A 46,140-nucleotide genomic window follows, 5' to 3' on the forward strand; every position below is an offset into this window, starting at 1 on the left:
ATCGACCTCCAGGTCTGCCGCCCGGTCAACAGGGAGACCCTAGGCCGCGATGGTGAACCAATGGACGTCTTTGCTGACAATGAAATGTCGAGCCGCAGTGATGTGGTCGGGCAACTGATCGTGGCGTTTTCCCTGATTCTGCTGTTGGCCTTGTTACTGGGGCTGTTCTCCCTCTACCGCCTCGCCGGGGCGCTGGACACTCGACAAGTGGAGCAAAGCCGCTTCTATGCTGAGTCCGCCATGGCCCAGCTGCAGAAGAACGACAAGACATTCCTGCTGACCCATGCCAACTGGCAGGCCGCCTACGATCACTTGGGTGGGCAGGTCGATACACATTGGGCATACGACGAGGACAACGTCGGCGCCACGCTCTATACCTCCGATGGATACGAAGGCGTATATGTGCTCGATGACGACGGTACCCGGTACGCAATACTGGACGGTAAGCTCAGCCAGCAGGGTCTGGAGCAGCATACCGTCAGTGCCGGGAAGATCCTGCAGGAGGCTCGGCAAGCAGCGCAGCACGATCAAGCGACTTCAGGTTACCTGGTGTTTCGTGGCCAGCCGGCAGTGTACGTCGCTGCACTGATCCGCCCGCAGACCCAGCCAGCCCGCCCGCCGGGACCAACTGCGGTGTTGGTGTTCATTCGGGTCCTATCGCCACAGGTGCTCTTGCCGCTGGGCCAGTCCGCGGGGCTGTCCGGCCTGGCCGTGGGCGATTCGGCCGAGCAGCGCCAAGGGCGCGGCGCTCTGCCACTGGAAGGCAGCAGCCACGCGTTGACATGGGATATACCGCAGCCTGGCACCGAACTGATCCAGACAGTGATCGCGCCCTTGGCTATTGCAGTGCTACTTATCGCGCTGAGCCTGGCACTGTTTGCACGCTATGCGATCCGCGCCAGCACCAGGATCGATCGCAGCCACCGTGCGCTGATGACTTCCAGGGCTGCCCTGCAGTCGAGTGAAGAGCGCTTCAAGGCGGTGGCCGAAGCTGCCTCGGACTGGATCTGGGAAACGGATGTGCTCCTTCGCCTGACCTACCTTTCGGACCGGTTCACCGCGCTCACCGGGCACCCAGTCGAAGCGTGGCGACAGCGCCCGATTACCGAGTTGCTGTCGTGTGATACCAGCAACCTGCGAACCAGTCTGCACAGCCTGGCCGCAACAGGCTCTTCCGGCACGCTGCGCTGCCAATACCAGGACCATCTGGGTCAACAGCGTATCTGCAGGATTTCTTCGCGCGCGATCGTGGCCGAAGGCGTGTGTACCGGCTTTCGTGGCACGTGCACCGACATCACCGACGAAGTGGCCGCCCATGCCCAGATTCAGCACCTGTCCTTGCACGACGCCCTGACCGGCCTGCCGAATCGCAACAAGCTATTCCGTTTCCTCGAGCAATCGACGCCTGGCGCTGAGCTGCCCCAGGTGGCGCTGCTGATGCTCGACCTGGACAACTTCAAGCCAATCAACGACAGCCTTGGGCATCCGGCCGGCGACGCGGTGCTGCTCGAGGTAGCGAGCCGCCTCGGCCAAGTTACCCGTGACAGTGATCTGGTCGCCCGCCTGGGAGGCGATGAATTCATCGTCGTGCTGACCCGGCCAGGCGATCACCAGGACCTGGACCGATTTTGCATGCGCGTGATCGAGGCGATCAGGCGCCCCATACAAATCGAAGGGCATGTCGTGCAAGTGGGAGTAAGCCTGGGTGTCGTGCTGTCGGCCGAGTACCCCGGTGCGCCAAGCGATCTGATCCGGCACGCCGACGTGGCCCTTTACAGCGCCAAGCAGGCGGGCAAGAACACCTGGCGCTTCTTTTCGGCACAGATGAACGCCGCATTGATGGAGAAGCGTGTGCTGGAAAGCGAGCTGCGCGAGGGCATACCGCGTGGCGAGCTGGTGCTGCATTTTCAGCCGCGCTTCAAGGTCGATGGGGTCTCGATCGCATCGGCCGAGGCCCTGGTGCGCTGGCAACACCCGCGCCTGGGCCTGCTCCGCCCGGACCATTTCATCCCGCTTGCCGAAGAGTCCGACCTGATCGTGCTGCTTGGCAACTGGGTGCTGCAGGAAGCCTGTATCAAGGCGCGGGGCTGGCCGCAGGCAGTGATGGTCTCGGTCAACATGTCGCCGGCCCAGTTCAGCCGCAGCGATGTGGTCCGCGACGTCGGCGACGCATTGCGCGCCACCGGGTTGCCGGCCCACCGCCTTGAGCTGGAAATTACCGAGAACGTCATGCTCAACGATGTTGAAGGCGCACTGCACACCATGCTTGCGCTGAAGGAGCTGGGCGTGCGCCTGAACATGGACGACTTCGGGACCGGTTACTCCTCGCTGGGCTACCTGCGTACCTACCCGTTCGACAGTATCAAGATCGACAAGCGCTTCGTGCAGCACCTGGGCAAGAGCGGCAGCGACCGTAGCGTGGTCCAGGCCATCATCAACCTTGGCAATGCAATGGGCATGACGGTGACTGCCGAAGGTGTCGAGACCGCCGAGCAACTGGCCTTGCTCAGCGATGACCAATGCCATGAAGTACAAGGCTTTTTGCTCAGCAAACCGCTGGAAAACGAGGCGCTGATGGGGATGATGATAGACCAGGTATCGGTAGCGCAATGACGCTTCGCAGGGGAGGCAGGTTCATTCGGATGCAAACGAAGGCCGTTCCGCGAACCATGCCACCGCCAGCTCCTTGAACGCCTCAGCCGAAGGCGTCAGCGGATAGCGTTGATCATGCGCCAGCACGATGCTGTGCGTGGGCAATTTCTCCTCGGTCGGTCGGCATACCAGCGCTTGGCCATCATAGCTGCGATCACCAAATGGCCGTGTGTAGATCAGCGCCACGCCAAACCCGTTGGCGACCAGGCTACGCTGCATCTCGAAGGTGCGCACACGGTGTACAGCGGCGGGCGAAAGATCGTAGAAGCTGAACAGGTCCAGCACATGCTGCCAGCTGTGGACCTGATCGGTGACTACCAGGGTGTATTCGGACAGCGCTTTGAGGCTGACACGCGACTCCTTGGCCAACGGGTGATCGGCAGCCAGCAGTACCTGAGCGGTCAGCTGGCACAGCTGGGTGCATTGAGTGTTCGGCGGCAGGCCCAGATCGTAGGTGATTGCCAGCTCTATCGCGCCCTCACTCAGCCGCTTGCCCACATAATCGAAGCTGCCTTCGCGCATATCGACCGTTACCCTCGGGCAGGACTCCTGCATCCGGCGCACGATCTGTGGCAGGCAATAGGGCGCCAGGTCTTCAAAACACCCGACCACCAACTCTCCGACACACTCTCCGGCATTGGCATTGATCTCGGCAAAGGTCCGAGCCTCGCTCAGCACGCGGCGGGCCTGGACCATGACGGTACGCCCGAACGGGGTCAGCGATATGCCGAGGCCACGTTGGCGCACGAAAATCGATTGGCCCAGCACCTCTTCCAATTCGGTGATGGCCGCCGAAATGGAGGGCTGCGAAACATGAAGCTCCATGGCGGCAGTCGTCAGGTTCCCGTGCTTGGCCGCTGCGAGCGCGTAGCGCAGTTGTCGCAGAGTGAACTTCATAGGTTTTTCCGTTGTGATACATCAGGACATATTATTTTATCCTTTTTTGAGGTTGTGAAATATTTCCTCTGTGCAGTGGCCACCGATCACAGGTGCCACGCCGATGCCGATTGCAAGGCTGATCAGCCAGTTTGGCGACCCTCTTGGGGCCGGATGCCCTCAACTACTGCAATCCATGTTCTTGTTTGGGAGCGTCACAATGAAAATTACAAAGGCTCTGCTGACCACGACACTGTCTTTCGGGCTGCTGGCGGCCACTGGTGCCAGCCAGGCAGCCGGCTGGTGCGAGTCTGGCAAACCGGTGAAATTCGCCGGATTGAACTGGGAAAGCGGGATGCTGCTCACGGACGTGATGCAGTTCGTGCTGAAAAATGGATACGGCTGCGAAACCGACAGCCTGCCGGGTAACTCCATCTCCATGGAAAACGCCCTGAGCAGCAACGACATTCAGGTGTTTGCCGAAGAGTGGGTAGGGCGCAGCGAGGTCTGGAACAAGGCCGCTGCTGCCGGCAAGGTCGTTGGCGTTGGCGCGCCGGTCGTTGGCGCGGTCGAAGGCTGGTACGTGCCGCGTTACGTGATCGAAGGCGACCCCAAACGCAAACTCGAAGCCAAGGCACCAAACCTCAAGACCATCGCCGATCTTGGCCAATACGCCCAGGTCTTCAAGGACCCGGAGGAGCCGGACAAGGGGCGATTCTACAATTGCCCGGCCGGCTGGACATGCGAGCTGGACAACAGCGAGATGCTCAAGCACTACGGCCTGGAAAACAGCTACACCAACTTCCGCCCGGGCACCGGCCCGGCACTGGATGCTGCGGTGTTGTCGAGCTACAAGCGTGGCGAGCCGATTCTGTTCTACTACTGGTCACCGACGCCGCTGATGGGCCTGGTCGACCTGGTGAAGCTGGATGAGAAGCCAGGCGTGGATAAAACCCTGACCATCAAAGTGGGCTTGTCGAAGGCCTTCCACGAGCAGGCGCCGGAACTGGTGGCGGTGCTGGAAAAGGTCAATCTGCCGATCGACCTGCTGAACCAGAACCTGGCGCGCATGAGCAAGGACCGTATCGAGTCGCCGGAACTGGCCAGGTTGTTCCTCAAGGAGCACCCCGAGGTCTGGCACAGCTGGGTCAGCGAAGACGCAGCCAAAAAGGTGGACGCGGCACTCTGAGCGTGTGGGCTCGTCCGGCTCCTGCCGGACCCGGCACGCGACAGTCCGTTTCATGCACTTGTTCGAGAGAATTCCATGTTTCCCAAGAACTTCACGTTTTCCATTGCCGACTGGGTCAATGGCTGGGTCGATGCGCTTGTAACAAACTACGGTGACGTGTTCCGGCATATCTCCGACACCCTGCTGTGGGCCATCGTCAACCTCGAAGGCCTGCTGCGCGCAGTACCCTGGTGGCTGATGCTGGCCATCGTCGCCGGTATCGCCTGGCACGCCACCCGCAAAGTCGTGACCACTGCCGTGATCGTCGGCTTGCTCTTCCTGGTCGGCGCGGTCGGCCTCTGGGACAAGCTTATGCAGACCCTGGCGCTGATGCTGGTCGCAACGCTGATATCGGTCCTGGTCGGCATTCCGCTGGGGGGGCTGTCGGCACGCAACGATCGCTTGCGGGCGGTGTTGATGCCGCTGCTCGACATCATGCAGACCATGCCCAGCTTCGTGTACCTGATACCGGTGCTGATGCTGTTCGGCCTGGGCAAGGTGCCGGCGATCTTCGCCACCGTCATCTATGCCGCGCCGCCGCTGATTCGCCTGACCGACCTGGGCATTCGTCAGGTGGATGGCGAAGTCATGGAAGCGATCAACGCTTTCGGTGCCAATCGCATGCAACAGCTGTTCGGCGTGCAGCTGCCACTGGCGTTGCCGAGCATCATGGCCGGTATCAACCAGACCACCATGATGGCCCTGTCGATGGTGGTCATTGCCTCGATGATCGGTGCCCGTGGCCTGGGTGAAGACGTCCTGGTCGGCATCCAGACCCTGAATGTGGGCCGCGGCCTCGAAGCGGGCCTGGCCATCGTGATTCTGGCGGTCGTGATCGACCGCATTACCCAGGCCTATGGCCGACCACGGCATGGGGTGGGCAAATGAGCGTCAAACAGACAATGAACAAGATCGAAGTCAAGAATGTCTTCAAGATATTCGGTGCACGCGCCGAAGATGCCCTGAAACTGATCCGCCAGCAAAAAGCCAAGGATCAGGTCCTGGCCGAAACCGGCTGCGTGGTCGGGGTCAACGATCTCTCGTTGTCCATCGGCAGCGGCGAGATCTTCGTGATCATGGGGCTGTCGGGCTCGGGCAAGTCGACCCTGGTGCGCCACTTCAACCGCCTGATCGACCCGACCAGCGGCGAGATCCTGGTCGATGGCGAAGACATTTTGCAGTACGACATGCAAGCCCTGCGCGAATTCCGCCGGCACAAGATCAGCATGGTGTTCCAGAGCTTCGGCCTGTTGCCGCACCGCACCGTGCTGGACAACGTCGCCTACGGCCTGAAAGTCCGTGGCGAGAGCAAGGCCAGGTGCACAGAGCGTGCCCTGCACTGGGTCAACACCGTGGGCCTGAGGGGTTACGAAAAGTCGTACCCGCACCAATTGTCGGGCGGTATGCGTCAGCGCGTCGGCCTGGCCCGCGCCCTGGCTGCCGACACCGACATCATCCTGATGGACGAGGCCTTCAGTGCGCTCGACCCGCTGATTCGCGCCGAAATGCAGGACCAGTTGCTGGAGCTGCAAAAGACCCTGCACAAGACCATCGTCTTCATCACTCATGACCTGGACGAGGCGGTGCGTATCGGCAACCGGATCGCCATTCTCAAGGACGGGCGCCTGGTCCAGGTCGGCACGCCGAAAGAAATCCTCTATCAGCCTGCGGACGAATACGTCGATCGTTTCGTGCAACGTCGCGTAGCTTCGCTTTAAGGAACCGCGTGTATGTCGTTTGCCGAAAGAATCATCATCGCCGACGCGCCTGTGCGTTGGCAGGACGTGGTGGCTGTGGCCCGGCATGGCGCGAAGCTTGAGCTGGCCCCATCGGCCTGGGCGCGGATCGAGAACGCCCAGGCGATTGTCCAGCGCATCGTTTCCAGCGGTGACCGCGCCTATGGCGTGAACACCGGGCTTGGCGCCTTGTGCAATGTCTCGTTGCAGGATGAACAACTCAGCCAGCTGTCGCACAACACCTTGCTCAGCCATGCCTGTGGCGTGGGTACGGCGCTGTCGGACGAACAGACCCGGGCGATCATGTGCGCCGCGATCATCAATTTCTGCCAGGGCCGTTCCGGCCTGCAGCGCAAGGTGGTCGAGGCACTGCTGACCTTGCTCAACCAGCACATCACCCCGCAGGTGCCGAAGCAGGGGTCGGTGGGGTACCTGACCCACATGGCACATATCAGCATCAGCTTGCTGGGCGTCGGCCAGGTCAGCTATCGCGGCCAGATCATGCCGGCGCAGCAGGCTTTGGCCGAGGTCGGCCTGGCGCCGGTCAAACTGGGTGCCAAGGATGGTCTGTGCCTGGTCAACGGTACCCCTTGCATGACCGGCCTGAGCTGCTTGTCTCTGGACGACGCCACTCGGTTGAGCCAATGGGCGGACGTTATCAGCGCCATGAGCTTCGAGGCCCTGCGCGGCCAGCTCGATGCCTTCGACCCTGAAATCATCGCTATGAAACCGCACCCCGGCATGCAGCGCGTGGGCAGCAACCTGCGTCGCCTGCTCGATGGCAGCGAAATCATTGCCAGCAGCCAAGGCATTCGCACCCAGGACGCCTTGAGCATTCGCTCCATTCCGCAGGTTCATGGCGCCGCTCGCGATCAGTTGGAGCACGCTGCGCGGCAGATCGAAACCGAACTCAACTCCACCACCGACAACCCGATGCTGCTGGGTACGCCCGAGTCGTATCGGGTGGTTTCCCAGGCGAATCCGCACGGCCAGTCGGTGGCCATGGCGGCCGACTTGCTGGCCATCGCGGTGGCCGAGATCGGGGCGATTGCCGAGCGTCGTCTCGATCGCTTGATCAACCCGTTGGTCAGCGGCTTGCCGGCCTTCCTGGTCAGCCAGCCGGGGGTGAATTCGGGCATGATGATCGTCCAGTACGTGGCCGCTTCACTGTGTGCGGAAAACCGTCAGCTGGCACAACCGGCAGTCGTCGATAATTACGTCACCTCCGGCCTGCAGGAGGACCATCTGAGCATGGGCACCAATGCCGGGTTGAAGCTGCACCGCGCCCTGGAGAACTGCACGCAGATCCTTGCCATCGAATACCTGTTGGCGGCCCAGGCCTTCGAGTTTCTCAAGGAGCAGCGCTTTGGCGCGGGTACCAGCGTTGCCTGGCGGTTGTTGCGCGAACGCGTCCCGGCGTATGCCCAGGACCGTTGGCTGGCCCCGGATATCGCCAGCAGCGCATCGATCCTGAAGGATCCAGGCGTGCTTGGCGCTGCGTTCCCCGACCTGCTATGACCGATGCTTGCGCGCGCTGTGCAGGCGTTTTGGCTGCCGGGTGCCGTACGGGATGTGTCCGTACGGCATGTTTTCCCAGCGACTTCTCTAGAGGATCGGTTTGCCGCCAGTGACTCCGTAACGTGAGCCACTGATGTAACTGCCCTCCTGGCAGTGCTGCTTTTGCGCCAGGTCCCCTGGCAACAGCAGGCATTGGTCGGGTTCGGTATCGGTAGTCAGAACAAACATTCAACGAGCGCGTTACCACCTGCCTTTCCGATGGAATTATTCCCACCTTGTACTGCTCAATAGCGAATGAACCATCGATGTCGGGAGGTTCTTGGGTACTGCCGAAGGGATTTCACCCTGCATTCAACCCACTTGTTCGGAGGTACTGACATGCAGCCGGAAACCGAAGGCTCCGAGGAGAAGGGGCCAAGTGACGTACCCTTTGTCAACGACCCGGAAAAGCCCACCTCGCCACCCTTGAATGACGCTGATGCCACGGATGCTGCCGAGGTGGAGCAAGAAATAGAGGACGATGACGAATCCATTCAGCCATGAGGAGTACACGATGGACAATTATCACCTCAGCCCGACATCGGATGGCTGGGAATTGAAGAAAGTGGGTGCTGAACGGCCCTTCAGACGAGCGGCGACGAAGCAGGAGTTGGTCAGTGCCCTTGCGGATTTCTTCGATGGCAAGACGGCGTCGGTAAAGATCCACAAGGCGGATGGCACCCTCGAAGAGGAACGCACCTACCCACGTTCTGCCGACCCGCGCCATAGCAAAGGCTGAAAGCCCAAAAATAGTCGAAAACTCTTTCAAGGCTGGTACGCAGATGACCTTCACCGTCTGGTTCGCAATGCTGGGCGCGGTCTTGCTGCTGCTCGCGCTCTCATCCTCCTACCTGCGATGGATCCCTGTGACTTCGTCCGTGGTGTGCCTTGCCCTGGGTATCGGCCTGGGCACATCGGGGTTGGGGTTTCTACAGCTGGACGTGAGCAGGTCGAGCGGCTGGATGGAGCATCTCACCGAAGTCGCCGTATTGTTTTCGCTGTTCTTCAGTGGCTTGAAGTTGCGCCTGCCCCTGCATGACCGCAGGTGGTGGGGCGCCTTCTACCTGGCTGGGCCGGTGATGTTGATCTGCATCGGCGGAGTAACGCTGGTATTGCATTACGGCCTGGACCTGGGGTGGGGTATGTCAGTGCTGATCGGGGCGATACTCGCACCCACCGACCCCGTGCTTGCCACCCTGGTGCAGGTGGTTGATGCCCAGGATGATGATCCGGTGCGTTTCAGCTTGTCTGGCGAGGCAGGGCTCAACGATGGCGTGGCGTTCCCCTTCGTCATCCTCGGGTTGTTCCTTCAGCAGGATACCGGCCAGGCATGGTTCAGTGACTGGTTGTTCAAGGACATGCTGTGGGCAGTGACCGCAGGCCTGTTGCTTGGTTACTGGATGGGGCGCGGCCTGGGCAAGCTCACGCTCTTTTTGCGCCTGCGCAACGACGACAGTACCGTGTCGCCCAATGACTACCTGGCCCTTGCCCTGATTGCGCTGGCTTACGTGAGCGCCGAGTCGGTTCAGGCCTATGGGTTTTTAGCGGTGTTCGCTGCTGGCCTCGGTTTACGCCAGGCAGAGGTTCAGACCTCCAATGGCCCCGAAGAGCCCGCTGCTGAACATCTGGTACAGCCCGTGGTAGGTCACCAGCACGTGGCGCCGGAGATGGCCGTCAAAGGTGATGTGCAAGGCCTCGACGACTCGCAGGTGGCAGCAGGCATCATGTTGGAGGATATGCTGGCTTTCGGCAGCTTGATCGAACGGGCAATGGAGGTGTTTCTGGTGACCATGCTCGGGGTAGTACTCATCGAGCATTGGGACTGGCGGGCCTTGATCGTAGCCGCAGCGCTTTTCCTGCTGATTCGTCCCTTGAGCATCCTCCTGTTCCCGGCTCGAGGAATGCTGGATATCCGGCAGCGTGGGCTATTGGGATGGTTTGGCATTCGAGGCATCGGCAGCTTCTACTATCTGTTCTATGCCCTCAATCATGGGCTGCTTGGCACGCCGGCCGCGCAGAGCATGAACCTGGTTCTATCGGTGGTGGCGTTGAGCATTCTGCTGCACGGTTTGAGCGTTCAACCGCTGCTTGCCAGGTACGAAGCGTGGAAGGGGCGCCTCACTGCGTCGTTGTAGCTTGAAGCCGACGCACGGCGTTTGCTGGGCACTGCGTTCAAATCCAGAAAAAAGGCCAGGGTGCAAAGCCCCCTGGCCGAACTCACGTCAAGTTAGCGATTTTCGCTACCACGACCGCCACCGTGACTGTTCTGTCCGCCTTTGCGTCCAGCCTCGGAGGCGCGCTCACGGTCGTTGGCGAAATTGCCCCCAGAGCTCTGGCCGCCTTTGCGACCTGCCTCTGACGCCTTCTCACGGTCATTGGCAAAGTTGCCTGGGTTGTTCTGTGCGGTACCACCTTGGTGGCCACGATTGGATTGGTTGTCAGCCATGATCTTTCACCTCATGTCGTCACACAGGAAAGTCTGTGTTCAACTCGGACGTCAGGCAGGGGGGCGTTTGCTCCACTGCTTTCTGCTCGGCCCGACGGGTTGCGCGAAAGATACCGTGCGGGCGACTGTGGCGCCGCAGAGCTTTGTTCGCCAACCTTTGGGGGATGACTTGCGTCGAGTTTGTCGGCCCAATCGTTCAGCTCCTGCGTCGTGAATGGGTGATTGCAAAACCTACGATCATTCCAAGCGCCGCTGCGCCGACCAATAGAGGTGTCTTGTCCTTTGGCTTCCTCCAGCCTCCGTCGACGCTCCTCATGCCACTCGGCGGCTCAAAGAGGTTGCCTGATGATGTTTCGGCTCTGGGGCTACGGCTTATCCCCCGACGCGTCAGCCACCCCGATAACAGAGGCAGACCTGGTACCAGGTAACTGGCCAGATGCGCCAGGCGGGCCGTGGCACCAACCGTGGTGTGAGCGCGTGGTGAGATTGCGCAGGCCACCATGGCCTTCGCCACAAGTTCGGGATCATATACAGGGCCTGGAGGCGTCAGCGCATGGCCTGTGTAGTTGCCGCCATCTCGGAAGCCCGGTGTGTCCATGACTGCCGGATAGATATCGCACACGTGGATGTCGGCAAACGCCGTCAATTCCCCTCGCAGCGCCTCAGTCAGCCCACGCAAGCCGAACTTGCTCGCAGAGTACGCTGCTGCATAGGGTTGGGCCACCCAACTGCCCAGTGACAGCGTGTTGATCAGGATACCGCTGCCTTGGGCCTTGAACAGGGGAAGGGCTACAAAAGCGCCGCGCAAGTACCCCATCAGGTCAGTCTGGATGACCTGCTCATGGGCCTCCAGTGGTGTTTCCTCGAAATTGCCGACTGCGCCGACGCCTGCGTTGTTGATCCAGATATCGATCCGTCCGCGGCCAAATTCTGCTGCCTGCGCGGCCAGCGCTTGCACCTGGTCGTTGCGCGTGACATCGGTCGTGATCGCTATGGCATCCGTCCCGCAGTCGGTGCATTCATCCAATACGTCGAATAACGCCTCTTCGTCGCGCGCGGCAAGCACCAGGCGAGCACCCTTGCAGGCAAATGCGTGCGCGGCGGCACGGCCGATACCGCTGGAAGCGCCAGTGATCACCACGACTTTGCCGCGCAGCGGCCCCTTGGTTGGGTAGCCCTCGCGGGGCGAGTTCTGTTCCGTGCCGGACGTATCCTGGTCATCAAGTGGCGCGATCGTTTCGCTGGCTTCGATCCGAGAGATTTCAAGAACGGTGCCGTCGACCAGGGTCAACGTCAGCCCTTCAACCGTGCCAGCCTCTCTGTTCGGAAACACGGGTTCTCCTTCGGCATCCACGCTGTCGTAGATGAAACGCGTGCCTTCGATCCACCCAACGGCGGTCAAGAGTTCAGGGCCGAGGTAATACTTCCCGTCCTGGAAGAAACCTGGGAACTGATGTGCCCGCTCGATGTTTTCCACGCGATAGCGTTCACCTGATTTCATACCTGTCGCTTGATCGATCATATTGCGAACCTCTGTAGGTGGATCTCGAAAAGGTCAGCCTTTGCTGTGCTCGTCAGAAGCAGGCCCGTTGCGCTTGTCGCCTAGTGGGCCTGCAACGCCCCGGATACCAAAGCGCTCGTTCGCACCTGCGGCAGCAGGCGCATCTTTGCGTGTTGGATATGCAGGGGAAGCCAGGGCGGACGGCAAAGTTCAGACCAACAAGTCCGGTGGTACCAAATGCTGCTTTGCTGCATCCGTGTGTCACGGGATGATGTCCTGAACCGCCGCGGCCGGGGCTGATGCCTTGACGGTGCGCGGCTGGCGAACATGCCGTCGTCAATGCCGCAGTGGGCGTCTGAATGCCAGAGGCGGGGAGAGATGTCTTTCTCGAAGGGCTATGAACGAGTGGTTATGCCTGTGGACGGCGCGGCGGCAACGAGACGGCTCTCTACATAAAGATGTGCCTCGTATCAGGCGGCCATCCTAGCCGTTCACATCAACAATCAACCGGCCACGGATCTTCCCTTCCATCAGTTCAGAGGCGGCTGCAATTGCGCTCTGAAGGCAAATTTCTTTGGTCATCAACGATAGTGCGTCGATGTTCAGTTGTTTGGACAGCCTTTCCCACGCTTCGACTCGTCGCTCGAATGGTTGAGTGACGCTATTGATGCCGAGCAGGCTTACCCCTCGAAGAATGAAAGGGGCAACCGTTGCCGGAAAATCCATGCCTTGAGCCAGCCCGCACGCAGCCACGAGGCCTTCGGTCATTGTGCTCGCGCACGCATTGGCCAGCGTATGGCTGCCGACCGAGTCGATAACAGCCGCCCATTTTTCTTTTGCCAATGGACGCCCCGGGGCTGAAAGCTCGGCCCGATCGATGATGGCCGTTGCCCCGAGGCTTTTCAGGTAGGCGGCTTCGCTAGCTTTTCCGGTTGCGGCAGTGACGGTATAGCCGGCTCCGGCCAGAAGGCTGATGGCTAGGCTACCGACGCCGCCTGTGGCGCCTGTGACCAACACAGGCCCATCGGAGGGTTTCAATCCATGGCGCTCCAAAGCCATCAGGCATAGCATGGCGGTGTAACCAGCGGTGCCGATGGCCATGGTCTGGCGTTCGTTCAGGCGCTCAGGATGAGGGATCAGCCAATCGCCGTTCAATCTCGCCTTTTGTGCAAGCCCACCCCAATGGCTTTCACCCACCCCCCAACCATTGAGCAGTACGCGGTCGCCTGGCTGGTATCGTGGATCGTCACTGGCTTCGACGGTTCCCGCGAGGTCGATGCCCGGCACCATCGGAAATTGACGAACAACCGGCCCTTTGCCGGTGATAGCCAGCGCATCCTTGTAGTTCAAGGTGCTGTAGGCCACCTTAACCGTCACGTTCCCGGTGGGCAGTTGGTCATTCATCAGCTCGGTGAGTCGGGCCGAGTACTTCTCTTCCAGCTTCTCGATCAGAATGGCCTTGAACATTGCTTGTCCTCATTTAGACCGGTTGTCTTTAAATTGTCCTACAGGAATCACCGGGTGATTCCCGTCAGAAAGCCTTGGAAAAAAATGTCCAGAGGGCGGACCTGCTGCGTCAGCCGTGCACGAAGAACGGCACCCTCCCAGCCAACCCAGAAGTAGGCCGCGAGGGCTTTGCAGTCATGCTCGCGAGACACTTCACCCAGCTCGACCGCTTCCTCCAGGCAGGCAGACAAGCGCTGCTCCCAGTCCTGCAGGGTCAGTTCCAACTGTTCACGGAAGCTGTCGGGGAGAACCAATACTTCCTGGCCAAGGTTGCCCACCAGGCAGCCTCTTCGGAACTGATACTTGGCCATCCCGACCTTCGCCTCTTCAACGAAGTTGGAAAGCCTCAGCAGTGGCGACACGCTCAGGTCGCTGAAGCAACGATCGAGCTTTCGAGCGAAGTAGTCGGCATAGCGCTGCAGTACCGCTTGGCCGAATGCCTCTTTGCTGTCGAAGTAGTGATAGAACGAGCCTTTGGGCACCTGCACGCGTTTGAGCACAGTGTCGATACCGGTGGCAGCAAAGCCCTGCTCTGTGAGGATTTCCATGCCACAACGCAGCAAAAGCTCAAGCGTCTCGCCATGCTCACGTGCAACTTTGGGTGGTCGACCTCTTCGAGGGACAGGTTTGGCGCTATTCATGCGTTGTAATTTAGACTGTTCGTCTCTAATGTCAACCATCGACCGACATGATTCCCGATTAACCTTAGCGTTGGATGCGTCATGAAAATGCGTTTACCTCCCCTGAACTGGCTTCGAGCTTTTGAGGCTTCTGCTCGGCTTCTGAATTTCACCCATGCCGCCGAAGAACTCAATCTCACTCAGGCAGCGATCAGCCAGCAGGTCAAGGCTTTGGAATCGCAGTTAGGCCAGGCGCTTTTCAAGCGTCTCCCGCGCGGGCTTGAGCTTACGGAGGCGGGAAAATCCTACTTTCCAGTAGTGAGAGAGTCGGTTGAGCGCCTCGCTGCATCGACGGATGAGATCTTTGGGCAGGGGCATCGAAGCGCGCTCAGCATTCGCAGCAGTCTGGTGTTCTTCACTCATTGGATCGCCCCGCGGATACCCCGATTCAAAGCGTTGCAGCCGGATGTGAGCATCCGAGTCGCGAGTAACATCTGGGTAGATGAAACAGAATTCGATGCCGATCTCGAAATCAGGTATGGACAAGGGCGCTGGCCTGGCATGAAGGCCGAACGCCTGACGTGGGACACGCTGGTGCCGGTGTGTTCACCGGCATTGATCACTGCGCAACGTCCGTTGGAGCGTCCACAGGACCTTGCAAAGCACCCGTTGCTGCACGTGCTGGGCTATGAAGAAGGCTGGGGCTATTGGCTCAAGAGGAGCAACGCAGAGAGCGTCGACTCTTCTCAGGGGATGCAGTTCGACACCCTTATTTCGGCATTGGCGATGGCTGAACTGGGCCAGGGCGTTGCGTTGGCGCGGTCTTCATTGGTCAGGCATCTTCTGGACGATGGCCGGCTCGTCGCCCCCCTTGGGCGCCATGTACCGACCAAGGAGGCGTTCTACCTGGTTTATTCAGCACACAGCATGGTCAATCCCGATGCGGCGGCGTTTGCCCAGTGGCTGTGCGAAGAGGCGCAGGCTTTCAAGGTCGCGCCCGGCACGGACGAGGACGAGCACCCTTAGCGATAAGCAAAGCACCCGAGCAATAAAAAAAATGGCCTCTTAGGGCCATTTTTTATTGCTTTCGCGATGCCTTCGAATTTCTGAAAGTAGCAATCACATCGCAAGCCCTTGGATGGTGCAGTCGTCCAGGTGACCGGTTAGTACGAGGTCTCAATAACAACAATAACCGCGCCGACGAATCTCGTTGGTACGGGGCTACCTAGGGTTATCGTCATGGAACACTCCAACCAATTGCCTTTGCAAGGCGTCAATGTCATCGATTTCGGACAATACATCGCGGGCCCCGCAGTAGCGATGATTCTCGCTGATCTGGGAGCGACTGTCGTTCACATCGACCCGCAGGGAGGGCCTCTTTGGGATAGCCCGGCAAATGCCACGCTCAATCGCAACAAGCTGTGCATGCGCCTGGATCTGAAAACGCCAGAGGGGCTGCATCAGGCTCGCGAACTCATCTCCCGTGCCGATATCGTGATCGAAAATTTCCGGCCTGGTGTCATGCCCAGGTTGGGCCTCGATTTCGCAGAGCTGCGGCGTGCTCGTCCTGAGTTGATCACGTTGTCGATTCCAGGGTTTGCCAGTGATGACGAACTGCGTGCGCAATGGCGTGCTACCGAGGCGGTGATCGCTTCGGCCTCCGGTGTGTTCACCGACATGGGTCAGAACCGCGTACTGATGGGTATCAACCCTAGTTTCTCGCCGCTTCCCCTGGCGTCTGCGTACGGCACCATGCTTGCTGTATCTTCTGTAGTGCTTGCTCTGCAGGCGCGTGAAAAGAATGGCATTGGCGATCAGATCGAAGTTCCCTTGGCATCAGCGGTGATGGAAGGTCTGTCGTACAACTCGATCAAGATCGATGGTTACCCGCTGCGCTACAAGACCCTGCGAGAGAAGGAGAGTGAGCGTCGTCGCGCCGAGAAGCTGCCGATGAACTTGAGCTATCAGGATCTGCAGGAGTTCCTCGACCCGTTCTACCGTACCTATGAATGTGCGGATGGTCGTAAATTCTACGCCGTTTGCCCATCGCATCGTGAGCATGCCAAGCGCTGTCTGCAGGCTATGGGCATCTACGAGGAAATGGTTGCCGCCGGTTTGCCCAAGGTTGATGACCCCTACCTGCCCATTGACCAGTGGCAAGGTAATGCATCGTTGGGTGTCTACCCGTTGCCTGCTGATTGGGCCGCACGCATTTCCGCGCGGATGAAAGAAGTATTCCTGACCAAGACAGCGGCGGAGTGGGAAGTCATCTTCGGTGAGGGGCGTTTCCCTGGGGCTCCGCACAGGTCGACCCAGGAGTGGCTCCATGACGAGCATTCGAATACTGCCGGGCTGATCGTTGAGGTCAATGATCGCGAGTTTGGCGTCATGAAACAGCCTGGCCCAATTGCCTGGTTGGAGGGGTGCTCAGAGCCAACGCTGAAACCAATTTCGCGTCGCGAGGTGAGCTATGAGCAAGCGTTGGCAACACTTTCCGAGCGTGCGGCTCCTGCCTTGCCGCCTGCCAAGCTCGACAAACCTGCCGGCTGGCTTGAAGGCGTCAAGATTCTAGACCTGACCAACGTCATCGCGGGGCCCCACTCGACGTCGTTCCTGGGCCGCTTCGGGGCAGATGTCATCAAGCTCGACCCCGTCGTTCCTAACTATGATCCCTGGAATACCGTGGTCTTCGGTATGTCTTCGGCACGGGGCAAGGAAAGTGTACTGGTTGACTTGAACTCTTCCGAATGGCGAGAGGTGTTCAATCGTCTTGTGCGGGAGGTCGATGTCATCGTCATGAACGCGCCCGATCGCCAACTGGCACCGCTGGGCCTGGATGAGGCCAGCCTTCAGGCGGTGAATCCTGGGGTGATCTTCTGCCAGCTCGATTGTTTCGGTGGGCCCCGCCGTGGCCCTCGCACCGATTATCTGGGGTATGACGATCTCATCCAGGCCACGACCGGGATCATGCTGCGTTTTGGTGGTGGCATGGAAACCCCGGAAGAACATGCCCACGTCGGTACCATCGACGTAATGTGTGGATTTGCTGCCGCGCTGGGCGTCGCAACGGCGCTTTATCGCAAACACCACTCCGGCGAAGTCTACCGGGCGCGCACCTCTCTGGCTTCACTGGGGAATCTGGTGCAGATCCCGTTCTGCTATGACTACGCAGGTCGAGCGCCATTCAATGAACCGTCCGGGCGCGACGTGGTTGGCTACAGCGATCTTTCTCGCTTCTACAAGACGGCGGATGGCTGGATCTACCTGGATGCGTCCGAGCCAGAACTGCACAAATTCGCCGACATCACAGAGTTCAGCGGCTTGGCGTCCGCCAGTGATCGCGCTGCCTGTCTGCAAGCGGTCATTGCCCGCATGAGCAGCTCTTTCCTTCAGGAGCGTCTGCAGGCGGCCAACATCGCTGCCGCGGTGCCGGACAACATCGATCACCTGCGCAGCCAGTACAGCCGTGCCGCTGATGGCCTGCCAGGTACCGAGAATGGCAGCTACTCCTTCAGCGTCTACAGCGACCATCCGAGCGGACACCGTGTCACGCAGCTGGACCCCTACGCCATTCGTCCGCGGGTAGCGTGTATTCGAGCGCTACCTCCCGCTGAGAAGTTTGGCACTTCGACCCGCAAGGTGCTGGGCCGCTACGGCTATACCGAGGCCCAGATTCAGTCACTCTTGGACGCCGGCGCAATTGGCGAATCCTGGAGTGAGGAATATCTGCCGAGCTGACTGCCGCCAGGCACGCATCTTTTGTGGCATTGACTTCCGCATCCAGTCCTTTGCGTTGTTGGCCATGAGGCTTTCAAGGCTTTTGATAAGCCAGGTGCGAGAGTTGGTTTGGTTTTGGCAGGGGTGGCCCCACCCAATCGCCACCCCTTCATGGCGTTCACTTCCAATACAAAACATGTCAGTACGGGAAGGTTTCCTGGTCTCAGCTACTTCCGCTTGAAAGCTTCCCGGCGAGACTCGCGCTCAGCGAGGAAACGATTGCTGATCATCGCTTCCAAGTCCTTGCGCTCTACAGGGGCGCCGCAGTGAGGACAAACGCTGGCCACGCCAACATCATGGCCGCAGGCGCGGTGCACGTAATGCACGGCCACCCCCTCATCCGGGTGCTTGCACCACTTCTCGCCCCATGCGCGTAGCGCGTAGATCACGGGATAGAAGTCCCAGCCCTTGTCGGTCAGATGGTATTCGTAGCGCAGCGGCTTTTCGCTGTAGGGCCGGCGTTTGACCAGTCCGTTCGCCTCCAGCGCTTTCAGGCGTGAAGTCAGCATCTGGGGCGTGGCGGTGGTCTGGATCTGCATTTCCTCGAAGCGTGTCGCCCCCATGTACAGCTCACGCAGGACCAGGATGGTCCATTTGTCGCCCACCGAATCCATCGAGCGTGCCACCGGGCACACCGTATTGCTTGTCTCGTCCTGCATCGGCATCACGCTGTTTTCTCCATGGAAACTATTGTTTTCATAGTAACGCAGCGAGGATGGCTATGTCGCATGGATTACTGCTCAAAGCCTCATTACTATTGACGCTATGAAAATCATAGTTAATATTGGGCCTGTGCCGCTTACGCTATCGCAACGGGGCAGTTGCCCGTTCAGCATAAGTCCCGGAACGCCTCTCCTTTCACCTGGAGCACCGTCATGACCCATCCTGTGTATGCCCCGGAGCGGACCGCTTTGTTGCTGGTCGACCCCTACAACGACTTCCTGTCCGATGGCGGCAAGCTGTATCCCATGCTCAGAAGCGTCGCGGACGAGGTTGAACTACTCGACAACCTGCGCATGACCGTTGCCGCCGCGCGAGGGCAAAGTATTCAGGTGTACTACGTGCCTCATCGGCGCTGGCAGCCCGGCGACTACGCCAACTGGGATCACCCCAATCCGACCCAACGCCTGATTCAGCAACGACATACTTTTGCCAAGGGGTCCTGGGGCGGCGAATGGCATCCCGACTTCGTACCGCAAGAGAGCGACATCATCATCCAGGAACACTGGGGACAAAGCGGGTTCGCCAATACCGACCTCGACTTCCAGCTCAAGCAGCGAGGCATCACACATGTGATCGTCGTCGGCCTGCTGGCGAACACCTGCATCGAATCGACCGCACGCTTCGCCATGGAACTGGGTTATCACGTCACGCTGGTACGCGATGCAACAGCCGCCTTCAGCAAGGAAATGATGCACGCGGCGCACGAACTGAACGGGCCGACGTTTGCGCACAGCATCGTCGAAACCCGCGAGCTCGTGCAGACTTTGCAACAGCAGTGAAGGGGCTGCGTCATGTCAGCCTCTTGCGCAGCGCCGATGGGAGTTTCCGGCCGCCTTGTCACGCTCATGGCCCTGTGCTGCGCGCTGGCGGTCTCGACCATCTACTACCACCAGCCGCTTTTGCCCCAGATGGCCGCATCGTTTGGCCTGGCACCGACACAGGCCGGCCTGATTGCCACGCTGACGCAGTTTGGTTATGCGCTAGGCCTGGTGTTCATCGTGCCGCTCGCCGATTGTCGACAGCCACGCCAACTCGCGCTGCTGGCCATCGCGGGAAATGCCTTGGCCCTGCTTCTTTGCGCCGTGGCACCGACCTTCTCAATGCTGTGCGTGAGCAGCCTTCTAGTCGGTGTGACGGCGATCACTGCACAGCTCATCATCCCTTGCCTGTCGGGGTTGGCCACTCCGGCTGAGCGGGGTCGTATCGTCGGCAGCCTGCTCAGCGGCCTCTCCGCAGGCCTTTTGCTGGCGCGCATGCTCGGTGGCTTCGCCGGCGCGCATACGGGGTGGAGAGCCGTCTTCGTGCTGGCCTCGCTCAGCGATGTCCTGCTGCTGGTCATCGTTGCCAAGCGCCTGCCCGCCAGCACAAGCCTTCAGACGATAAGCTACACCTGGCTCCTGGGTTCGCTGGGAAGCCTGATCAGGCAGGAAGGCGTGCTGCGTTACTGCGCGGCGAGCGGCCTGCTGATGTTCGCCGCATTCAGTGCGCTGTGGGCCTCGCTTGCCGCGCTGTTGGCACAACCCCCCTACGGACTCGATTCCGCCACAATCGGTCTGTTTGGCCTGGTCGCGCTGTTGGGCATCGTCGTGTCGCCGCATATTGGGGCGCTAACCGATCGTCTGGGCGCGCGCACCATGGTGCTCGCCGGCGCAATGGCCCTCGTCCTGGGGTTCGCATGCATTGCAGCAAGCGGGCAACATCTTGGCTGGCTGATCCTCGGTATGCTGCTGCTCGATATGGGCAATCGTGCCGGGCTGGTTGCCAACCAGGCACGGGTATTCACCCTCAGAGCCGAGGACCGGAGCCGGCTTAATACCGTATTCATGGGGTCGTATTTTCTGGGGGGAGCGATCGGCGCCGCATTGGGGAATTACGGCGTGCACCGGGCAGGCTGGATCGGCCTTGCCGCTGTTGGCATCCTGCTGTCTTTTGCGGCCATGGCGATCAATGCTCTTGCACCCCGTGAGTCGAGCTCGACGATGGACGAGGCTAGTCTATGAGCGATTCAGAAACGACGCGACAGCGCACCTTTGCTGGTTTGCTCCAGCGTGGGTCCTGGCCTGAACGATTCGATGAACTGGCCGATACCCATGGCGTTCCCTATGCGCAGCGCTACTTTATCGAAGGTGCGCCGCTGCGCGTTATTCAGTCCCTCGTTCCCACGCTGAAGATCGATGTGGTGGTGGTCGGCGTGGTGCAGCCCAGGCGCTGGGCCAAGCTGATCGGCGATACTACCGAACGGTTCGTCAATCATGCCTCGTGCAGCATTCTGAGAGTCAGGCTCACATCAGCAGATTGATTCAGGCGGTATCGCCGGCTCGGCCGTGGCGAATCACTTTGGCAACTTACGCCGCCATCCCCAGTTTGACTTGATAAAAGCCAAGCACAGGTCAGTTTTACGACGCCGCCCGCGGTCGAGGTGGTGGGCCCTGGAGTGGCGCCGCCTGATGCGTGGCTGGTGTTTCCAACTATGTCCTGGTTCAGACGCTCCAGCAGCTGCAGCGTGTCATTGGCGGGCCTGCCGATCTGCTCGGTGGTGCAGAGCCACATTGCCCTGACGACGGGCAGGGAATGGTCATTGCCTTCAACGCTGCGTTCATTGCTGTGGCGTTGCTGTTTGTCGTAGCGGTGCCGTTGCTGGTTTGCATAAGATGGTTTTGGCGCGCGGGCCTAGAGGCGCCAAGACAGCTCTGGCCAGCATCGAGCCAAGGCTGTCCGTTACCTTCAGGCGATAAGGTCCACTGCCAGCTGGAAGGCTACCCATAACGCCAAGCCAGTGGCGAATGCCAGCGCGATGTTTTCGAACCAGTTGTTGCGGTACGCCTTGCCCAGCAGCGATTTCTGGTTGGACATGATCAGCAGGCCCAGTGAGATCACGGGCAGGCCGATGATGTTCAGCGCGCTGACACCGATGGTGAGGGTCACGAAGTCCGGCATGCCCGGGATCGACCAGACCAGTGGGGTCACCAGGATGAACAACATGAACCATTTGTGCATTGGGTCGTTGTGGAATTCCTTTCCATAGCGTTCGCGCCGCCCGGGTTTCACATGCTGGAAAGCGTCGGTGATCAGCATGGGAAACGCAGTGGTCTTGCCGGAAATGCTGGCAAACAAGGTAGCGAACACGCCGACGAAGAAGATGTACCAGCCGATCGGGCCGAAGAACAGTTCCAGCGCCTTGCCCAGGTCGCCAAGCGTTTTTACCTCGATGCCGTTGGGCCGCAGGATTTCCGCGCCGACGATCCAGATCGCCAGGTTGATGACGATACCTACGAATACCGCGAACAGCAGGTCGTTGCGTTGGATGCGTTTGTGTTGCGGGCCGACCCAGCCTTTTTCACGCATGACATAAGGGTGCACGAAGTTGGCTACCGAACCTGCCACGGCACCGATCACCGATACCGCTACCAGCAATGCGCCGTGAACGCCTTCATCGGCTGGAATGCTGAAGCCGATGGTGCCTTTGACGATACCCGCCACGTCGGGGCCGGACATCACCGCCAGCGCCAGGAACGCCAGGGTCATGACCGCCAGCAGTAATTTCATGACCCCTTCGATCATGGTGTAGATGTTGCGCCCCACCAGCATCCACACGGCCAGCACCACGGCCATGGAGCACAGCAGTGGGTGGTCGATCCGCAGCAGCATCGCCAGCGCTTCCCCCGCACCCTTGATCATGTAGGCGTTCATCAGGTGCCCCATCAACAGGGCATAGGCCAACATGAACCAGGCGAACACCGGGTGCAGCTGCGCATAGCCCTGCAGAATGGTCATCCCTTGGTTATTGCACAGCTGGAAGCGGGCGATGATGTTTACGATCAGGTACCGGAGCAGGAGCGAAACGGCCAGCACCCACATCATGGCGTAACCGTAGTTCGCCCCGGCGACAGATGAAGTTATCAGATCTCCTGCCCCCAACCACGACAGAACCGCGATGACGCCGGGGCCAAGCAATCTGATCAGCTTTGACAGGCGATTTTGAGAGCGTACGGCAGTTTTTCCCTCGACAGAAGGTATGCTCGACATGGTGACTCCATTGTTTTTTTTGTGAGAGCGGAGCGTAGTCGAACATAGTAGATAGGATGTCGTACAACCTAAATTTCAACAAAGATATTTCTTGATGTTTCGAGGTAAGGTGCAATATCCAAAGAACGGTCGAGACGTCACTGACAGGCTTCATCAAGCAGTTGGGGAAGGCCGCATTTCTCGCGGCCTTTACCGGTTAGACCTGCGCTTGGCCACCGTCGACGAACAGTTCGGCCCCGTTGACGAAGCTGGCGTCGCTGGATGCCAGGAACAGAGCGGCTTTGGCAATCTCCTCAGGCTCGCCGACGCGCCCCAAGGGAATCTGCGATGCAAGGTAGTCCAGCAGGCCTTGTTGCTGAGCTGCGTCCGGGCCGGCGAGGTCTACCAGACCCGGGGTGCGAGTCGCGCCCGGGCTGATGGTGTTTACCCGGATGTTGCGATCTTTCAGGTCGAGGATCCAGTTACGGGCGAAGGCACGCACTGCAGCCTTGGAGGCCGCATACACGCTGAATGCAGGTGTGCCCGAGCTGGCAGCAGTGGAGCCGGTCAAAATTACCGAAGCGCCTTGAGCCAGAAGTGGCAACGCTTTCTGAACCGTGAACAGCGTACCTTTGACGTTACGATCAAAAGTGTCGTAGTAGTGTGCTTCAGAAATGTCTCCCAATGGCAACATCGAGCCCCCCCCCTGCGTTTGCGAACAACACGTCAATACGTCCGTGCTCTGCAGCCACCTGTTGGTAAAGGGCATCGAGTTCGTCCGGCTTGGAAGAATCCACTCGAACCCCTACCGCGCTGCCAATCTGTGCGACGGCGTTGTCCAGCTCCGCCTGGCGGCGCCCAGTGATGAATACTCGTGCGCCTTGTTGAGCGAAAAGCTTGGCGGTCGCCAGGCCAATGCCCGAGGTGCCGCCAGTCACGATTGCGATTTTGTTTTCAAGCTTGCCAGTCATGATCAACTCCAGTGTTTGTGATGTTGCGTTGGGAGAAGCGTATCGACGGGCTGTAAAAACCAAAATAGAATTGTTGGAAACTTATCGTTGCAGAAATGAAATGAGCAAACTTCCGGATTTTGAAGGGTTGGCAATGTTTGCCAAGGTAGCTGAGGAGGGCTCGTTCGCAGCTGCTGCCAGAGTCATGGGCGTTTCAGTGCCTACAGTATCCAGGGCGGTAGCACGGCTGGAGGAGCGACTGGGGGGGCGCCTGTTCAACCGCACGTCTCGGCAACTTTCATTGACCGAGTTCGGTCAGAGCATGGCTGGCAAGGCTGGGGAAATCTATCGACAGGCCGAAGAGGTGGAAGGCGAGGCGATGGAGCTCTCCGTTCGACCTCGTGGCCTGGTTCGCCTTGCGATCCCCATGTCGTTCGGCTTGAGATGGGTCGCGCCCTTGATGCCGCAACTCTTTCGGCAATATCCAGAACTCTCGGTAGACCTCCATTTGTCCGACGCTTCGGTCGACCTGATCGCCGATGGTTTTGACGCGGCCTTGAGGATCGCTGCGTTGCCCGACTCCTCATTGGTGGCGAGAAAACTGTGTGCCGTGACTCAGTTCCTTGTCGCCTCACCGGCCTACCTCAATCAGCACGGAAGGCCAAAGCATCCCCGAGAGCTGGCAAGTATGCCTTGCCTCAGCTACGCCTACCGTGCCCGGACGCAGGTCTGGAGATTCACGCATGCATCTGGAATAGAAGAGGATGTCGTGCCTACCGGGCCTTTGCGTGTCACTAATTCGGAGGCGATGCTTCCACTGTTGCTAGAAGGGATGGCCATCTCTGAACTGCCTGAGTTCATCGCGAGTGAGTATCTGATGGATGGGCGCCTGGAAAGAATCTTGCCGGAGTGGAGTATGACTCGGGGCGGTTTGTATTTCGTGACGCCGTCTGCGCGAACCCGGCCAGTGAAGATCAGAGCTGTTTCCGATTTCTTCTTTGAACACCTTTCCGCGCCGACCTGGCGTTGGGCGCCTGGGTATGAGTCATCAGGTGATATTCAGCGAGCAGGGCTTGAGTGAGGTGGATTCGTCGATAACTTCGTCGAGGTTTACGGCGTGGTTTGCGTTGGCGAGCATGGTTTGCGCCAAGTCTTCCGGCAGAGTGTTGAGGTTGCGGCCGCCTCGGATATCAGCCTCCAGCAAACCCAGGAACGCACCCATAGCAGAGTCTTCATGGATGGCTTCTACGCGGCTGACCACGATTTCACCCCCCGCACGTCGAATGCGATTTTGCCACCGGTATCAAGCCCCAGTAGCTGGGGAACGGATTTGGGCAGTGTGACCTGCCCCTTCGAGGTCAACGTGGCGATTTAGTGGATGGCAGGCATGAACGTTCTCACGGATATGCTGAGTGAGCAGTAAGGAATAATCCTTACATGATCAAACTTGTTCTTCTGCTGATCAGGCAGAAACGGGGAGGACGCTCAATAGCGCCGTAAGATGAGTTACACCACTTCCTGGGACACGATCGGCGCGAAGCCCCTAAAGACTCTCAGGGTCGCCGAAGAACATCTGTATCCGCGACCGCAACCACCGCTCCGCCGGGTCATTGTCCTGCGCCCCGCGCCAGGCCATGTGCAGCTCGAAACTGCGCACATCCAACGGCAGATCCTCCGCCCGCAACCCACCCGCCGCGGTCAGCGCATCCGCCGTGTAGTCCGGCACCGTGGCGACAATATCGGTGCCCGCCAGCAAGCTCCCCAGCCCGTTGAACTGCGGCACCGCCAACACCACGTGGCGCTTGCGGCCTATCTCGTCCAGCGCTTCATCAATGAACCCCGACAAGTCCCCGGCAAACGACACCAGCGCATGCGGCCGCGCGCAGAAGTCGTCCAGGGTGATGGCGCCGGGCACGCTGTCGGCGCGCAGCAGTTTCGGCATGCTGCGGCGCAGCACCTTGCGTTTGGCGTTGGCTGGCAGTTCGCTGGTGTAGCTGACCCCCACCGAGATCTCGCCCGAGGCCAGCAGCGTCGGCATCAGCAGGTAATTGACCCGGCGCACCACCAGCACGATACCCGGTGCTTCGGCGCGGATACGCTTGAGCAGCTGCGGCAGCAGGGCGAATTCAGCGTCGTCCGACAGGCCGATGCGGAACACCGCATTGCTTGTGGCCGGGTCGAATTCGGCGGCGCGGCTGACGGCGGTGGAAATCGAGTCCAGTGCAGGAGACAGCAGGGCGAAGATTTCGTGGGCCCGGGCCGAGGGCTCCATGCTGCGGCCGGTGCGCACGAACAGCGGGTCGTCGAACAGGTTGCGCAGGCGCGACAGGGCCGCACTGATGGCGGGCTGGCCGAGGAACAGTTTTTCCGCGGCACGGGTCACGCTGCGCTCGTGCATCAGCGTTTCGAACACGATCAGCAGGTTGAGGTCTACGCGACGCAGGTCGTTTCGATTCATCGGTGCGCTTCGCCTAAAGTGGGGCAAAGGTGAATCTTAAGGCCAAAGGCTGGTACCCTGCACGGGTTTAGGGGGACCAATCGCAGGGAATGTCAGGTGCCCAATCGATGACAGGCATGTCGACTATTAATGACCACTGATGGTCTAACCGGCAAAGCCCGGATAAAGTCCGTGGTAATTAGAGGTTCACAAAGGCGAGGTATGCGATGTCCCGCATGATCCGTTTCCACAAGTTCGGCGCTGCCGATGTGCTCCGTTGCGAGGAGCAGGCCGAACCGTCACCTGCTGCCGACGAGGTACAGATCCGCGTCGAGGCGGTTGGCGTCAGCTGGTATGACGTGCTCTGGCGCCAGAACCTGGCACCATCCCAGGCACGCCTGCCAGCAGGGATCGGCCACGAGATGGCCGGGGTGGTGACCGCGGTCGGCGAAGGGGTCGAGGATATTGCGGTGGGCGACCGGGTTGCCAGCTTCCCGGCCACCAGTGCCAACGACCACCCGGTGTACGGCGACGTCATTGTGCTGCCGCGTACGGCCATTACCCGTTATCCGGATGTGCTCACCCCGATCGAGGCCAGCGTGCACTACACGCCGCTGCTGATCGCCTATTTCGCCTACATCGACCTGGCCCGGGCAAAAGCCGGGCAGACCGCGCTGGTTACCGATGCCAGCCACTGCGCGGGCCCTGCCTTCGTGCAGCTGGGCAAGGCCCTGGGGCTGAAGGTGTTCGCCGCCACCAAGGAGGCGGAGCAGCGTGAGTACCTGCTGGGCCTGGGCGCCGACAAGGTGATTGTCACCGAAGAGCAGGACCTGCTGCTGCAGGTCGGCAAGTATACCGATGGCCGTGGCGTGGACATGGTCCTCGATGGCATGGGCGGGCCGCAGATGTCGCTGTTGGGCGATGTACTGGCACCGCGTGGCAGCCTGGTGCTGTATGGCCTGCAAGGTGGCAACCAGACGCCGTTCCCGGCTTGCGCGGCGTTCCAGAAGAACATCCAGTTCTATGTGCACTGCATCGGCAACTTCACCGGCAAGCCGGAGCTTGGCATCAGCCAGGATCAGGTGGCGCTGCAGCGCGCTCTGCGCGATATCAACCAGTTCACTGCCGACCAGTTGCTGACACCGCAGATCATCAAGGTGTACCCGTTCGAGCAGGTGGTCGAGGCGCATCGCTACATGGACCAATGCCCGTGCGGCGGGCGTGTGGTGCTGGACATGGCGCAACACTGACAACGGTCTGGATTATCAGGAAGCCCGGGCAGAGTCCCGGGTTTTTTGTGCCCAATACAAACTGGTATGACGTTAAAAAAAGAAAGTTCCTACAACGAAATACGTCACGTCTTATATTTAAAACCATTGCTCGGTGGCCCGTGGAAATATTCCGCCAAGCTTTTGGGCTTGAACTGTTCTTGCCTGGCAGTCAATGTGTTTTCTCACTTCCGCTGAATGGTTTTTTTACCCTGATCTGTATCTTCTATTCGCTTTGCATCCCTCGATAATGGCTCAATGATAGTTTGCGCAAGGAGCGTGGAATGAGCATGGCTATGCCCAAGCCAGGGCGGTGTTTGGCAGCGGCAGGGCGTCGCGACGATGCGTTTTTCTCGATGTCATGGCGACAGTGATGGTTACGTCATTAATTCCAATTAGTTGTAGGAAATTTCTTCTGGAAAAGTTCAGGGCATGTTGATGTTCAGATCCTCTGATCAACGTGCGCTGGCTGCATGAAGTTGATGAGGTGATCTCGTGACTGCTATTCACGACCAGGCAATGCACTATATCTACCAACAAGTACTCGAGCGCTTGCTCAGTCATATGTCACAAGCGCAGCGTGCTTCCTTGCAATTGCTGATACAACGGCTGCTGGTTGCTGCGGGCGGGCCCGAATACATCGGCACCTACCGCTTGCTGGTGCTGCAAGGCAACGATCGCTGCAGCACCCGGCTGCTGGCCATGCTGCGTGCCGCACAACTGAGTATCGCCCTGCGGGCGCCGTTAACTTTCCAGCTGCGGGTCCTGGTGGTGAGCCTGCCTGTGGCTGACAGTGCCACGCTAGAATGCCATGAGCGCAGCTTCAATGCGCTGTTCCTGCAGGATGACCCGCGGGTACAACTGCAGATGATCAAGGGGCGTGAAGTGGTGCCGTTCAGCCGGCATGCCCCTGCCGCGCCTGACAACTGGCTGTTGCCGAGGGACGCCATGCTGATGTTCGGTCATCTGGTCGAGGCCGGGCCCGAAGCGCTGCTGGGTAGTCGCCTGCACCTGGAACTGGCGGCCGCCGTCGGCTTTGCGCTGCAGGCACATTCACCTGCGGATGTATTCGTCACCGCCATTCCTGCGTGCCAGCGCCGCCGGTACCTGGCCTGGGCACGGCGCAGCCTGCGCCTGGCAGGGGAACATGGTCCGCATGTGTTACACCAGTGCCTGGCGACGCTGGCACAGGGGCTGAGTCGACTGCACGGCAGCATCGGACTGCCACCCGGCGCTTTGGCGGAGCCGACCTCGGTGGGCGTGCCGCAGAGCACGCCGGTGCGGTTGATTGCCATTGACGACCTGATGCCGCCGTTGCTCGAAGAGCAGCAGCTGGACCTGATGCTCGGTTGTCGCGTCGAAGGGGGGCAGGACGCCTGGCAATTGGCCGCGTTCGTCGAGCCGTTGGCCCCGGTGCAGCTGCGGGAGCTGCATGCACGCAGTCTCGAGCCGCAAGCCAGTCGCCCGGCATTGCGGCTGGCTGGCCAGCCGGGCGCCAAAAAGCGGCGCGATGTGCATCAGCTGCAGTTCGGCAAGGCATATGGCATCAATCAGATCCAACAGGTGTGCCTGCTGTTCAGCCCGTTTGCCAGGCAGGGGAAGAATCTGGAGCGTTTTCTGCAGTGCTGGCATGCCGACATGCTGGTGGCGCTGCCATACCTGCATCGAGCCTTGCAGGGTAAACCCTGCCCTGATGCGGTGAAAAACTGGCTGGTGAACACCAGCGGCCTGCCGCTGGGGCAACTCAGGTTGATCTATGGCGGGGGCCTGCCGCTGGCCTGCTGGCGGCTGATGAGCCATCTGGCACGTCGCGATGTACAGCTGAGGTTGCTGCCGCGGCGGTTGGCGGGGCGGCGGCGTGGTCATGCGGGGCCACCTTGATGGAGCAATCGGGTTCCGGCGAATTCGCCTATCGCAAGGTCTATCGTTATTTGGAAGCCCTGATCGACCAGGCTCCACGCAGCGGCCCGTGCCGTTTGCCGTCGTTGCGCGTGCTGGCCCGGCGGTTGCGGGTGTCATTGGCCACCGTGCAGAGCGCCTACAGCCTGTTGGAAGAAGAGGGCCGCGTGCAGTGCCTGCCCAGGTCGGGCTATTACGTACAGGGCGCTGCCAAGGGGGAGGCTGCAGCCATGCCCCGGCAGGCACCCCTGCCAGCACAGCCGATGCTCGAGCGCACCCTGTTCACCCACGAGCGGCGCCTGGCCCGTCAGCGCACGCACAGTGTTGCCCCATGGGAAGCGCCCGGCAGCGCCCGTCTGCGCAATGCCCTCGCCGAGCGCTATACCCGCTCCTCAAACCAGTACTGGCGTGCCGAGGACGTTCAACTGGCTCCGGATGTGCAGGCGTTGCTGGAGACAATGCTGGCGGCGCTGGCCCTGAAAGGCGGTACCGTGGTGGTGCACTCGCCCTGTTGCTGGCAGGTGCTGCGCGCGTTGGCACGTGCCGACATGCGAGTGTTGGAGGTACCACTGGATACCCGTGGCAACCCGGACCTGCGCGCCTTGGCCCGGCTGCTGGCCAGCGAGCCGGTGTGCATGCTGGTCATGCCGTCGTGCCTTGGCATGCCGCAGGGGCGGCTGGTTTCACCTCACTATCAGCAGCAGCTTGGCCAGTTGCTTGACCAGCACCCTGTATGGTTGCTGGAAAACGACCTGGACAGCGAGCACTGTTACAGCGGGCCGCCGAATACACGCCTGCGCGATTGGGTCGACTCCCGCTGGTTGTTGGTGATGGGGGCGTTCGATGCCGCAGTGGGGAACGAGGCGCCCTATGCCTACCTGCTGAGCCTTGATGCCGGGCTGGCCAGGGCTTTCGCCGAGCGTGCATTTCGGCTTGCACCGCTTCGCCTGCAAGCGCTTGCGCACATGCTGGGCAAAGGCGAAATCGAGGCGCAACTAGTGCGGCTGCGCACCGACCTGCAAAAGCGCATGCAATATCTGGCGCGTGAGTTGCAACAGCAGTTCGGCCAGCGGGTGATGCTGGAAACGCCGGACGGTGGCCGGACACTGTGGGTGCGCTTTCGCCAGCCGCTGCCGTGGGAGGGTATTGCCGCAGCGCTGGCTGGTTCATCACTGCAAGCACTGCCGGGCGAGCAGTTCAGCCTGCAGGGCCGCTACCAGCAGTGCCTGGCGATGGCGTGGCTGGGTGATCACCCGGGGGAGCTGCAACAGGCGGTAGAGCGCCTGGCCCATGCGCTGGAACTGCGCTGTGGCCGGCCTGCCGGGGTTACACCTTGAGCCGCCGGGGTTGCTTGGGCTGCTCCTACCGAACCTCGCCGAACCAGTGATTCGTGGAGCGCTCGCTAGTCAGCGATTCGCTTGCTCCTGCCCTTGCCGCAAGCGGGTACTGACCAGCGCTGCCACCACCAGCAACGCGGCGATGATCCACAAGCCATTGCGGGTACTGCCGGTGGCCTGCTCGATCAGGCCCATCACCGATGGGCCGACGAAACCGCCAAGCAGGCCGCAGGTGGTGACAAAGGCCAGACCTGCCGCCAGGGCACTGCCACTCAGGCGGCTGGAGGGGAAGACGAAGATGATCGACTGCACCACGAACAGCATCAGGGCCGTCAGCGAAAACCCGATCAGGCCGATGAACGAGTTGGCCAGCGACGCCAGCAGCAACCCGGCCGCCATGGTCAGCAGGCCGCAGAACAGCAGGGTGCGGCAACGGCTCGGCGAGGTGGCCAGGCGCGGGAGGGTGGCGGCGCCGATGGCGGCAGCAATCCACGGTACGGCGGTCAGCAGGCCGACCTGGAAGGGCGACAGTGCGCTGTAGGTGCCGATGATACCCGGCAGGAAGAAAATCACCGTGTAGATGGTGATCTGGTGCACGAAGTACACCACGATCGCCAGCCAGATCTGCCGGTCGCGGAACATCTGCCCCAACTTGCTCTGCTGCGGTGCGGTGGCGCGCTCCGCAGCCAGGCGGCGCTCGATGTCCTCGGCTTCGACGGCCGACAGCCAGGGCGCCGAAGCCGGGCCATCGGGCAGTTTCTTCCATACCACATAAGCCAGGGCCACTGCCGGCAGGCCTTCGAGCACGAACAGCCATTGCCAGCCGTGCCAGCCCAGCACACCGTCCATTTCCAGCAGGGCACCCCCCAGCGGGCCGCTGAGGATGTTGGCCAGGCACACGCCCAACAGGAAGTAACCCGTGGCGCGGGCACGCTGTTCACGATCGAACCAGTAGGTCAGGTACAGCATCACGCCGGGGAACAGGCCCGCTTCAGCAACCCCGAGCAACAGGCGCATGACGTAGAACGAGGTTTCGCCCTGGACGAAGGCCATGCCCGCCGAGAGCAGGCCCCAGGTGATCATGATGCGGGTGATCCAGAAGCGTGCGCCGACCCGATGCATGATCAGGTTGCTGGGTACTTCGGCCAGGGCGTAGGTGAGGAAGAACAGCCCGGCGCCCAGGCCGTAGGCCGCTGCCGACAGGCCGAGGTCTATACCCATGCTGGCCTTGGCCAGGGCAATGTTGGTCCGGTCAAGGAAGCTCATCACGTAGACAACGATGAGCAGTGGCATCAGTTTGCGCAGCAGCAGGCCGTTCAGGCGCTGTTCGGTGGTGGCGGCAGGGGCGGGCGCCGCCGCAGTACCGGTGAGGATTGTCATTGTTTTTTCCCCGTGAAAAGAGCTGGTGGCGTGCCGCGCAGAGGCGGCACACCCAGGTAGGTGGGTCAGGAGCGGTTGATGTCGAGCCACACCGCGCCGTTGGGGTACTGGTAGCGCGCGAGGGTCTCGGCATGCATTTCGATGCTGTAGCCCGGGCGTTGCGGTGGCATGTAGCGCCCGCGGCGGATCACCACCGGGTCGATGAAATGCTCGTGCAGGTGGTCGACGTACTCCAGCACTCGGTTGTGCAGCGAGGCCGACACAGCGATGTAGTCGAACAGGGCAATGTTCTGCACGTATTCGCACAGGCCGACACCGCCGCCGTGCGGGCACACGGGTACGTCGTACTTGGCCGCCATCAGCAGCACGATCAGCACTTCGTTCAGGCCACCCAGGCGGGCTGCGTCCAGTTGGCAGAAGTCCAGCGCGCCGGCCTGGAACATCTGCTTGAACATTACCCGGTTGTGGCAATGTTCACCGGTGGCCACGCCAATCGGCGCAATGCGCTGGCGGATGGTGGCGTGCCCGAGGATGTCGTCCGGGCTGGTCGGCTCTTCGATCCACAGTGGCTCGAACGCGGCCAGGCGGCGCATGTTGGCGACGGATTCCTCGACGCCCCATACCTGGTTGGCATCCATCATCAGGGTGCGCTCCCAGCCAATCTCGTCGCGCAGGATGCTGGCGCGGCGAATGTCTTCCTCCAGGTCCGCACCGATCTTCTGCTTGATGTGGGTCCAGCCATCTTCCACCGCCTCGCGGGCCAGCTTGCGCATCTTTTCTTCGCTGTAGCCCAGCCAGCCCGGCGCGGTGGTGTAGCCAGGGTAGCCTTCGCGCAGCATCTGCGCTTCGCGCTGAGCCTTGCCCGGCGCCTGGCGGCGCAGCAGGGCGATGGCTTCTTCGGGGGTGAGCACATCGGTGACGTAGCTGAAGTCCAGGCAGCGCACCAGCTGCTCGGGCGTCATGTCGGCCAGCAGCTTCCACACCGGCTTGCCCTCGTGCTTGGCCCACAGGTCCCACACGGCATTGATGATCGCGGCGGTGGCCAGGTGGACCACGCCCTTTTCCGGGCCCAGCCAGCGCAACTGGCTGTCGCTGACGGTGAAGCGGTGCCAGAAACCGCCCATGTCGGCCGTGATTTCCTCCAGGGTGAGGCCGACGATCAGCGGCGCCAGCGACTGCACCGCAGCAGCGCAAATCTCGTTGCCACGGCCGATGGTGAAGGTGAGGCCGTGGCCTTCCAGAGCCTCGACGTCGGTGTGCAGCACCACGTAGGCCGCCGAATAATCGGGGGCGCTGTTCATGGCGTCGGAGCCGTCCAGCGACAGCGAAGTGGGGAAACGAATGTCGCGAACGCTCAGGTGGGTAATACGTATGCTCATGGTCGGCTCTTGTTCTGTTCAAGCACTGGGAGACCTGACTGTAGGTTGTCGAGCGATACAGGCATAATCGCCAAATCTTAATCAGTGATACCGGATTCGATATGTCTCGCTTGCCACCCGACAGCGCCCAGGCGCCTGCCAGCCTCGGCGCATTGAAGATCTCCAGCCGGCAGATCACGCTGCTCAACGCCTTGGGCGAGTTCGCCAACCTGCGCCGTGCTGCCGCGGCGATGCACACCACGCAACCGGCTGCGAGCCTGTTGCTGCAACAGCTTGAGGAGCGCCTTGGCGTACGCTTGTTCGAGCGTTTGCCACGGGGCATGCAAGCGACGCTGTATGGCGAAGTGATGATCCGCTATGCGCAGAACGCGCTGCATGAGTTCGAGCACGCCCAGGCGCAGATTGCCGAGCTGGCGCGCGGGGCCCAGGGCCTGGTGCGGGTGGGCAGCGTAATGGGCCCGGTGCCGGGTGTGCTGACCAGGGCAGTACTGGCCTACAAGCGCGATCACCCCAAGGTGCGCATTTCTCTGGAGGTCGGCACCAGCGACACCTTGCTGCCGGCCTTGCTGCGTGGCGACTTCGACATGGTGGTGGGGCGCCTGCCGGACCAGAGCGACAGCCAGGACCTGAACATCGAACTGTTCGAAGGCGGTGAGCAGATGCGTGTTATCGCCCGCGCAGGCCACCCGCTGGCCAATGCCGCCGGGCTGCAACTGACCGACCTGGTGGCCTTGACCTGGGTCCTGCACCCCATCGGCAGCCCGATGCGCCGCCGCGTCGAAAGCGCGTTGCAGGCCGGCGGCATGGTGCAGTCGCTGGATATCGTCGAAACTGCCTCGATCCTGGCTACCACCGCCATGCTCGAAGCCTCCGAGATGATTGCGGTGGTGCCCGATGACGTGGCCAAGCATTATGCCCGCTATGGAATGGTCGCTATCCTGCCGGTAGAACTGCCGCTGGCAATGGCCAACCTGGGCGTGTTGACCCTGCGCTCGCGGCCCAACTCGGTTGCCCTGGACACCTTGCTGCACTACCTGCGGGCGCAATAGCCCTGCCTTTTCACTTGCCTGAGGCCCTGCGTCAATGCCGCCGGACATGACCCATTCCAGCTTTTGCAACTGGATCCGCTACAAGCACCTGGTGCTGATCGACACCTTGGCGCGCACCCGCAACATGCACGCCACCGCCACGCGCATGAACCTGAGCCAGCCGGCACTGAGCAAGATGTTGCGTGACCTTGAGGAGCAGTTCGGCTTCGCCCTGTTCGAGCGCCTGCCGCGGAGCATGCCACCCACCGAACTGGGCCAATATGTGGTGCGCTATGCCCAAGGCGCGCTGGCCGAGTCGCAACAGTTCGTCGACCAGGTCAACCGCCTGCGCAACGGTGGGCACGGCTTCATCCGCGTCGGCGGGATCTTTGCCGCCACCGCGCTGGTGCTGCCGCAGGCCATCGCCGCGATAAAGGCGCGCAGCCCGTTGCTGTCGATCGAAGTGGTGGAGCATTCCAGCGATCACTTGTTGACCATGCTGGAGCAGAACAAGCTCGACATCATGATTGGCCGTTTCACTGAAGAACGCTTCGGCCAGCTGTTCGACTTCCAGCCCCTGGAGCCGGAACCGTTCAGCCTGGTGGTCAACAGCGAGCACCCGCTCAATCAGCTGGAAAGCACGCCGCTGGCAGCGCTGGGCGACTGGCCGTGGGTGCTGTACCCGGTGGGCACGCCGATCCGCAACCGCCTGGAACAGGCATTTCGTGTTGCCGGCATCGCCACGCCTGCCGACAGCGTCGAAACCATCTCCATGCCCATGTTCCTGCAATTGCTGCAGGCGGCGCCGATGATCGCCATGTTGCCGCGCTCGATGGTTGCAGCGCAGTTGGCCAGCGGCCAACTGAAAGAATTGCGCAGCCCGTTGCACCTGGCGGCGCTGGAGTACGGCGTGGTTACCCGAAAGGACGAGCCGCTGAGCGCTTCGGCCCAGGCGTTTGTCGAGATTTTGCTGGAGGGGGCTCGGCGCCGTCAGCAGGAACAGGAATGAAGCCCCTGGGGCTGCGCAGCGGCTCCAATGGCCCTGAAATGTGATTGATAAACACGCCCTGATACCGGTTTTTGATAACCCAGGGTTATCGCACGATCGGATCATCTCATTGGGAATGTTGCCCAAGGCTTCTTACAGTGGTCGCAGCCATAACAAGAAGCCAGCCGCACCCTGAGAGGTCCCATGCAACTGATTGCCAAGTCCGGCGACCTTGCCGTCATCCGCCTCAACCCGCTGGACAACGTGCTAATCGCCCGCCAGGCCCTGCCGCAAGGCCTGCGCCTGGACGCCGAAGCGATTACCATTCGCCAGCCCATCCCCTCGGGCCACAAGCTCGCTACCGAGCGTGTGGAGCAGGGCCAGCCCCTGCGCCGTTACGGGCAGATCATCGGTTTTGCCTCGCAGGCCATCGACGCCGGCGAACACGTGCATGTGCACAATGTGCAGATGGGCGATTTCGCCCGTGACTACGCGTTCGGTGTCGATACCCGCAGCCAGCCCGGCCGCGAGGCGCAGTTCCAGGGCATTGTGCGTGCCGATGGCCGGGTCGCCACCCGCAACTACATCGGCATACTCACCTCGGTGAACTGCTCGGCGACCGTGGCCCGGGCCGTGGCCGACCATTTCCGCCGCGACATCCACCCTGAAGTGCTGGCCGATTACCCGAACATCGACGGCGTGGTGGCACTGACCCACGGCGCCGGCTGTGCGGTGGACCCCGGCGGTGAAGCCCTGGGCCTGTTGCGTCGTACCCTGGCCGGGTACGCCGTACATCCCAATTTCGCTGCCGTGCTCATCATCGGCCTGGGCTGCGAGACCAACCAGATCGAGAGCCTGCTGGAAACCCAGGGCCTGCAGGCCAGCGCCCAGCTGCGCGCCTTCACCATCCAGGGTATCGGCGGCACCTCCAAAGCCATCGCCGCCGGTATAGAGCAGGTCAAGGCTCTGTTGGCCGAAGCCAACCAGGTGCAACGCCAGCCGGTCAGTGCGCGGCACCTGGTGGTCGGCCTGCAATGTGGCGGTTCCGATGGCTATTCCGGCATTACCGCCAACCCGGCATTGGGCAATGCCGTCGACCGCCTGGTGGCGGCCGGTGGCACCGCGATCCTCTCCGAGACACCGGAGATCTACGGTGCCGAGCACCTGCTGACCCGCCGTGCGGTCAGCCGCGAGGTCGGCGAAAAGCTGGTGGCCCGCATCCGCTGGTGGGAAGACTACTGCCAGCGCATGAACGCCGAGCTGAACAACAACCCTTCGGCTGGCAACAAGGCCGGGGGGCTGACCACCATCCTCGAGAAGTCCCTCGGTGCGGTGGCCAAGGCCGGTTCCAGCAACCTGGTCGATGTGTACCAGTACGCCGAAGCGGTGCGGGCCCAAGGCCTGGTGTTCATGGATACCCCCGGCTACGACCCGGTTTCGGCCACCGGCCAGGTGGCTGGCGGGGCCAACCTGATCGCCTTCACCACCGGCCGTGGCTCGGCCTACGGCTGTGCCCCGGCGCCGTCGATCAAGCTGGCGACCAACAACCGGGTGTTCGAACACCAGGAAGAAGACATGGACGTCAATTGCGGCGGCATCGCCGACGGCTCCACCAGCATCGAGGAGTGCGGCGCGTTCATCTTCGAGCAGATGCTGCGCATCGCTTCCGGTGAACCCAGCAAGAGTGAACTGCACGGCTACGGTCAGAACGAATTCGTGCCCTGGCAGATCGGTGCCGTGACCTGATCGCCAGCCCCATCCCTTTTCCAAGGCAACTGCAATGACTCGAGCCACACTTCACAATGTGCAAGCACTCACCACCTTTGTCGAGCGGCTGTTCGAAAAGGCCGGTGCCGATACCGAAGTCGCCCAGGCAGTGACCCGGGTACTTCTCGAAGGCGAATTGCTGGGCCATCGCACCCATGGCCTGAACCTGGTCAGCCGCTACATCGACGGCATGCTCGGCGGGCAGGTCAAGGCCCGCGCCCGGGTACTGGAGCAGGTGTCGGACAGTGGCATCTCCAGCCTGTTCGATGGCCACTACCTGTTGGGGCCGTACTGCGTCAGCCGTGCCCTGGACTGCGCGGCAAAGGGCGCCACTTCGCAGGGTATCGGCATCGCCGTGGTACGCCGCGCTGCGCATATCGGTTGCCTGGCAGCTTACCTCAAGCCCTATACCGATCAGGGCCTGGTGGCGATGCTGTATTCCTCGGACCCGTCGGTAGGGCTGGTCTGCGCCCATGGTGGCGTTGACCCGATCTACACCCCCAACCCGATTGCCGCGGGCATCCCGACCCAGGGCGAGCCGATTCTGCTGGACGTCAGCATGTCCACCGTCACCCTCGGCCTGGTCGGCCAGTGTCGCGACGCCGGCAGCCGCCTGCCCCACCCGGTGCTGGTGAGCAATGACGGGCAACTGAGCGACGACCCGCGCGACTTCTTCACCAGCCCGCAAGGCAGCATCCTGCCCTTGGGGGGCCAGGCCTTTGGCCACAAAGGTTTCGCCCTGGCGCTGCTGGTCGAAGCCCTGACCTCGGGGCTGGCCGGCCATGGCCGCAAGGATGCACCAGACCAGTGGGGTGCATCGGCCACCGCCGTGGTCATCGATCCGAGTTTCTTCGGCGGCCTGCAAGCGTTCACCGACGAAACCAGCTTCCTCGGCCGGCTGGTCCTGGCCAGCCGGCCACTCGACCCCGAGCGCCCGGTGCGCCTGCCTGGGCAGGCTGGCCTTGCCTTGCGCCGCCTGGCCCTGGAGCAGGGCGCAAGCCTTTCTTCACAGCTGGTGGCCGACCTTGACCGGCTGGCCGGGCAGCTGCAATTGCCGGCACTTTCCCAATGAATGACAGTAAGGGTACACAGATGACTGAACGAGCGAACGGCAAGCGACTGCCTCTGACTCACGATGCCAGCGCGTTCGACAGCGGCAGTTGGGTAGGGCGGGTCTGGCTGCCGGACCAGGGCCCTGCGGTGGTACTGGTAAAGGTCGGCGCCGTGCACGACATCAGCGCCCATGTAGCCACCGTCTCGGCCCTGCTGGAAGTGGCCGACCCCGTGGCCTACCTGCGCAGCCTGCCGCTGGCCGAGCCGCTGATCGGGCTGCCAGCCTTGCTCGGCAACAGCGACCCGGCCCTGCGCGACCCGCGCCAGCCATGGCTGCTGGCACCTGTCGACCTGCAGGCGGTGAAGGCCGCTGGGGTAACCTTCGCCACCAGCCTGCTGGAGCGCGTGGTCGAAGAGCAGGCCAAGGGCGACCCGGCCAAGGCCGATGCCATCCGCGACACCCTGGCCAGCCGCATCGGCGCCGACCTGTCGCAGATCGTACCAGGCTCGGCCCAGGCCGAAGCGCTGCGCAAGGTGCTGGTGGAGCAGGGCCTGTGGTCGCAATACCTGGAAGTGGGTATTGGCCCGGACGCCGAGGTGTTCACCAAGGCCCAGCCACTGTCGGCGGTCGGCCACGGCGCCGACATCGGCATCCACCCGAAGTCGAGCTGGAACAATCCGGAGCCGGAGGTGGTGCTGGCGGTGTCGAGCGATGGTCGCATCAAGGGTGCGACGCTCGGCAACGACGTCAACCTGCGTGACTTCGAAGGCCGTAGCGCCTTGCTGTTGTCAAAAGCCAAGGACAACAATGCCTCCACCGCGCTTGGCCCGCTGCTGCGTTTGTTCGACGAAAGCTTCGGCCTGGACGACGTGCGCGCCGCCGAAGTGGACTTGCAGGTGGTGGGCGAAGACGGTTTCATCCTCGCCGGCCGCAGCTCCATGCGTCAGATAAGCCGCGACCCGCAGGACCTTGTGCAGCAAACCCTCAACGAGAACCATCAATACCCCGACGGCCTGGTGCTGTTCCTCGGTACCTTGTTCGCCCCCAAGCAGGACCGCGACCAACCGGGCAACGGCTTCACCCACAAGCCGGGCGATGTGGTGAGCATCAGCAACCCGCAACTCGGTACCCTGTGCAACCGCGTGACTACCAGCGACCTGGCGCCGCAGTGGCATTTTGGCCTGCGTGCGCTGATCGACAGCCTCGGCCGGCGCGGGCTGCTGGACGTAGCAACCACCGCGCGCCAGCCTTGAGCGGCGCGCTGCGTCAGGGAGGGCGCAGCTTGAACGAAGGACCGCCAAGGCGCTGACAGCGCGGCAACAATAATAATAAAGGTCATCACATGAACCCTATGAAGAAGTACCAACGCATCACCGTCGTGTTCCTGCTGCTGATCGGCATAGTCAACTACCTGGACCGTAGTGCGCTGTCGATCGCCAACACCTCGATCCAGAAAGACATGATGATCAGCCCGTCGCAGATGGGCATCCTGTTGTCGGCGTTTTCCATTGCCTATGCCTTTGCCCAGCTGCCGATGGGCATGATCATCGACCGCCTGGGCAGCAAGATCGCCCTCGGTGCCTCGCTGCTGGGCTGGTCGGTGGCCCAGGCAGCGTTCGGCATGGTCAACAGTTTTGCCGGCTTCATGGGCTTGCGGGTGTTGCTGGGGATTGGCGAGGCGCCGATGTTCCCATCCGCGGCCAAGGCCCTGTCGGAGTGGTTCGATGCCAACGAGCGTGGTACTCCCACCGGCGTGGTCTGGTCCTCGACCTGCCTCGGCCCTTGCTTGGCGCCACCTTTGCTGACGCTGTTCATGGTCAACTTCGGCTGGCGCGGCATGTTCATCATCACCGGTGTGATCGGCGTGGTGCTGGCGCTGTGCTGGCTGACCTTCTACAAAAGCAAGGCACGCTACCTGGCGGAGCTTGCTGCCGAGGGCAAGCCGTTGCCGAGCGCGCAGCAGGTGCCGGCAGCCACTGCACAAGCGCCGAAGGCCTCGTACTTCGCCGGCTGGCTGGACCTGTTCAAGCACCGTAGTACCTGGGGTGCGGTGCTGGGCTTCATGGGCGTGATCTACATGCTATGGCTGCACCTGACCTGGCTGCCTGGCTACTTCGAGCGCGAGCATGGCCTGGACCTGTACAAGACCGCCTGGGTAGTGTCGCTGGCCTATGGCTTTGGCGCAGCGGGCACGATCGTTGCCGGTCGTTTCTGTGACTTGCTGGTTAAACGGGGCATGAGCGTGCTGGCCAGCCGCAAGTTCAGCGTGATCACCGGGCTGGTGCTGGCGGCGCTGTTCACTCTGCCGCTGTCGTTCGTCACCGGCCTGACCGGTTGCATCATTTTGCTGTGCCTGGCGCTGTTCAGCATCAACATGGCCAGTGCCACTGCCTGGATGATCGTCAACACTATCGTCGACAGCCAGCGCGTGGCCTCGTTTGGCTCGATCCAGAACTTTGGCGGCTACATTGCCGGCTCGGTGGCGCCGATCGTCACCGGCTTCAGCATCCAGTACTCGGGCTCGTTCACCACCGCGTTCATGATCAGTGCGGTGGTGGCGCTGTGTTCGGCGTTGGCCTACTTCCTCCTGCTGCAGGCGCCGATTGGCAGTGCCAAGGTCAAGGCGGCGGAGATGGTCGGGGCGACGGAACAGGTGTGAATTCCGGGGGGGTGCTTTGCGCCCCAATCGCGACGCAAGGCCGCTCCCACAGGTACCGCGCAGGTTTCAACAGCACTGCAATACCTGTGGGAGCGGCCTTGCGTCGCGATTGGGCTGCAAAGCAGCCCCCAAGCCGATAGCCGATTGTTGAGCGACCCACGGCACTTGCCAGGCATACGGGTCTGTATGTATAACCAGTACCCATTTCAGCCGCCTGACCCCAGCCCGTGATCGCCCATTCCGTCGACGACCCGTTCTATTACCTGCACAATTTCCGCCAGGTGCTGCTGTGGGTCGAACAGCGCTACGAAGACCTGCTCGACGATCAGGAGCTGGCTTTCATCCGCACCTTCGGCCAACTGGACGCCCCGGCGCAGGCCCTGATGGTGCGCATGGTCATGCGCAAAGGCGAGCTGTTTCGCAGCGACCGCCTCGACTATGCCGAAATCGGCGATACCGGGCAGGCCCTGCAACCGTTGCTGGCCCTCGGCTGGGTACGGGAGCCCGCGCAACTGGAACTGGAGCAGCTGTTCGCCCTGCTGCGCAAGGACGAATTCGCCCGTTGTTTTGCCCCACAGCTGAGCCGCCCCCGCGCCGCCAAGCATGATCTGCTTGCACAGCTGCAACCCTTGGGCCTGCAAGCCCGGTCATTGGCCGAGTGGTATCCGGACAGCGGCGTGCGCATCCTCCAGTGGTGCCTGCAACCCTTGTGCGACCGCATGCGCCTGCTGTTCTTCGGCAACCTGTACCAGGACTGGTCGGACTTCGTCCTCGCCGACCTCGGCTTGTTGCGCTACGAACAGGTGCCGTTCAGCACCGATTCGCGTGCCCTGCAACAACGCGCCGAAGTCGACCTGGCCATGGCCTTGCACCAGTGTGCCGAGCGCCTGGAGCAGGGCGACGACCCACTGTCGATCCTGGCAGCCATGCAGGGCCTGCACAGCGACAACCCATGGTTGGCCCGGCGCCATGCGCGCCTGCAATTCGCCCTGGGCCAGCAATGCGAGCGCCTGGGCGACTGGGCGCAGGCCATGGCTGTGTACACGCAATGCAGTCATGCCCAGGCGCGCATCCGCCAGGTGCGGGTGCTGGAGCGCAGCGAGCAGTGGCCCCAGGCCCATGCGCTGGCGCTGCAACTGGCTGCGGCACCGGCCAACGCCCTGGAAGTGCAGGCGCTGGAACGCATGTTGCCACGCCTGGCACGCAAGCTCGGTGGCCCACCACAGCGGCGTCAGCGTGTCGTTCCCCTGGAGCTGATCGAGCTGGAACTGCCTCGGGAACGGGCAGCGCTGGGTGTGGAGGAGGCGGTACGCCAGCACTTGGCCGAAGCCGACGGGCCGGTGCATTACGTGGAGAACACCCTGTTCAACAGCCTGTTCGGCCTGCTGTGCTGGGAGGCGATCTTCGCCCCGGTGCCTGGCGCGTTCTTCAACCCCTTCCAGGCCGCCCCGCAGGACCTGCACGACGGCGACTTCCAGCAACGCCGCAGTGCTCTGTTCGAACGGTGCCTGGGGCGGCTCGAAGATGGCAGCCATCACCGGGCGATTCTCGACTGCTACACCGCCAAGCAAGGCCTGCAGTCGCCATTCGTGTTCTGGTCTGTGCTCAGTGAAGCATTGCTTGAGCAAGCCCTGGCCTGCCTGCCGGCGGCCCATTTGAAACAGTGCTTCCTGCGCCTGCTGCAGGACATCCGCAACAACCGCGCCGGCATGCCCGACCTGATCCAGTTCTGGCCCGAACAGGGTCGCTACCGCATGGTCGAGGTCAAGGGGCCCGGTGACCGCCTGCAAGACAACCAGCTGCGCTGGCTGGAGTTCTGCCGGGCCCACGGCCTGCCTGTCGCAGTGTGCCATGTGCGCTGGAGCGAAACGCCTTGAGCTACAGCGTGGCGGTACGCGCCTTGTGCGAATTCAGCGCCAAGGTCGGCGACCTGGACCTGCGTTTCACGCCATCACCTACCGCCCAGGAGGGGATCGAGGGGCATCGGCGAGTGGTGGCGCGACGTGCTGCGGGCTACGAGTCGGAAATTGCCCTCGAAGGCCAGTTCGAAACCCTGAAAGTGCGTGGCCGCGCCGACGGTTACGACCCCGCCTGCAACCGCCTGGAAGAAATCAAGACCCACCGTGGCGACCTGTCGCGCCAGCCGGCCAACCACCGCCAGTTGCACTGGGCGCAGGCCAAGGTCTACGGCTGGTTGATGTGCCAGGCACGGCAACTGCCGGCCATCGAGGTGGCGCTGGTTTACCTGGACGTGGACAGCGATGGCCAGACGCTGATCAGTGAACACTGCACGGCTGCCGAACTGCAGGTGTTCTTCGAAACCCAGTGCCAACGCTTTCTGGCTTGGGCACAAGCGCAGGAGCAGCGCCTGGCCGAGCGTAACCAGGGCCTGCAAGCACTGGGCTTCCCCTATCCGGTGTTCCGCCAGGGCCAGCGACAACTGGCAGAAACTCTGTACAAGGCGGTGAGCACCGGCCGTTGCCTGATGGCCCAGGCCAGCACCGGAATTGGCAAGACCCTCGGTACCTTGTTCCCCCTGCTCAAGGCCATGGTGCCGCAGCAGCTCGACAAGCTGTTCTTTCTCACCGCCAAGACTCCGGGCCGGGCCCTGGCCCTGGATGCCATGCGCCAGATCACCGACGCCACGCCGCAGCCGGCCTTGCGCACGCTGGAGCTGATCGCCCGCGACAAAGCCTGCGAGCACCCCGACAAGGCCTGCCATGGTGAATCCTGCCCGTTGGCTGCGGGCTTCTACGACCGCCTGCCGGCCGCACGCGCGGCGGCGGCAGCGTTGCCCATGCTCGACCGCGCCCAGCTGCGCGAAGTGGCCCTTGCGCACCAGGTGTGCCCGTATTACCTGGGCCAGGAGATGGCGCGTTGGGTAGACGTGCTGGTGGCGGACTACAACTACTACTTCGATGCCCACGCCTTGTTGTACGGCCTGACCCAGGCCAACCAGTGGCGGGTCGCGGTGCTGGTGGACGAGGCACACAACCTGGTCGAGCGCGGGCGCGGCATGTACAGCGCCAGCCTGGACCAGGGCCAGTTGCTGGCCCTGCGCCAGAGCAAACCACACGGGCTGGTCAGTGCGCTGGACCGTTTGAACCGGCAGTGGAACGCTCTCTACAAGGAGCAGCGTGCGCCGTACCAGGCCAGCGAGTCGCTCCCAGACGCTTTGCTGCGGGCCCTGCAGCAATGCATCGGGCTGATCCAGGAACAGATGAATCAGGCGCCTGCGCAAATGGACCCGCAGGTGCTGCAGTTCTTCTACCAGGCGTTGCAGTTCAGCCGGGTTGCCGAGCTGTTCGACGAGCACTTCCTGTTCGACATCAGCCAGCGCCAGGGGCCACGCAAGCGGCGGCTGGCAACCCTGTGCCTGCGCAATATCACCCCGGCGCGCCTGTTGGGCCCACGCATGCAGGCCGCGCGCAGCGTGACGCTGTTTTCCGCCACCCTGAGCCCACGGCATTTCTACAGCGACCTGCTGGGCATGCCGGCCGATACCGCCTGGCTGGAAGTGGCCGCGCCGTTTCGCGCCGAACAGCTGGAAGTGCGCATCGCCAGCCAGGTATCCACCCGTTACCAGCAACGCCAGGCTTCGCTGGCGCCAATCGTCGAGCTGATTGCCAGGCAGTATGAGCGTATGCCGGGCAACTACCTGGCGTTCTTCAGCAGTTTCGAGTACCTGCAACAGGTGGCCGGGCTGCTGGCCGAACGGCATCCGCAGATTCCCATGTGGTCCCAGCAACCGGCCATGGACGAAGCAGCTCGCCAGGGCTTTCTCGACCGTTTTGTAGCGGATGGCCGCGGGGTGGGCTTTGCGGTGCTGGGTGGTGCATTCGGGGAGGGGGTGGACTTGCCGGGCACGCGGCTGATCGGCGCGTTTGTCGCCACCCTCGGGCTACCCCAGGTCAACCCGGTCAACGAGCAGTTCAAGCAGCGTCTGGGGCGGCAGTTTGGTGCGGGGTTCGATTACGCCTATCTCTACCCGGGCGTGCGCAAGGTCATTCAGGCAGCAGGGCGGGTCATCCGGGGCGACCAGGACCGTGGCGTTCTGGTCTTGATCGACGAGCGCTTCGCCGAGCCCCGGGTGCAGCAGATGTTCCCGGGGTGGTGGCCGGCGCCGGGAGGTTAACGCGGCCCCGGCGATGGGCCGCAAAGCGGCCCCAATCCAGGCATCAAGGCTAGCCTTCGTTCGTTCAGTAGGCTCAATTGGGGTAAGATCACGATCCGTGCCAGCTCCGAACCCCTTGTATATCAAGGTGATGGCACCTCTCCGGGTCCGAATGACATGCGTTTTCTGCTGTTATTTGGACCTGCTGGTATGTCGTATTGACTTGCTTCATGGTTGGCCCGGTTCGCTGCTGGCCAACGCTTCGCTACAGGATTCACGTTTTGTCCGATCTCTCGAAAAACCCGCTGCTGCAGTACATGGCCCGCCTGGCCCCATCCAGCCAGCAAACCATGCGCTACATCCTTCAGGACGCTGCCGACCGGCTGGGTTTTGTCGACTGCAATATCGTCGATGTGCCCTGGCATCGGCTCGAGCCCGGCCATGTGATCGCTCTGGTGGCGGCGCTGCGTGCCGACGGTTACGCACCCAACAGCTCCTCTCTGTACGTCAACGCCATCCGCGGTGTGATGAACGAAGCATGGCGCCAGGGCCTGATCGATCACGAGCAGTTGCTGCGCATTCGCGAGGTCAAGCCGGCCACCGGCAGCCGCCTGCCGCCGGGGCGCAACCTGCGCCGCAGCCTGATTCGCGAGCTGATGGATGTGTGCGCGGCCGACCCACGGCCGCAGGGTGTGCGTGACGCGGCGATCATCGCCTTGCTGTACGGCACCGGTATGCGCAAGTCTGAATCGGTGGACATCGACCTGGACCAGGTCGACTTCGAGGCGCGCAGCCTGCAGGTGCTGGGCAAGGGCAACCGCCAACTGATCAAGTACGCTCCGCCATGGGCGTTCGAGAAGTTGCAGGCGTGGCTGGACCTGCGCCGCCAGGACTTGCCGGCAGGGGCCGAAGACGACCCGTTCCTGTTCAACCGCATCCGCCGTGGCAGCCATATCACCCGGGCGCGTATCACCAAGCATGCCATTTACTACATTGCCCGCCAGCGTGGTGCGCAGGTGGGTGTGAAAATCATGCCGCACGACTTCCGCCGGGCGTTCATCACCCGGGTGATCGAAGAGCACGACCTGTCCATTGCGCAGAAGCTGGCGCATCACGCCAATATCCAGACCACGGCCATCTATGACCGGCGTGACGACAATGAACGTCGGCGTGCGGTGGACCGCTTCGATTACTGAGTTTCGTCACACTTGGGGCTGCTGTGCAGCCCATCGCCGGCAAGCCAGCTCCCACCG

The 46,140-nt window shown here is 61.8% G+C and carries 37 protein-coding genes and 2 pseudogenes; 26 read left to right on the forward strand and 13 right to left on the reverse strand.

The window, feature by feature from the left end; translation table 11 throughout:
- Window positions 1–60: 60 nt before the first annotated feature.
- A complete protein-coding gene (locus tag ACK1U9_RS01355) occupies window positions 61–2,613 on the forward strand; it encodes a bifunctional diguanylate cyclase/phosphodiesterase (RefSeq protein WP_449109618.1) in 2,553 nt (850 codons plus the stop codon).
- A gap of 21 nt (window positions 2,614–2,634) precedes the next feature.
- Here ACK1U9_RS01355 and ACK1U9_RS01360 read toward each other — a convergent pair whose 3' ends face one another.
- Window positions 2,635–3,549 (reverse strand): LysR family transcriptional regulator, encoded by a 915-nt coding sequence (locus tag ACK1U9_RS01360; protein ID WP_046613770.1) that lies wholly within the window; start codon window positions 3,547–3,549, stop codon window positions 2,635–2,637.
- Between the two features lie 199 nt (window positions 3,550–3,748).
- Here ACK1U9_RS01360 and ACK1U9_RS01365 point away from each other — a divergent pair, with 199 nt between their 5' ends.
- From ACK1U9_RS01365 to hutH, 4 genes are all read left to right on the forward strand, one after another.
- On the forward strand, window positions 3,749–4,717 hold the full coding sequence (locus ACK1U9_RS01365; protein WP_046613769.1) for an ABC transporter substrate-binding protein: 969 nt from the start codon (window positions 3,749–3,751) through the stop codon (window positions 4,715–4,717).
- Between the two features lie 75 nt (window positions 4,718–4,792).
- Window positions 4,793–5,644 (forward strand): ABC transporter permease, encoded by an 852-nt coding sequence (locus ACK1U9_RS01370; RefSeq protein ID WP_449109619.1) that lies wholly within the window; start codon window positions 4,793–4,795, stop codon window positions 5,642–5,644.
- Window positions 5,641–6,474, forward strand: a complete 834-nt coding sequence (locus ACK1U9_RS01375; protein ID WP_108481418.1) for a quaternary amine ABC transporter ATP-binding protein — start codon at window positions 5,641–5,643, stop codon at window positions 6,472–6,474. The genes ACK1U9_RS01370 and ACK1U9_RS01375 overlap by 4 nt, the downstream gene beginning before the upstream one ends.
- A gap of 12 nt (window positions 6,475–6,486) precedes the next feature.
- A complete protein-coding gene (gene hutH / locus ACK1U9_RS01380) occupies window positions 6,487–8,010 on the forward strand; it encodes a histidine ammonia-lyase (protein ID WP_108481419.1) in 1,524 nt (507 codons plus the stop codon).
- An 87-nt stretch (window positions 8,011–8,097) separates the two neighbouring features.
- Here the strand turns inward: hutH and ACK1U9_RS01385 are convergent, their stop codons facing one another.
- Window positions 8,098–8,238, reverse strand: a complete 141-nt coding sequence (locus ACK1U9_RS01385) for a hypothetical protein (protein WP_181381648.1) — start codon at window positions 8,236–8,238, stop codon at window positions 8,098–8,100.
- A 150-nt stretch (window positions 8,239–8,388) separates the two neighbouring features.
- On the opposite strand from ACK1U9_RS01385, the gene ACK1U9_RS01390 reads away from it, so the two are divergent.
- From ACK1U9_RS01390 to ACK1U9_RS01400, 3 genes are read left to right on the forward strand one after another with little or no spacing between them, the layout of a single operon-like run.
- Window positions 8,389–8,553 (forward strand): hypothetical protein, encoded by a 165-nt coding sequence (locus tag ACK1U9_RS01390; protein ID WP_181381649.1) that lies wholly within the window; start codon window positions 8,389–8,391, stop codon window positions 8,551–8,553.
- A gap of 10 nt (window positions 8,554–8,563) precedes the next feature.
- Window positions 8,564–8,788 carry a DUF2188 domain-containing protein gene (locus ACK1U9_RS01395; protein ID WP_108481420.1) on the forward strand — a complete coding sequence of 75 codons (225 nt, stop codon included), beginning with the start codon at window positions 8,564–8,566 and terminating at the stop codon, window positions 8,786–8,788.
- 43 nt (window positions 8,789–8,831) lie between these two features.
- Complete coding sequence (locus ACK1U9_RS01400; RefSeq protein WP_449109620.1) at window positions 8,832–10,184, forward strand: cation:proton antiporter; 1,353 nt, start codon at window positions 8,832–8,834, stop codon at window positions 10,182–10,184.
- A gap of 92 nt (window positions 10,185–10,276) precedes the next feature.
- Here ACK1U9_RS01400 and ACK1U9_RS01405 read toward each other — a convergent pair whose 3' ends face one another.
- The 4 genes from ACK1U9_RS01405 to acuR all read right to left on the reverse strand — a co-directional run bounded on the left by ACK1U9_RS01405 (window position 10,277) and on the right by acuR (window position 14,143).
- Window positions 10,277–10,495, reverse strand: coding sequence for a con-10 family general stress protein (locus ACK1U9_RS01405; protein ID WP_003256807.1), 219 nt, complete (start codon window positions 10,493–10,495; stop codon window positions 10,277–10,279).
- 196 nt (window positions 10,496–10,691) lie between these two features.
- On the reverse strand, window positions 10,692–12,017 hold the full coding sequence (locus ACK1U9_RS01410) for an SDR family oxidoreductase (RefSeq protein ID WP_108481422.1): 1,326 nt from the start codon (window positions 12,015–12,017) through the stop codon (window positions 10,692–10,694).
- Window positions 12,018–12,479: 462 nt separating this feature from the next.
- Entirely contained in the window at window positions 12,480–13,463 is a 984-nt protein-coding gene (acuI, locus tag ACK1U9_RS01415) for an acrylyl-CoA reductase (NADPH) (RefSeq protein WP_196173644.1), read from the reverse strand.
- 47 nt (window positions 13,464–13,510) lie between these two features.
- Window positions 13,511–14,143 carry an acrylate utilization transcriptional regulator AcuR gene (gene acuR, locus ACK1U9_RS01420; protein WP_200899997.1) on the reverse strand — a complete coding sequence of 211 codons (633 nt, stop codon included), beginning with the start codon at window positions 14,141–14,143 and terminating at the stop codon, window positions 13,511–13,513.
- 81 nt (window positions 14,144–14,224) lie between these two features.
- Between acuR and gcvA the strand changes: the two genes are divergently transcribed.
- A complete protein-coding gene (gcvA, locus tag ACK1U9_RS01425) occupies window positions 14,225–15,148 on the forward strand; it encodes a transcriptional regulator GcvA (protein WP_108479996.1) in 924 nt (307 codons plus the stop codon).
- A gap of 213 nt (window positions 15,149–15,361) precedes the next feature.
- Window positions 15,362–17,860: a CoA transferase gene (locus ACK1U9_RS01430; protein ID WP_108479997.1), complete on the forward strand. Its 2,499-nt coding sequence runs from the start codon at window positions 15,362–15,364 to the stop codon at window positions 17,858–17,860.
- A 206-nt stretch (window positions 17,861–18,066) separates the two neighbouring features.
- On the opposite strand, the gene ACK1U9_RS01435 is transcribed toward ACK1U9_RS01430, so the two are convergent.
- The gene (locus ACK1U9_RS01435) at window positions 18,067–18,564 is read right to left on the reverse strand and encodes a winged helix-turn-helix transcriptional regulator (RefSeq protein WP_108479998.1); all 498 of its coding nucleotides are present in this window, start codon (window positions 18,562–18,564) and stop codon (window positions 18,067–18,069) included.
- Between the two features lie 210 nt (window positions 18,565–18,774).
- Between ACK1U9_RS01435 and ACK1U9_RS01440 the strand changes: the two genes are divergently transcribed.
- From ACK1U9_RS01440 to ACK1U9_RS01450, 3 genes are read left to right on the forward strand one after another with little or no spacing between them, the layout of a single operon-like run.
- Window positions 18,775–19,401, forward strand: a complete 627-nt coding sequence (locus tag ACK1U9_RS01440) for an isochorismatase family cysteine hydrolase (protein WP_196173646.1) — start codon at window positions 18,775–18,777, stop codon at window positions 19,399–19,401.
- Between the two features lie 12 nt (window positions 19,402–19,413).
- On the forward strand, window positions 19,414–20,622 hold the full coding sequence (locus ACK1U9_RS01445; protein ID WP_230386527.1) for an MFS transporter: 1,209 nt from the start codon (window positions 19,414–19,416) through the stop codon (window positions 20,620–20,622).
- The gene (locus tag ACK1U9_RS01450; RefSeq protein WP_108480000.1) at window positions 20,619–20,921 is read left to right on the forward strand and encodes a universal stress protein; all 303 of its coding nucleotides are present in this window, start codon (window positions 20,619–20,621) and stop codon (window positions 20,919–20,921) included. Before ACK1U9_RS01445 ends, ACK1U9_RS01450 begins: the two co-directional genes overlap by 4 nt.
- 425 nt (window positions 20,922–21,346) lie before the next feature.
- Here ACK1U9_RS01450 and ACK1U9_RS01455 read toward each other — a convergent pair whose 3' ends face one another.
- Together ACK1U9_RS01455 and ACK1U9_RS01460 are read right to left on the reverse strand one after the other, a co-directional pair.
- Entirely contained in the window at window positions 21,347–22,648 is a 1,302-nt protein-coding gene (locus tag ACK1U9_RS01455; RefSeq protein ID WP_108480002.1) for an Nramp family divalent metal transporter, read from the reverse strand.
- Between the two features lie 196 nt (window positions 22,649–22,844).
- Window positions 22,845–23,598 (reverse strand): annotated as a pseudogene (locus tag ACK1U9_RS01460) (SDR family NAD(P)-dependent oxidoreductase).
- A 100-nt stretch (window positions 23,599–23,698) separates the two neighbouring features.
- Between ACK1U9_RS01460 and ACK1U9_RS01465 the strand changes: the two are divergent.
- The gene (locus tag ACK1U9_RS01465) at window positions 23,699–24,658 is read left to right on the forward strand and encodes a LysR family transcriptional regulator (RefSeq protein ID WP_085598516.1); all 960 of its coding nucleotides are present in this window, start codon (window positions 23,699–23,701) and stop codon (window positions 24,656–24,658) included.
- Here ACK1U9_RS01465 and ACK1U9_RS01470 read toward each other — a convergent pair.
- Together ACK1U9_RS01470 and ACK1U9_RS01475 are read right to left on the reverse strand one after the other, a co-directional pair.
- Window positions 24,626–24,948: pseudogene (locus ACK1U9_RS01470) on the reverse strand (type II toxin-antitoxin system PrlF family antitoxin). The gene ACK1U9_RS01465 and the pseudogene ACK1U9_RS01470 overlap by 33 nt on opposite strands.
- 172 nt (window positions 24,949–25,120) lie before the next feature.
- Window positions 25,121–26,035 carry a LysR family transcriptional regulator gene (locus tag ACK1U9_RS01475; protein WP_153671073.1) on the reverse strand — a complete coding sequence of 305 codons (915 nt, stop codon included), beginning with the start codon at window positions 26,033–26,035 and terminating at the stop codon, window positions 25,121–25,123.
- Window positions 26,036–26,241: 206 nt separating this feature from the next.
- Between ACK1U9_RS01475 and ACK1U9_RS01480 the strand changes: the two genes are divergently transcribed.
- From ACK1U9_RS01480 to ACK1U9_RS01490, 3 genes are all read left to right on the forward strand, one after another.
- Window positions 26,242–27,264, forward strand: a complete 1,023-nt coding sequence (locus ACK1U9_RS01480) for a zinc-dependent alcohol dehydrogenase family protein (RefSeq protein ID WP_046613736.1) — start codon at window positions 26,242–26,244, stop codon at window positions 27,262–27,264.
- Window positions 27,265–27,777: 513 nt separating this feature from the next.
- The gene (locus ACK1U9_RS01485; protein ID WP_046613735.1) at window positions 27,778–29,163 is read left to right on the forward strand and encodes a hypothetical protein; all 1,386 of its coding nucleotides are present in this window, start codon (window positions 27,778–27,780) and stop codon (window positions 29,161–29,163) included.
- The gene (locus ACK1U9_RS01490) at window positions 29,163–30,518 is read left to right on the forward strand and encodes a GntR family transcriptional regulator (RefSeq protein WP_153671074.1); all 1,356 of its coding nucleotides are present in this window, start codon (window positions 29,163–29,165) and stop codon (window positions 30,516–30,518) included. Before ACK1U9_RS01485 ends, ACK1U9_RS01490 begins: the two co-directional genes overlap by 1 nt.
- A gap of 69 nt (window positions 30,519–30,587) precedes the next feature.
- Here the strand turns inward: ACK1U9_RS01490 and ACK1U9_RS01495 are convergent, their stop codons facing one another.
- Complete coding sequence (locus ACK1U9_RS01495; RefSeq protein WP_108480007.1) at window positions 30,588–31,898, reverse strand: MFS transporter; 1,311 nt, start codon at window positions 31,896–31,898, stop codon at window positions 30,588–30,590.
- Window positions 31,899–31,963: 65 nt separating this feature from the next.
- Window positions 31,964–33,277, reverse strand: coding sequence for an L-fuconate dehydratase (locus tag ACK1U9_RS01500; protein WP_153671075.1), 1,314 nt, complete (start codon window positions 33,275–33,277; stop codon window positions 31,964–31,966).
- A gap of 101 nt (window positions 33,278–33,378) precedes the next feature.
- On the opposite strand from ACK1U9_RS01500, the gene ACK1U9_RS01505 reads away from it, so the two are divergent.
- From ACK1U9_RS01505 to ACK1U9_RS01545, 9 genes are all read left to right on the forward strand, one after another.
- Window positions 33,379–34,326 (forward strand): LysR family transcriptional regulator, encoded by a 948-nt coding sequence (locus tag ACK1U9_RS01505; protein ID WP_153671076.1) that lies wholly within the window; start codon window positions 33,379–33,381, stop codon window positions 34,324–34,326.
- Between the two features lie 34 nt (window positions 34,327–34,360).
- The gene (locus ACK1U9_RS01510) at window positions 34,361–35,314 is read left to right on the forward strand and encodes a LysR family transcriptional regulator (protein ID WP_046616896.1); all 954 of its coding nucleotides are present in this window, start codon (window positions 34,361–34,363) and stop codon (window positions 35,312–35,314) included.
- A 183-nt stretch (window positions 35,315–35,497) separates the two neighbouring features.
- Window positions 35,498–37,039, forward strand: a complete 1,542-nt coding sequence (locus ACK1U9_RS01515; RefSeq protein ID WP_449109621.1) for a UxaA family hydrolase — start codon at window positions 35,498–35,500, stop codon at window positions 37,037–37,039.
- Between the two features lie 34 nt (window positions 37,040–37,073).
- Window positions 37,074–38,132, forward strand: a complete 1,059-nt coding sequence (locus tag ACK1U9_RS01520; protein WP_449109622.1) for an Ldh family oxidoreductase — start codon at window positions 37,074–37,076, stop codon at window positions 38,130–38,132.
- A gap of 20 nt (window positions 38,133–38,152) precedes the next feature.
- Window positions 38,153–39,367, forward strand: a complete 1,215-nt coding sequence (locus ACK1U9_RS01525) for a fumarylacetoacetate hydrolase family protein (protein ID WP_449109623.1) — start codon at window positions 38,153–38,155, stop codon at window positions 39,365–39,367.
- Window positions 39,368–39,465: 98 nt separating this feature from the next.
- Window positions 39,466–40,773, forward strand: coding sequence for an MFS transporter (locus ACK1U9_RS01530; RefSeq protein ID WP_173015108.1), 1,308 nt, complete (start codon window positions 39,466–39,468; stop codon window positions 40,771–40,773).
- Between the two features lie 227 nt (window positions 40,774–41,000).
- The gene (locus ACK1U9_RS01535) at window positions 41,001–42,650 is read left to right on the forward strand and encodes a VRR-NUC domain-containing protein (RefSeq protein WP_449109624.1); all 1,650 of its coding nucleotides are present in this window, start codon (window positions 41,001–41,003) and stop codon (window positions 42,648–42,650) included.
- A complete protein-coding gene (locus tag ACK1U9_RS01540) occupies window positions 42,647–44,908 on the forward strand; it encodes an ATP-dependent DNA helicase (RefSeq protein ID WP_449109625.1) in 2,262 nt (753 codons plus the stop codon). Before ACK1U9_RS01535 ends, ACK1U9_RS01540 begins: the two co-directional genes overlap by 4 nt.
- A gap of 260 nt (window positions 44,909–45,168) precedes the next feature.
- Window positions 45,169–46,083 (forward strand): site-specific integrase, encoded by a 915-nt coding sequence (locus ACK1U9_RS01545; protein WP_015270152.1) that lies wholly within the window; start codon window positions 45,169–45,171, stop codon window positions 46,081–46,083.
- Window positions 46,084–46,140 lie beyond the last annotated feature (57 nt).

Source organism: Pseudomonas sp. XP1 (assembly GCF_053557675.1).

What these genes read in the sequence shown, in the direction of transcription:
- ACK1U9_RS01360 (WP_046613770.1), bottom strand. Translation starts at nt 3,549, where the DNA reads ATGAAGTTCACTCTGCGACAACTGCGCTACGCGCTCGCAGCGGCCAAG.
- ACK1U9_RS01530 (WP_173015108.1), top strand. Translation starts at nt 39,466, where the DNA reads ATGAAGAAGTACCAACGCATCACCGTCGTGTTCCTGCTGCTGATCGGC.
- ACK1U9_RS01390 (WP_181381649.1), top strand. Translation starts at nt 8,389, where the DNA reads ATGCAGCCGGAAACCGAAGGCTCCGAGGAGAAGGGGCCAAGTGACGTA.
- ACK1U9_RS01410 (WP_108481422.1), bottom strand. Translation starts at nt 12,017, where the DNA reads ATGATCGATCAAGCGACAGGTATGAAATCAGGTGAACGCTATCGCGTG.
- ACK1U9_RS01520 (WP_449109622.1), top strand. Translation starts at nt 37,074, where the DNA reads ATGACTCGAGCCACACTTCACAATGTGCAAGCACTCACCACCTTTGTC.
- ACK1U9_RS01355 (WP_449109618.1), top strand. Translation starts at nt 61, where the DNA reads ATGGACGTCTTTGCTGACAATGAAATGTCGAGCCGCAGTGATGTGGTC.
- ACK1U9_RS01430 (WP_108479997.1), top strand. Translation starts at nt 15,362, where the DNA reads ATGGAACACTCCAACCAATTGCCTTTGCAAGGCGTCAATGTCATCGAT.
- ACK1U9_RS01490 (WP_153671074.1), top strand. Translation starts at nt 29,163, where the DNA reads ATGGAGCAATCGGGTTCCGGCGAATTCGCCTATCGCAAGGTCTATCGT.
- ACK1U9_RS01440 (WP_196173646.1), top strand. Translation starts at nt 18,775, where the DNA reads ATGACCCATCCTGTGTATGCCCCGGAGCGGACCGCTTTGTTGCTGGTC.
- ACK1U9_RS01515 (WP_449109621.1), top strand. Translation starts at nt 35,498, where the DNA reads ATGCAACTGATTGCCAAGTCCGGCGACCTTGCCGTCATCCGCCTCAAC.
- ACK1U9_RS01480 (WP_046613736.1), top strand. Translation starts at nt 26,242, where the DNA reads ATGTCCCGCATGATCCGTTTCCACAAGTTCGGCGCTGCCGATGTGCTC.
- ACK1U9_RS01435 (WP_108479998.1), bottom strand. Translation starts at nt 18,564, where the DNA reads ATGCCGATGCAGGACGAGACAAGCAATACGGTGTGCCCGGTGGCACGC.
- ACK1U9_RS01400 (WP_449109620.1), top strand. Translation starts at nt 8,832, where the DNA reads ATGACCTTCACCGTCTGGTTCGCAATGCTGGGCGCGGTCTTGCTGCTG.
- ACK1U9_RS01395 (WP_108481420.1), top strand. Translation starts at nt 8,564, where the DNA reads ATGGACAATTATCACCTCAGCCCGACATCGGATGGCTGGGAATTGAAG.
- hutH (WP_108481419.1), top strand. Translation starts at nt 6,487, where the DNA reads ATGTCGTTTGCCGAAAGAATCATCATCGCCGACGCGCCTGTGCGTTGG.
- acuR (WP_200899997.1), bottom strand. Translation starts at nt 14,143, where the DNA reads ATGAATAGCGCCAAACCTGTCCCTCGAAGAGGTCGACCACCCAAAGTT.
- ACK1U9_RS01465 (WP_085598516.1), top strand. Translation starts at nt 23,699, where the DNA reads ATGAGCAAACTTCCGGATTTTGAAGGGTTGGCAATGTTTGCCAAGGTA.
- ACK1U9_RS01525 (WP_449109623.1), top strand. Translation starts at nt 38,153, where the DNA reads ATGACTGAACGAGCGAACGGCAAGCGACTGCCTCTGACTCACGATGCC.
- ACK1U9_RS01450 (WP_108480000.1), top strand. Translation starts at nt 20,619, where the DNA reads ATGAGCGATTCAGAAACGACGCGACAGCGCACCTTTGCTGGTTTGCTC.
- ACK1U9_RS01445 (WP_230386527.1), top strand. Translation starts at nt 19,414, where the DNA reads ATGTCAGCCTCTTGCGCAGCGCCGATGGGAGTTTCCGGCCGCCTTGTC.
- ACK1U9_RS01505 (WP_153671076.1), top strand. Translation starts at nt 33,379, where the DNA reads ATGTCTCGCTTGCCACCCGACAGCGCCCAGGCGCCTGCCAGCCTCGGC.
- ACK1U9_RS01455 (WP_108480002.1), bottom strand. Translation starts at nt 22,648, where the DNA reads ATGTCGAGCATACCTTCTGTCGAGGGAAAAACTGCCGTACGCTCTCAA.
- ACK1U9_RS01475 (WP_153671073.1), bottom strand. Translation starts at nt 26,035, where the DNA reads ATGAATCGAAACGACCTGCGTCGCGTAGACCTCAACCTGCTGATCGTG.
- ACK1U9_RS01375 (WP_108481418.1), top strand. Translation starts at nt 5,641, where the DNA reads ATGAGCGTCAAACAGACAATGAACAAGATCGAAGTCAAGAATGTCTTC.
- ACK1U9_RS01365 (WP_046613769.1), top strand. Translation starts at nt 3,749, where the DNA reads ATGAAAATTACAAAGGCTCTGCTGACCACGACACTGTCTTTCGGGCTG.
- ACK1U9_RS01370 (WP_449109619.1), top strand. Translation starts at nt 4,793, where the DNA reads ATGTTTCCCAAGAACTTCACGTTTTCCATTGCCGACTGGGTCAATGGC.
- ACK1U9_RS01495 (WP_108480007.1), bottom strand. Translation starts at nt 31,898, where the DNA reads ATGACAATCCTCACCGGTACTGCGGCGGCGCCCGCCCCTGCCGCCACC.
- gcvA (WP_108479996.1), top strand. Translation starts at nt 14,225, where the DNA reads ATGAAAATGCGTTTACCTCCCCTGAACTGGCTTCGAGCTTTTGAGGCT.
- ACK1U9_RS01405 (WP_003256807.1), bottom strand. Translation starts at nt 10,495, where the DNA reads ATGGCTGACAACCAATCCAATCGTGGCCACCAAGGTGGTACCGCACAG.
- acuI (WP_196173644.1), bottom strand. Translation starts at nt 13,463, where the DNA reads ATGTTCAAGGCCATTCTGATCGAGAAGCTGGAAGAGAAGTACTCGGCC.
- ACK1U9_RS01385 (WP_181381648.1), bottom strand. Translation starts at nt 8,238, where the DNA reads ATGTTTGTTCTGACTACCGATACCGAACCCGACCAATGCCTGCTGTTG.
- ACK1U9_RS01510 (WP_046616896.1), top strand. Translation starts at nt 34,361, where the DNA reads ATGCCGCCGGACATGACCCATTCCAGCTTTTGCAACTGGATCCGCTAC.
- ACK1U9_RS01500 (WP_153671075.1), bottom strand. Translation starts at nt 33,277, where the DNA reads ATGAGCATACGTATTACCCACCTGAGCGTTCGCGACATTCGTTTCCCC.